Source organism: Catenulispora sp. GP43 (assembly GCF_041260665.1).
GTDB lineage: Bacteria > Actinomycetota > Actinomycetes > Streptomycetales > Catenulisporaceae > Catenulispora.
Genome location: NZ_JBGCCT010000035.1, coordinates 55742 through 113412, shown reverse-complemented (window position 1 = coordinate 113412; position 57671 = coordinate 55742). Strand labels below are relative to the sequence as shown.

Annotated in this window: 50 protein-coding genes and 1 pseudogene (1 of these 51 cut by a window edge); 38 read left to right on the top strand and 13 right to left on the bottom strand. The window is 70.7% G+C overall.

Annotation, left to right across the window (positions count from 1 at the left end; all coding sequences use genetic code 11):
* The 13 genes from ABH926_RS44800 to ABH926_RS44740 all read left to right on the top strand — a co-directional run.
* Positions 1-728 carry the 3' portion of an enoyl-CoA hydratase/isomerase family protein gene (locus ABH926_RS44800; protein ID WP_370373023.1) on the top strand. Its footprint begins 46 nt before the window's first position, so the window shows 728 of its 774 coding nt (coding positions 47-774); the start codon falls outside the window, past its left edge; it ends in the stop codon at positions 726-728.
* 95 nt (positions 729-823) lie between these two features.
* On the top strand, positions 824-1723 hold the full coding sequence (locus ABH926_RS44795) for a heavy metal-binding domain-containing protein (protein WP_370373021.1): 900 nt from the start codon (positions 824-826) through the stop codon (positions 1721-1723).
* 36 nt (positions 1724-1759) lie between these two features.
* Complete coding sequence (locus tag ABH926_RS44790; protein WP_370373019.1) at positions 1760-2593, top strand: heavy metal-binding domain-containing protein; 834 nt, start codon at positions 1760-1762, stop codon at positions 2591-2593.
* Between the two features lie 99 nt (positions 2594-2692).
* Positions 2693-3127, top strand: a complete 435-nt coding sequence (locus tag ABH926_RS44785; RefSeq protein WP_370373018.1) for a hypothetical protein — start codon at positions 2693-2695, stop codon at positions 3125-3127.
* Positions 3128-3844: 717 nt separating this feature from the next.
* The gene (locus ABH926_RS44780) at positions 3845-5140 is read left to right on the top strand and encodes an ABC transporter permease (RefSeq protein ID WP_370373016.1); all 1296 of its coding nucleotides are present in this window, start codon (positions 3845-3847) and stop codon (positions 5138-5140) included.
* A 23-nt stretch (positions 5141-5163) separates the two neighbouring features.
* Entirely contained in the window at positions 5164-6948 is a 1785-nt protein-coding gene (locus ABH926_RS44775; RefSeq protein ID WP_370373014.1) for an ABC transporter substrate-binding protein, read from the top strand.
* Between the two features lie 94 nt (positions 6949-7042).
* The gene (locus ABH926_RS44770; RefSeq protein ID WP_370373012.1) at positions 7043-8041 is read left to right on the top strand and encodes an ABC transporter permease; all 999 of its coding nucleotides are present in this window, start codon (positions 7043-7045) and stop codon (positions 8039-8041) included.
* Positions 8042-8583: 542 nt separating this feature from the next.
* Positions 8584-9600: an ABC transporter permease gene (locus ABH926_RS44765; protein WP_370373010.1), complete on the top strand. Its 1017-nt coding sequence runs from the start codon at positions 8584-8586 to the stop codon at positions 9598-9600.
* 145 nt (positions 9601-9745) lie between these two features.
* Positions 9746-11581 (top strand): ABC transporter substrate-binding protein, encoded by a 1836-nt coding sequence (locus tag ABH926_RS44760; RefSeq protein ID WP_370373008.1) that lies wholly within the window; start codon positions 9746-9748, stop codon positions 11579-11581.
* Between the two features lie 128 nt (positions 11582-11709).
* Positions 11710-12720, top strand: coding sequence for an ABC transporter permease (locus tag ABH926_RS44755; protein WP_370373006.1), 1011 nt, complete (start codon positions 11710-11712; stop codon positions 12718-12720).
* Positions 12717-13817: an ABC transporter ATP-binding protein gene (locus ABH926_RS44750; RefSeq protein ID WP_370373005.1), complete on the top strand. Its 1101-nt coding sequence runs from the start codon at positions 12717-12719 to the stop codon at positions 13815-13817. Before ABH926_RS44755 ends, ABH926_RS44750 begins: the two co-directional genes overlap by 4 nt.
* Positions 13814-14872, top strand: coding sequence for an ABC transporter ATP-binding protein (locus ABH926_RS44745; RefSeq protein ID WP_370373004.1), 1059 nt, complete (start codon positions 13814-13816; stop codon positions 14870-14872). Before ABH926_RS44750 ends, ABH926_RS44745 begins: the two co-directional genes overlap by 4 nt.
* 76 nt (positions 14873-14948) lie before the next feature.
* Positions 14949-15998 (top strand): hypothetical protein, encoded by a 1050-nt coding sequence (locus ABH926_RS44740; RefSeq protein ID WP_370373003.1) that lies wholly within the window; start codon positions 14949-14951, stop codon positions 15996-15998.
* A 249-nt stretch (positions 15999-16247) separates the two neighbouring features.
* Here the strand turns inward: ABH926_RS44740 and ABH926_RS44735 are convergent, their stop codons facing one another.
* The 3 genes from ABH926_RS44735 to ABH926_RS44725 form a co-directional block, all read right to left on the bottom strand.
* Positions 16248-16745, bottom strand: a complete 498-nt coding sequence (locus tag ABH926_RS44735; protein WP_370373001.1) for a hypothetical protein — start codon at positions 16743-16745, stop codon at positions 16248-16250.
* A 132-nt stretch (positions 16746-16877) separates the two neighbouring features.
* Complete coding sequence (locus ABH926_RS44730; protein WP_370373000.1) at positions 16878-17801, bottom strand: WXG100 family type VII secretion target; 924 nt, start codon at positions 17799-17801, stop codon at positions 16878-16880.
* Complete coding sequence (locus ABH926_RS44725) at positions 17798-18193, bottom strand: hypothetical protein (RefSeq protein WP_370372998.1); 396 nt, start codon at positions 18191-18193, stop codon at positions 17798-17800. The genes ABH926_RS44730 and ABH926_RS44725 overlap by 4 nt, the downstream gene beginning before the upstream one ends.
* Before the next feature lie 331 nt (positions 18194-18524).
* Here ABH926_RS44725 and ABH926_RS44720 point away from each other — a divergent pair, with 331 nt between their 5' ends.
* Positions 18525-19304 carry an electron transfer flavoprotein subunit beta gene (locus ABH926_RS44720; RefSeq protein ID WP_370372996.1) on the top strand — a complete coding sequence of 260 codons (780 nt, stop codon included), beginning with the start codon at positions 18525-18527 and terminating at the stop codon, positions 19302-19304.
* Between the two features lie 14 nt (positions 19305-19318).
* Positions 19319-20269: an electron transfer flavoprotein subunit alpha/FixB family protein gene (locus ABH926_RS44715; protein WP_370372994.1), complete on the top strand. Its 951-nt coding sequence runs from the start codon at positions 19319-19321 to the stop codon at positions 20267-20269.
* On the opposite strand, the gene ABH926_RS44710 is transcribed toward ABH926_RS44715, so the two are convergent.
* Positions 20241-21914 (bottom strand): protein kinase, encoded by a 1674-nt coding sequence (locus tag ABH926_RS44710; RefSeq protein WP_370372992.1) that lies wholly within the window; start codon positions 21912-21914, stop codon positions 20241-20243. The genes ABH926_RS44715 and ABH926_RS44710 overlap by 29 nt on opposite strands.
* Positions 21915-22042: 128 nt before the next feature.
* Between ABH926_RS44710 and ABH926_RS44705 the strand changes: the two genes are divergently transcribed.
* From ABH926_RS44705 to ABH926_RS44690, 4 genes are all read left to right on the top strand, one after another.
* Complete coding sequence (locus tag ABH926_RS44705) at positions 22043-23428, top strand: MBOAT family protein (protein WP_370372991.1); 1386 nt, start codon at positions 22043-22045, stop codon at positions 23426-23428.
* Positions 23429-23449: 21 nt separating this feature from the next.
* The gene (locus ABH926_RS44700; protein WP_370372989.1) at positions 23450-24487 is read left to right on the top strand and encodes a GDSL-type esterase/lipase family protein; all 1038 of its coding nucleotides are present in this window, start codon (positions 23450-23452) and stop codon (positions 24485-24487) included.
* Positions 24488-24626: 139 nt separating this feature from the next.
* Positions 24627-25799, top strand: a complete 1173-nt coding sequence (locus ABH926_RS44695; RefSeq protein ID WP_370372987.1) for a cysteine desulfurase family protein — start codon at positions 24627-24629, stop codon at positions 25797-25799.
* Between the two features lie 104 nt (positions 25800-25903).
* Positions 25904-26473, top strand: a complete 570-nt coding sequence (locus tag ABH926_RS44690) for a hypothetical protein (protein ID WP_370372984.1) — start codon at positions 25904-25906, stop codon at positions 26471-26473.
* Positions 26474-26488: 15 nt separating this feature from the next.
* Here the strand turns inward: ABH926_RS44690 and ABH926_RS44685 are convergent, their stop codons facing one another.
* Positions 26489-27751, bottom strand: a complete 1263-nt coding sequence (locus ABH926_RS44685) for an NAD(P)/FAD-dependent oxidoreductase (RefSeq protein ID WP_370372982.1) — start codon at positions 27749-27751, stop codon at positions 26489-26491.
* A 78-nt stretch (positions 27752-27829) separates the two neighbouring features.
* Here ABH926_RS44685 and mnmA point away from each other — a divergent pair, with 78 nt between their 5' ends.
* Both mnmA and ABH926_RS44675 read left to right on the top strand, forming a co-directional pair.
* Positions 27830-28906, top strand: coding sequence for a tRNA 2-thiouridine(34) synthase MnmA (mnmA, locus tag ABH926_RS44680; protein ID WP_370372980.1), 1077 nt, complete (start codon positions 27830-27832; stop codon positions 28904-28906).
* An 84-nt stretch (positions 28907-28990) separates the two neighbouring features.
* Positions 28991-30706, top strand: a complete 1716-nt coding sequence (locus tag ABH926_RS44675; protein WP_370372978.1) for a penicillin-binding transpeptidase domain-containing protein — start codon at positions 28991-28993, stop codon at positions 30704-30706.
* Between the two features lie 45 nt (positions 30707-30751).
* Here ABH926_RS44675 and ABH926_RS44670 read toward each other — a convergent pair whose 3' ends face one another.
* Positions 30752-31228, bottom strand: a complete 477-nt coding sequence (locus tag ABH926_RS44670) for a MarR family winged helix-turn-helix transcriptional regulator (RefSeq protein ID WP_370372976.1) — start codon at positions 31226-31228, stop codon at positions 30752-30754.
* 58 nt (positions 31229-31286) lie between these two features.
* On the opposite strand from ABH926_RS44670, the gene ABH926_RS44665 reads away from it, so the two are divergent.
* Both ABH926_RS44665 and ABH926_RS44660 read left to right on the top strand, forming a co-directional pair.
* Positions 31287-32054, top strand: a complete 768-nt coding sequence (locus tag ABH926_RS44665; protein WP_370372974.1) for a YitT family protein — start codon at positions 31287-31289, stop codon at positions 32052-32054.
* Positions 31951-32457 (top strand): annotated as a pseudogene (locus ABH926_RS44660) (NADPH-dependent FMN reductase); the annotation flags it as partial. The gene ABH926_RS44665 and the pseudogene ABH926_RS44660, both read left to right, overlap by 104 nt.
* Positions 32458-32476: 19 nt before the next feature.
* On the opposite strand, the gene ABH926_RS44655 reads toward ABH926_RS44660, so the two are convergent.
* Positions 32477-32926, bottom strand: coding sequence for a hypothetical protein (locus ABH926_RS44655; protein WP_370372972.1), 450 nt, complete (start codon positions 32924-32926; stop codon positions 32477-32479).
* A 236-nt stretch (positions 32927-33162) separates the two neighbouring features.
* Between ABH926_RS44655 and ABH926_RS44650 the strand changes: the two genes are divergently transcribed.
* From ABH926_RS44650 to gatB, 9 genes are all read left to right on the top strand, one after another.
* Positions 33163-34170, top strand: coding sequence for a methionine synthase (locus tag ABH926_RS44650; RefSeq protein WP_370372970.1), 1008 nt, complete (start codon positions 33163-33165; stop codon positions 34168-34170).
* 79 nt (positions 34171-34249) lie between these two features.
* Positions 34250-36421, top strand: coding sequence for an NAD-dependent DNA ligase LigA (gene ligA, locus ABH926_RS44645; RefSeq protein WP_370372968.1), 2172 nt, complete (start codon positions 34250-34252; stop codon positions 36419-36421).
* Between the two features lie 163 nt (positions 36422-36584).
* A complete protein-coding gene (locus ABH926_RS44640; protein WP_370372966.1) occupies positions 36585-38723 on the top strand; it encodes a putative bifunctional diguanylate cyclase/phosphodiesterase in 2139 nt (712 codons plus the stop codon).
* A 412-nt stretch (positions 38724-39135) separates the two neighbouring features.
* Positions 39136-39438, top strand: coding sequence for a hypothetical protein (locus ABH926_RS44635; protein ID WP_370372964.1), 303 nt, complete (start codon positions 39136-39138; stop codon positions 39436-39438).
* 67 nt (positions 39439-39505) lie between these two features.
* Positions 39506-40345: a PhzF family phenazine biosynthesis protein gene (locus ABH926_RS44630; RefSeq protein WP_370372962.1), complete on the top strand. Its 840-nt coding sequence runs from the start codon at positions 39506-39508 to the stop codon at positions 40343-40345.
* A gap of 185 nt (positions 40346-40530) precedes the next feature.
* A complete protein-coding gene (gene gatC, locus ABH926_RS44625; RefSeq protein WP_370372960.1) occupies positions 40531-40842 on the top strand; it encodes an Asp-tRNA(Asn)/Glu-tRNA(Gln) amidotransferase subunit GatC in 312 nt (103 codons plus the stop codon).
* Position 40843: 1 nt separating this feature from the next.
* Positions 40844-42367: an Asp-tRNA(Asn)/Glu-tRNA(Gln) amidotransferase subunit GatA gene (gene gatA, locus ABH926_RS44620; protein WP_370372958.1), complete on the top strand. Its 1524-nt coding sequence runs from the start codon at positions 40844-40846 to the stop codon at positions 42365-42367.
* Positions 42364-42600 carry a hypothetical protein gene (locus tag ABH926_RS44615; RefSeq protein ID WP_370372956.1) on the top strand — a complete coding sequence of 79 codons (237 nt, stop codon included), beginning with the start codon at positions 42364-42366 and terminating at the stop codon, positions 42598-42600. Before gatA ends, ABH926_RS44615 begins: the two co-directional genes overlap by 4 nt.
* Before the next feature lies 1 nt (position 42601).
* Complete coding sequence (gatB, locus tag ABH926_RS44610) at positions 42602-44107, top strand: Asp-tRNA(Asn)/Glu-tRNA(Gln) amidotransferase subunit GatB (RefSeq protein ID WP_370372954.1); 1506 nt, start codon at positions 42602-42604, stop codon at positions 44105-44107.
* 81 nt (positions 44108-44188) lie between these two features.
* On the opposite strand, the gene ABH926_RS44605 is transcribed toward gatB, so the two are convergent.
* Genes ABH926_RS44605 through ABH926_RS44590 form a run of 4 tightly spaced genes read right to left on the bottom strand, consistent with a single transcriptional unit; the run spans position 44189 to position 47584 of the window.
* Positions 44189-45640 carry a hypothetical protein gene (locus ABH926_RS44605; protein ID WP_370372952.1) on the bottom strand — a complete coding sequence of 484 codons (1452 nt, stop codon included), beginning with the start codon at positions 45638-45640 and terminating at the stop codon, positions 44189-44191.
* Positions 45637-46419: a hypothetical protein gene (locus ABH926_RS44600; protein WP_370372950.1), complete on the bottom strand. Its 783-nt coding sequence runs from the start codon at positions 46417-46419 to the stop codon at positions 45637-45639. Before ABH926_RS44600 ends, ABH926_RS44605 begins: the two co-directional genes overlap by 4 nt.
* Positions 46416-47087, bottom strand: coding sequence for a hypothetical protein (locus ABH926_RS44595; protein ID WP_370372948.1), 672 nt, complete (start codon positions 47085-47087; stop codon positions 46416-46418). Before ABH926_RS44595 ends, ABH926_RS44600 begins: the two co-directional genes overlap by 4 nt.
* Before the next feature lie 5 nt (positions 47088-47092).
* Positions 47093-47584, bottom strand: coding sequence for a hypothetical protein (locus tag ABH926_RS44590; protein ID WP_370372946.1), 492 nt, complete (start codon positions 47582-47584; stop codon positions 47093-47095).
* Positions 47585-47588: 4 nt separating this feature from the next.
* On the opposite strand from ABH926_RS44590, the gene ABH926_RS44585 reads away from it, so the two are divergent.
* From ABH926_RS44585 to ABH926_RS44565, 5 genes are all read left to right on the top strand, one after another.
* Entirely contained in the window at positions 47589-47924 is a 336-nt protein-coding gene (locus tag ABH926_RS44585; protein WP_370372944.1) for a hypothetical protein, read from the top strand.
* Between the two features lie 213 nt (positions 47925-48137).
* On the top strand, positions 48138-49178 hold the full coding sequence (locus ABH926_RS44580) for an NAD(P)-dependent alcohol dehydrogenase (RefSeq protein WP_370372942.1): 1041 nt from the start codon (positions 48138-48140) through the stop codon (positions 49176-49178).
* A gap of 31 nt (positions 49179-49209) precedes the next feature.
* Positions 49210-50001, top strand: a complete 792-nt coding sequence (locus tag ABH926_RS44575) for a peptidyl-tRNA hydrolase (RefSeq protein ID WP_370373052.1) — start codon at positions 49210-49212, stop codon at positions 49999-50001.
* A 153-nt stretch (positions 50002-50154) separates the two neighbouring features.
* Complete coding sequence (locus tag ABH926_RS44570; RefSeq protein ID WP_370372940.1) at positions 50155-50919, top strand: peptidylprolyl isomerase; 765 nt, start codon at positions 50155-50157, stop codon at positions 50917-50919.
* Between the two features lie 331 nt (positions 50920-51250).
* Complete coding sequence (locus ABH926_RS44565; protein WP_370373049.1) at positions 51251-52027, top strand: SDR family NAD(P)-dependent oxidoreductase; 777 nt, start codon at positions 51251-51253, stop codon at positions 52025-52027.
* 49 nt (positions 52028-52076) lie between these two features.
* Here the strand turns inward: ABH926_RS44565 and ABH926_RS44560 are convergent, their stop codons facing one another.
* Entirely contained in the window at positions 52077-54194 is a 2118-nt protein-coding gene (locus tag ABH926_RS44560) for a ricin-type beta-trefoil lectin domain protein (protein WP_370373047.1), read from the bottom strand.
* A gap of 68 nt (positions 54195-54262) precedes the next feature.
* On the bottom strand, positions 54263-55630 hold the full coding sequence (locus tag ABH926_RS44555; protein WP_370372938.1) for a ricin-type beta-trefoil lectin domain protein: 1368 nt from the start codon (positions 55628-55630) through the stop codon (positions 54263-54265).
* A 182-nt stretch (positions 55631-55812) separates the two neighbouring features.
* Here ABH926_RS44555 and ABH926_RS44550 point away from each other — a divergent pair, with 182 nt between their 5' ends.
* Positions 55813-56868 (top strand): LacI family DNA-binding transcriptional regulator, encoded by a 1056-nt coding sequence (locus tag ABH926_RS44550; protein WP_370372936.1) that lies wholly within the window; start codon positions 55813-55815, stop codon positions 56866-56868.
* Positions 56869-57671: the final 803 nt, after the last annotated feature.

Below are 57671 nucleotides of genomic sequence, written 5' to 3'. Positions count from 1 at the left end.
TCCGCCTGGACCGCCCGAAGATGAACGCGCTGAACGTGCAGGTGCAGCGCGAGCTGCACGAGGCGGCCGAGCAGGTCGGCTCCGACCCGGCGATCCGCGCGGTGGTGATCTGGGGCGGTGAGCGGGTCTTCGCGGCCGGTGCCGACATCAAGGAGATGCAGGACATGTCCTACGCGGACATGGCCCAGCACTCCGTGCGGCTCCAGGACGCCTTCAAGGCGCTGGCCGCCATCCCCAAGCCGGTCATCGCCGCCATCACCGGCTACGCCCTGGGCGGCGGCTGTGAGCTGGCCCTGACCGCCGACTTCCGGGTCGCGGCCGAGGACGCCAAGCTCGGCCAGCCGGAGATCCTGCTGGGCCTGATCCCCGGCGCCGGCGGGACCCAGCGGCTGCCGCGGCTGGTCGGTCCGGCCAGGGCCAAGGACCTGATCTTCTCCGGGCGGCAGGTCGGCGCCACCGAGGCGCTGGCCATCGGCCTGGTGGACCGCGTGGTGCCGGCCGCGGATGTGTACAAGACTGCTGTGGAGTGGGCCGGCACTTTCGCCGGCGGTCCCTCGTTGGCCTTGAAGGCGGCCAAGGAGGCCGTGAACCGCGGGCTGGAGGTGGATCTGGACACCGGTCTGGAGATCGAGCGCCTGCAGTTCACCGGGACGTTCGCCACCGAGGACCGGACCGAGGGCATGCGGGCCTTCGTCGCCAAGGAGAAGGCGGCGTTCACCGGACGCTGACCGGATCCGACCCGACCCGACCCGCCCGAGCACGTCCCGCGGGCCCCCTGTAGGCCCGTGGGAACCCGACCAGGCCAAGGGAGGCCCGCACGGCCATGGAACAGCTCCCGCAGGCGGCCCAGGCCCGGATGGACGAGATCCGGGGCTCCGGCACCTGGGGCTCGGCCCTGACCACCAACGAGTTCGCCGCCGTGCGCGCCGCCGGCTTCGAGCCGGTGGGCCAGGTCTTGGGCTCGTGCGTCTACCACCTGGGCTACACCGGCGCCTACAACTGCCCCGGGGCGTGGATGGGCGGCGCCGGCTACACCTCGACCTCCACCGGCCGCTACTCGGCCTACGGGCCGCTGACGCAGTCCCTGTACGAGGCCCGCCGACTGGCGGTGGACCGGATGAGCACCGAGTGCTCGCTGCTCGGCGGGGACGGCGTGGTCGGGGTCCGGCTGACGATCGGGCGCTTCCCGGCCGGCGGCCTGGAGTTCTCGGCGATCGGCACCGCGGTGCGCGCCGCGAACAGCGCGGTGCGGCCGCGCACGCCGTTCACCTCGCACGTCACCGGCCAGGAGTTCGCCAAGCTGGTGATGAACGGCTGGGTCCCGGTCTCGCTGGTGCTCGGCATCGCCATCGGCACCCGGCACGACGACTGGTGGACCCGGATGTCCTCGCGCCGCTGGGCCGGCAACCAGGAGGTGGCCGGCTACACCGACCTGGTGAACCAGACCCGCCACGCCTCCCGGGCCGAGCTGGCCCGGCACGTGAAGGGCGTGCACGCCGACGGCGTGGTGGTGTCCTCCATCGAGCTGGAGATCCGGGAGCGGGAGTGCCCGGTCACCGACGGCCAGCGGGACCACATCTGCGAGGCGACGGCGATCGGCACCGCCATAGCGGCGTTCAAGACCACCGGCCAGCCGGCCCGGACCGGCTCGCTGGCGATCATGTCGCTGGACCCGGAGCGGCGCGCCGCCGCCCGGAGTGAGTCGTCAGTGCGATACCTGTGACGCGCATCAGCATCAACGAGGGCTGGAGAGACGAAGATGGCTGACAAGATCGCCCACACCGCCGAGGGCGTGCCCGAGGACGCCATGCGGCGCCTGGCCGAGCTCAAGCCCGGTTCGCCCGGCGCGATCTTCACCTCGGACCTGTCGGTGAACGAGTTCCTGCTGGTCAAGGAGGCCGGCTTCCGGCCCCTGGGGTTGGTCCTGGGCTCCTCGATCTACCACGTCGGCCTGCAGGTGGCGCGCTGGGGCAAGAGCCAGGAGCTCGACGTCCTGAGCCAGGCCATGTACCACGCCCGTGAGCTGGCCATGTCCCGCATGGAGGCCGAGGCCGACGCCCTCGGCGCGGACGGCATCGTGGGCGTCCGCCTGGAGGTGGAGTTCAAGGAGTTCGGCAACGACGTCGCGGAGTTCATCGCGATCGGCACCGCGGTCAAGGACGACGGCAGCGGCCAGCACGGCAACGTCACCTGGCGCAACAACAAGAACCAGCCGTTCACCTCGGACCTGTCCGGCCAGGACTTCTGGACGCTGATCCGGGCCGGCTACGCCCCGCTGGGCATGGTCATGGGCTCGTGCGTGTACCACATCGCGCACCAGCGCTTCGGCGCGGCGCTGGGCAACATCGGCAAGAACGTCGAGCTGGAGCAGTTCACCCAGGCCCTGTACGACGCCCGCGAGCTGGCCATGGCCCGGATGCAGTCCGAGGCCGAGGCGCTGCACGCCGAGGGCATCGTCGGGGTGCAGCTGCGCAACCACAGCCACACCTGGGGCTCGCACACCACCGAGTTCTTCGCCCTGGGCACGGCGGTGCGCCCGCTGCGCCCGGACCACCAGATCGAGCGCCCGACGATGGTGCTGAGCCTGGACTAGGCCCGTACGAGCAGGCACGGGGCCCGGACGGGGCACGCGAGGTGGGGCCCCGCGGCCCCACCATCCCGCGCGCACCCAAACAGTGGTTGAGTAAGCGTTATGAGCACTGACAACCTGCCGGAGCCGACCGCCGGCGACGACGGCGTCTCCGCCGAGCTGATCGCGGCCTCCCTGCGTGCCGACACCGCGGACCTGGAGGTCTACGCGCGGGTGCTGTCCACCAACCTCATCGAGAGCCTGCCGCCCGGCGCGGTCCGGCTGGAGCGCAAGCGCACCCTGGCCGACCGGGCCGCCGGCCGCGAGGGCCGGGTGGAGTCGGTCGACGTCACCCTGGGCGAACAGCGCATGACCCTGCGCCTGGCCAAGCACGGCCCGGTCGGCGAGGTGTGCAAGGAGGTCCGCGGCATCGTCCTGTCGCGCCAGCAGGTCGGCCTGGACGTCTGGATCCAGACCCTGTCCGCGGCGATCGCCGAGACGGCCCGCTCCAACGCCAAGGCCCGCGAGGTGCTCCAACGCTTCGTGCTGGGGGAGTAGCGGCCGGGACAGCGGCACCGGCGGCCTCAGGCACATGTCACGAGTCGGCAACGGCGCGCCGTTCGAACTGGCGCGCCAAGCCGCCGATTCGGCAAAGTGGCGAACCATATATGCCTGCCACACGGAAGCACGGTGCTCATGACCTCGCCGCTCGACCCCGGGCCCGACCCGGAACCCCCCGGGCAGCGGCGCGGGCTGGAGAGCTACCCGGAGTTCTTCGCCTACCCGATCGACCCCGACGTCCACGAGACGGCGCTGATACCGCGCATCCGCACCGGAGCCCCGCTACCGTATCAGACACCTTATTCACCACCCCCGCCGGCTTTCGATGACCGCTCCGGCACCCAGCCCGCGGGCCAACCGGCCCCGGCGTATCCGGAGACTTATATAAAGGACAAGCCCCCGGCTTTCTCCGCACCGGTTCCGGAGCCGCGCGCACCGCAAGGATCGCCGCTCCCGGGGATGCCACCGCCGCCGCGGAAGGACCCGCAAGCGCCGGCAACCTCAACGCCGCAGCCGCGAGTTTCGGCGCCGCAGCCGCAGCCGCAGCCGCAGCCGCAGCCGCAGTCCTGGCCGCAGCAGTCGCAAGAGCAGCCGCGATCGGCAGGGGTGTCGCGCCCGCAAGCTTCGAAGCCGCATGCGCCGGCACCCTCGGCGCCGCAGCCGCAAGCGCCCTCGATGCCATCGCCGCATTTGCAGGCGCCGGCTTCGCTATCGATGCCGCAGCCGCAAGCTTCGGAACCGCTGTCGCTGCCGCCGCAATCCTGGCCGCAGCAGTCGGCGTCGCTGCCGCACGCGCAAGCGTCGGACTCGCTGCTGCGCGAGCAGCCGCCATCATCAGGGCTGCCGCGCCCGCAAGCTTCGGTGCCGCCGCTGCCGCCGCCGCGATCCTGGCCGCAGCAGCCACCGCCGTCGCTCCCGCAAACACCAGCGCCCCTGACGCCCCCACCGCTCCCGCCGCCACCACCGCCGCCCGCGCCCGCACCCCGCTCCCGGTCCTCGCGCAAGCCGGGCCGGCGCCGTGCCAAGCGCAGCCTCGCCGCGACCCTGTGGCCCTTCCAAGCCTTCACCCGCCCCGCCCCCCAGAACACCGCGCGCATCCGCTCGCGCTCCACCTCCGCCACGGTCTGGCGCAAGCTGCGTGCCGACCGCGCCGCGGTCCTCGGTGGCTGCACCGTCGTCGTGCTGGTGCTGCTGGCGGTGTTCGCGCCGGTGGTCGCGGGGGCCTTCAGCGTGGATCCGAACACGCTGCATCCCGAGCTCACCGATGCCACCTTCGGGCCGCACGGCGGCTTCGGCGGCATCAGCTGGGCCCATCCGCTCGGGGTGGACCAGCGGATGGGGCGGGACATCCTGGCGCGGCTGCTGTACGGGTCGCGGGTGAGCCTGCTGATCGCCGGCGGGGCGACGCTGCTGAGCGTCGGGCTCGGGGTGGCGCTCGGGGTGCTGTCCGGGTACCTCGGGGGGCGGGTCGATCTGGTCGTCATGCGGGTCGCCGACGTGTTCCTGGCGTTCCCGCTGATGCTGTTCGCGCTCGGTCTCACCGGGGCGCTGTCCGACCAGGCCTTCGGCCTGTCCGGGAACGCGCTGCGGATCGCCATCATGATCTTCGTGATGGGCTTCTTCAACTGGCCCTACATCGCGCGCATCGTGCGTGCCGAGGTGCTCTCGCTGCGGGGGCGGGAGTTCGTCGACGCGGCGCGGGCGATGGGTGCCTCGACCCGATGGATCGTGGGACGGGAGCTGTTGCCGAACCTGTTGGCGCCGATCCTCGTCTACACCACTTTGCTCATCCCGGCGAACATCGTCTTCGAAGCCGGATTGTCCGCATTGGGCATAGGTCTGAACCCTCCTGCCTCGTCCTGGGGCCAGATGCTGACCGACGCCGTCGCCACCGTGTACACCGACCCCGAGTATCTGATCGTGCCGGGCATGGCAGTATTCATCACCGTGCTGGCGTTCAACCTGTTCGGCGACGGGTTGCGGAACGCCACCGATCCCACCGCACAGTGACGCTTCGCGGCACGGCGCTAGCCATGAAGAAGGAAACCGCTGTGATACCTAAGTTCTCGATCCGCGCGGGGGCCGCCGCCGCGGCGCTCGCCATGGTCCTGACCGCCTGCGGCTCGAGCAGCGGCGCGAACGCGGGCTCGACCATGGGCCCGGGCTTCGACCTGGCGAGCAAGCAGGTGCTGAACCCCTCGGCCAAGACCGGCGGCACCATCAACCTGGTCTCCTCGCAGTCGTTCGACTCGATGGACCCCGGAATCACCTACTCCGCGCAGACCTGGAACCTGTTCCGGATGTTCGCCCGGCCGATGATGGCCTACGAGCACACCCCCGGCGGCAACCAGATCGTCGGCGACCTGGCCACCGGCCCCGGCGTGCAGAGCAACGGCGGCCGGACCTGGACCTACACCCTGCGCGACAACGCCACCTTCGAGGACGGCACGCCGATCACCTCGAACGACGTCCGCTGGGCCATCGAACGCTCCAACTGGTCCTCGCTGGTCGGCAACGGCCCGACCTACTTCCACAACATCCTGACCCCGCCCGGCGACCACCGGTTCGACAACCTCGACGTCTACAAGGACGGCGACAAGCTCTTCGACAACATCATCGTCACCACGGACCCGAAGAAGATCACCTTCAACCTCCCGCAGGCCTTCGGTGAGTTCGACTACGTGATGACCCTGCTGCAGACCGCGCCGGTCGAGCGCACCGTGGACTCCAAGGACGCCGGCGACACCTACGCCAAGCGGCCGATCTCCACCGGCGCCTACAAGATCGCCAGCTACTCCCCGGGCAAGGAGCTGAAGCTGGTCCGCAACGACGCGTACAACCAGCAGTCCGACCCCAACCACATGCACACCGCCCTGGCCGACTCGGTCGACGTGCAGCTCGGCGTGGACTCCGGCGAACGCGACCAGGAACTGCTGGACGGCCAGGCCGACGCCGACCTGGGCTCGGCGCTGACCGTGGCCAACCACGCCAAGGTCCTGCAGGACCCGGTCCTGAAGTCGCAGACCGACGACGCCCCGGACTACTCGATCGCCTACTCCTCGATCAACACGCAGCTGATCCAGGACGTGTCCTGCCGGCAGGCCATCGAGTACGCGGTGGACAAGAACACCGTGCTGAACCAGCTCGGCGGCCAGTGGGGCGGCACCATCGCCACCAACCTGCTCACCGACGGCATCCCCGGCGCGGTGCAGTTCCCGAGCTACACCTACAACCCCGCGCAGGCCAAGACGCTGCTGGCCAAGTGCAAGGCCGAATCGCCGGACCTGTTCGACAGCAGCGGCTCGCTGACCTTCAAGATCGCCGCGCAGACCAACGCCCCGGACCTGCAGAACGCCGCGACCGCGATCCAGTCCTCGCTGGCCGGCGTCGGCATCAACACGCAGGTGACGCTGTTCCCGTTCGGCCAGTACAGCCAGTACTGCGGCAACCAGGCCTACGCCAAGGCGCACCGGCTGGGCATGTGCCTGGCCAACTGGGGCCCGGACTGGCTGACCGGCTACGGCATGCTCGACCAGCTGGTCACCCGGAACGGCATCTCGGCCACCGGCAGCCAGAACTACGCGTTCCTGGACGACCCGACGATCAACGACCTGGAGAAGGCCGCGCTGGCCAGTTCCGAGCCGACCACCCAGCAGCAGGACTGGGTGAAGATCGACCACCGGGTGATGGACCTGGCGGCCGTCGTGCCGCTGATGGACCGGCACATCATGCGGTTCCGCTCGGCGCGGCTCACCAACGTGATGATCGACCAGGCCGGCAGCGGCGGCTACGACCTGTCGGTCCTGGGCCTGAAGTGACCCCCTCCGCGCGCCGCGGCGGCGCCGGCGCGGGCCGGCCCGGCGCGGCGCGCGGACCGAAACCCTCACGAAATCCGGGGAGCACGCGGGCCGTATGACGACCTTCCTCCTCCGGCGGGCCGTCACCGCCGTCATCCTCATGCTCGCCGTGGTCCTGGTGACCTTCCTGGTCTTCTACGTGGTGCCCGGGCTCGGCGGGCGCACCACCGACCAGCTGGCGGCGCAGTTCGCCAGCCGGGACCCCTCGCCGGAGCAGCTGCTGCTGATCGAGCACCGGCTGGGCCTGGACCAGCCGCTGTACGTCCAGTTCTGGGACTACCTCAGGGCTCTGGTGGTGGGCATGGACCTGCCCCCGGGCTCGGGCGCCGCGCACTGCTCGGCGCCCTGTCTGGGCTACTCCTGGCGGCTGCACGAGTCGGTGTTCTCGCTGATCCTGGACCGGCTGCCGGTGACGGTCTCCATCGCGATCGGCGCGGCGGTGCTGTGGCTGGTGCTCGGCGTGGCCTCCGGCGCGGTCGCGGCGATGGCCCCGGGAGGCCTGGCCGACCGCGCGATCCGGGTGGTCGCGCTGCTCGGGGTCTGCCTGCCGGTGGTGTTCATCGGCCCGCTGGCCCGGGCCCAGCTGGCCTGGCTGTTCCCCTCGGTCTCCTATTACTCGTTCCTGCACAACCCCTTCATCTGGGCCGACCATCTGGTCCTGCCGTGGGTGACGCTGGCGCTGGGCTACTTCGCGCTCTACACGCGGCTGACCCGCTCGGGCATGATCGAGGCGTTGTCGGGCCAGTTCATCCGGACCGCGCACGCCAAGGGCCTGCCGGACCGGCGCGTGGTCTGGCAGGCGCTGCGGACCACCTTCCCGACCGTGGCCACCGTCTTCGCCATGGACCTGGGCCTGCTGCTGGGCGGCGCGGTGCTGGCCGAGAAGATCTACGGCCTGCACGGGATCGGCGATCTGGCGCAGAACGGCGTGGACGGCCAGGACCTGCCGGTGGTGCTCGGTGTCACCTTGTTCGCAGGGCTCTTCATCGTTGTGGCCAATTTCGCCGTCGACGCCGCCTATGCTTTCCTGGACCCGCGCATCCGCCTTGACTGACGCACACCGGCGCCCGGCGGCCCGTCCGGCAGCCCCTCGGCAGCCGTCCGGCAGCCCGTCCGGGGGCCGGGCCGGGGCGTCCGGAGGGGGGTGCGCGGCGGTGCGCCGTTTGGCGCGGGGCCGCGCGCAGTCGCCTCCCGCCTACCTTAGGTAGCTGATCACTTCCCCTCTAAGGCACCGTCTGTCAAGGGGCAAACGCCTAAGGATCCGGTCTGTCGCGGGTAACACCCCGTTAACCTCAGGGGTGGTTACCTCCCACTTCTCAGGTGCCGACACCGCCCTCTGATGCCGCGAAACAGCTCGGTGACCGGCCGATCCAGGATTGATCACAGTTCGGACAAGGCTGCCCCAACCCCCTAGCCAAGGCGGGGGGCGAGGCGTCAGTCTCCTGTGGAGGGCCCCGGCCCGACAGTGCAATGTGCAATACCACCGGCGTTCGCATGGGGGCGTTCGCCGGGCGTGACGCGATCACGACTCCGCCCTGCCTGACTCTCCGGTGCGCTCACAAGGCCTTCCGAGTCAGACGACCACCGAGGATTCACATGACAACGCTGCCAGGGGACGCCTCCACCCTGCACGACGACTTCGGCGATGACGGTGCCGGCGCACCGGACCCGGGCACGCCGGCGGCGAAGGCCATCGAGGGTCGGTCGCTCACCCAGATCGCCTGGTCACGCCTGAAGAAGGACCGCGTGGCGATGGCCGCGGGCATCATCATCGTGGTGCTGGTACTGATCGCGATATTCGCCCCGCTGCTGGCCTCGCTGTCCGGGAACTCGGACCCGAACCAGCAGTTCATGGACAGTATCGACCCCAACACCTCGATGCCGCTGGGCTCGGCGGGCGGCATCAGCTCCACCCACTGGCTGGGTCTGGAGCCGGTCATCGGCCGCGACGTGCTGACCCGGGTGCTGCTCGGCTCGCGCATCAGCCTGCTGATCGCGACCTCGGCCTCGATCGTGTCGCTGGTCATCGGGATCGCGCTGGGCGTCATCGCCGGCTACTTCGGCGGCTGGATCGACACCCTCATCTCCCGCATCATGGACGTCTTCCTGGCCTTCCCGCTGCTGCTGTTCGCGTTGGCGCTGGCGGCCATCGTCTCCGACCACGCGTTCGGGATGTCCGGCGACACCTTGCACATCGCGATGCTGATCTTCATCATCGGCTTCTTCGGCTGGCCCTACGCCGGACGTATCGTCCGCGGCCAGACCATCGCGCTGCGCCAGCGGGAGTTCGTGGACGCCGCCCGGGTGCTGGGCGCCAAGCCGCGCCGGATCATCATGCGCGAGCTGATGCCGAACCTGGTCGCCCCGATCCTGGTCTACGGCACCCTGCTGATCCCGGCGAACATCCTGTTCGAGGCCGCCCTGTCCTTCCTGGGCGTCGGCATCCGTCCGCCGACACCGTCGTGGGGCAAGATGCTCAACGACGCCATCTCCTACTACCGCGTCGACCCCGCGTTCCTGATCATCCCGGGCGCTGCGATCTTCATCACGGTCATGGCCTTCAACCTGTTCGGTGACGGCCTGCGTGACGCCTTCGACCCGAAGGCCCACTAAAAAGAATTCCCCCGGCGTCGCACCGCCGGGGGCCCAGGCGGACTCACACCCGCCGCCATCTGCGAGATCAGCAAGATCAGTTGCACAGACACCGAAAGCATCCCACATTCTGGGATGCCGGGCTGACCAAGGGGGTCCACCCGTAATGAACCGCTCCAAGCTGTTGGGAGGCGTCGCGCTCGCAGCGTGCGTCGCCCTGGCAGCCTCGGCGTGCTCCAGCTCGAAGACCAATTCCAGCTCGAGCAACTCGCCGACGGCCGCAGTAACCACCGTGCCCTCGGGCAACACCAGCGCCGCCACCGGCTTCAACGCCGCCGTGACCGGCATCGTCCGCCCGACGAACGCCGAGGGCGGCACCATGACCCTGGTGGACCGCTCGGACTTCGACTCCATCGACCCGGGCAACACCTACGACGCGTTCTCCTGGTCGATCATCGGCGACTGGGCTCGCCCGATGATGACCTACGCGCAGCAGCCCGGCACCGCCGGCAACAAGGTCGTCCCGGACCTGGCCCAGGGCCCGGGTGTGGTCTCCAACAACGGCCTCACCTGGACCTACAAGATCAAGCCGGGTGTGAAGTACCAGGACGGCAGCGTCGTCACCTCCGCGGACGTCAAGTACGCGATCGAGCGGTCCAACTGGGGTCAGGACACCCTGGTGAACGGCCCGGCGTACTTCCCGCAGTTCGTGCAGGACACGACGAAGTACCAGGGTCCCTACAAGGACAAGAACCCGAACGACGGCGTCTCCGGCATCACCACGCCGGACGCGCAGACCATCGTGTTCAACCTGACCACGCCGTTCTCGGACTTCGACTACCTGATGGCGCTGCCGGGCTCTGCTCCGGTCCCGCGTCAGAAGGACACCGGCGCGGACTACTTCAAGACCCTGCTGTCGACCGGTCAGTACAAGGTCGACAACTACCAGGTCGGTACCGAGCTGGACCTGTCGCCGAACCCGAACTTCGACCCGAGCACGGACCCGGACAAGCTCCACGTCCTGCGCGCCTCGAAGATCGTGATCAAGCTCAAGCAGGACAAGTCGACGATCGACGACACGCTGTTCGACGGCTCGGCCAACGCCGACCTGACCGGTGTGGGCGTGCAGCCGGCGACCCAGAGCAAGATCCTGGCCGACCCGAAGCTCAAGGCCGACTCTGACTCCGCGTACGCGAACTCGACCGAGTACTTCGCCATCAACACGATGCAGAAGCCGTTCGACAACGTGAACTGCCGTCAGGCCATCGAGTGGATCATCGACAAGGCCACGATGCAGACCGAGTCCGGTGGCCCGATCGGCGGTGGCGACATCGCCAGCACCATCGACCCGCCGACGATCCCGGGCTGGAAGGCGGGCGACCAGTACATCACCGCCGGCAACAAGGGTGACGCCACTCAGGCGAAGGCCGCGCTGAAGCAGTGCCAGACTGCTGAGCCGGACGCCTTCAACGCCGACGGCACCATGAAGGACTCCTTCGAGATCATGACTCGCGACAACTCCACCAAGGAGGCGACCATGGTCCAGACGGCGCAGAGCAACCTGAAGTCGATCGGCATCACCACCACGATCGACACCAAGCCCTTCGCCCAGTACAACTCGCAGTTCGCCGGCAACCAGCAGTACGCGGTCGCGCACAAGGTCGCCATCAGCTTCATGAAGTGGGGCGCGGACTTCCCGTCCGGCTACGGCTTCATGTACAGCCTGCTGGCCTCCTCGGCGATCCACCCGTCCGGCGGCTACAACCTGGACTGGTACAAGGACGCCGCGATCGACGCCGGCTTCACCAAGGCGCTGAACGAGAACGACCCGACCGCCCGTGGCGCTGACTACGCGGCGATCGACCACCAGGCTCTGGCCGACGCTCTCGTCGTCCCGATCGTCTGGGACAAGGACCTGGTGTACCGTCCGGAGTCGACGACCAACGTCATCTTCAGCCAGGGCTACGGCATGTACCTCTTCTCCGCGATGGGCGTGAAGTAACACTCACCCCGTCGAAGGCCACTACCCTTCGCTTTCACAGATAGGCAGGTGAAGGCAAGGAACCCTGGTGGCGCCGGCGGAACCCACAAGGTTCCGCCGGCGTCGCCGGGCGACCGCCGCCGCACTCCGTGATTACCTACATCATCAGGCGTCTGTTCTCAGCAGTCGTGCTGCTGTTCGTGATCAGCTTGATCACGTTCTTCATCTTCTACGTTTTCCCACGCCTGGGCGGGCAGACGACGGAGTCGCTGGCGGAACAGTACGTCGGCAAGACCCAGAACCCCCAGGCCGTCGCCGCGGTCATCCATCGTTTCGGATTCGACCAGTCGGTCTGGGTGCAGTACGGGCGTTTCCTCAAGGGCATCTTCGTCGGATACGACTACGACACCGGCACGCAGATGGCCCACTGCTCGGCCCCGTGCCTGGGCTACTCCTTCAAGACCAATGAACTGGTGACCCACAGCATCAGCCAGTGGCTGCCGGTGACGATCTCCCTGGCGATCGGCTCCTCGGTCCTGTGGCTGATCTTCGGTGTGGCCGTGGGCGTCGCCTCGGCGCTGAAGAAGGGCTCGCTCGTCGACCGCGCCGGCATGATCACCGCCCTGGTCGGCGTGTCGCTGCCGGTCTACTTCGTCGGCCCGCTGCTGGCGCTGGTGTTCGTGGTCAACTGGCACATCCTGCCCGACCCCGGATACGTCGCCTTCCTGAAGGACCCGTGGAACTGGTTCACGCACCTTCTGCTGGCGTGGATCTCGGTGGCCTTCGGTCTGGCGGCCCTGTACGCCCGCCTCACCCGGGTCGGCATGCTGGACACCATGAACGAGGACTTCATCCGCACGGCGCGGGCCAAGGGCCTGCCGGAGCGGACGGTCATCTTCAAGCACGCGCTGCGCGCGGCCCTGACCCCGATCGTCACCATCTTCGGTATGGACCTCGGCTTCGCCCTCGGCGGCGTCGTGCTCGCCGAGCAGGTGTTCAACCTGCCGGGCATCGGCCGTGAGGCGGTCGACGCGGTGAGCCAGTCCGACCTGCCCGTGATCCTGGGCGTCACGATCGTGGCCAGCGCCTTCATCGTGCTGGCGAACCTGGTCGTCGACGTGCTCTACGGCGTCGTCGACCCCCGAGTGAGGGTCTCATGAGCAACGAAGCATCCGAGGCGATCGTCGAGGACATCGCGCTGGAGAACACCAGCCCGCGCGGGTTCCTGGACGTGCGCGACCTGAAGGTGCACTTCCCGACCGACGACGGCGTCGTGAAGTCGGTGGACGGCATCACCTTCCAGCTCGAGCGCGGCAAGACGCTGGGCATCGTCGGCGAGTCCGGCTCCGGCAAGTCCGTCACCTCGCTGGCGATCATGGGCCTGCACCGCTCGGCCAACGAGAAGAAGAAGAAGCGCGGCGCGCAGGTCTCCGGCGAGATCTGGCTGGACGGCCAGGACCTGGTCAGCGCCAGCTCCGAGCAGGTGCGCCGGCTGCGCGGCGAGAAGATGGCGATGATCTTCCAGGATCCGCTGTCGGCGATGCACCCCTTCTACACCGTGGGCGCGCAGATCATCGAGGCGTACCGGGTCCACAACCAGGTCTCCAAGTCCGTGGCCCGCAAGCGCGCCATCGAACTGCTGGAACTGGTCGGCATCCCGCAGCCGAACACCCGCGTGGACGACTTCCCGCACCAGTTCTCCGGCGGTATGCGCCAGCGCGCGATGATCGCCATGGCGCTGGTGTGCAACCCCTCGCTGCTGATCGCCGACGAGCCGACCACCGCGCTGGACGTGACCGTGCAGGCCCAGATCCTGGACCTGATGCGGGACCTGCAGCGCGAGTTCAACAGCGCCCTGATCATCATCACCCACGACCTGGGCGTGGTGGCCGAGCTCGCCGACGACATCATGGTGATGTACGGCGGCAAGGCCGTGGAGTACGGCACCGCGCACGACATCTTCAAGGCGCCGGAGCACCCCTACACCTGGGGTCTGCTGGCCTCGATGCCGCGGCTGGACCGGGAGCGGGCCGAGCGCCTGACCCCGATCCAGGGCAACCCGCCCTCGCTGATCAACGTGCCCTCCGGCTGCGCCTTCCACCCGCGCTGCCCGTACGGCGCCACCGAGACGGCCGGCCGCAGCGACACCGAGGTCCCGCTGCTGGCCGCGACCGCGCCGGGGCACCTGGTGCGCTGCCACATGGACCCGGCCCGGCGCCGGGAGATATACACCGAGAAGATCCAGGGGTCGCTGTGAGCACGGAAACCACGGCGCAGACGTCCGAGACCTCCGCGGTGGAACCGGACGCGCTGCTGCAGGTCAACAATCTGGTCAAGCACTTCCCGATCCGGCGCGGCCTGCTGCAGCGCCAGGTCGGCGCGGTGCAGGCGGTGGACGGGATCAGCTTCTCCGTCCGCGCCGGGGAGACCCTCGGCCTGGTCGGCGAGTCCGGCTGCGGCAAGTCCACGACCGGCAAGATGCTGGCCCGCCTGGACGAGCCGACCAGCGGACAGATCATGTTCGAGGGCCGCGACATCGCCCACATGAGCCAGGGCCAGCTGCGGCCGCTGCGCCGGGACATCCAGATGGTGTTCCAGGACCCGCAGTCCTCGCTGAACCCGCGGCACACGGTCGGCACCATCGTCGGCGCGCCCTTCCACATCCAGGGCATCCAGACGCCCAACGGCGTGAAGAAGGCCGTGCAGGACCTGCTGTCCCTGGTGGGCCTGTCCCCGGAGCACTACAACCGCTACCCGCACGAGTTCTCCGGCGGTCAGCGCCAGCGCATCGGCATCGCCCGCGCGCTGGCCCTGAAGCCCAAGCTGGTCATCGCCGACGAGCCGGTCTCCGCGCTCGACGTGTCGATCCAGGCCCAGGTGATGAACCTGCTGGAGGACCTGCAGAACGAGCTGAACCTGGCGTACGTGTTCATCGCCCACGACCTGTCGGTGGTGCGCCACATCTCCGACCGCGTCGCGGTGATGTACCTGGGCAAGATCGTCGAGATCGCCGACCAGGCCGACATGTACACCAGGCCGCACCACCCCTACACCACCGCCCTGCTGTCCGCGGTCCCGATCCCGGACCCGGACCGCAAGGAGGGCAAGGCCGAGGGTCAGGTGGAGCGCATCCGCCTGGTCGGCGACGTCCCCTCGCCGATCAACCCCCCGGCGGGCTGCCGTTTCAACACCCGCTGCTGGAAGGCGCAGGAAGTCTGCCGCACGCAGGAGCCCCCGCTGCTGCAGATCGGCGCCCTCTCCGCGGCCGGCTACGCCCACCAGGTGGCCTGCCACTTCCCGGAGAACGTGTAAGGGCTCGCGCGCCTCAGCGCACCGACGGCCCGGTGGGAGCTTTCGCTCCCGCCGGGCTTTCGGCATTGTGGGGCGCGTGTTCTCGACCGACGCCGGCTCGCACGCCGATGACGCCATGGCCGACGAGGGTTTCGCGGGGGATGAGGGGGTTGGCGGCATCGGGCTCTTGCCCGGGCAGGGGAGCGGGGCCGATGGCATGCAGTCCGAGGCTGATTTGGTTGCCGGCGCTGTGGCCGGCGGCGGCGTGCCTTTCTCCGGGGATGTGAGCGCGGCCGGCGGCGAGCAGTCCGAGGCCGATCTGGCCTCCGCCGACCCAGAGCCCTTCTTCGGCATGCAGAGCGAGGCCTCGACCCTCACCGGCGTGGCGCTCGGCCCCGGCCTGCGGCGTGCCGCGCTGGTCTGCGTCGGCGCCCTCGTCGGGCTCGGCGTGCTGTTCTGGGGTGCGCTGGCGCTGTACTTCGCCTATCGCGTCTTCTTCGACAGCCCGCACGTGAACCCCGACATGCCGCATCTGCCCGACGCGCGGCCGTGGACCGCCTTCTATCTCGTCGGTGCGCTGTGGGGCGTCGGGGTGGGCCTGTTCGGGTTGACGGCGCGGTGGCGGCCGCGGCTGCTGCTGTGGTGCTTCGGCTGCTTGGTGACCGCGTTCTTCTGGCCCGCCGGGGTGGCCGCTTCGGCGGTCGCCATCGGGTGGCGGCGGCGGGATCTGGCGGTGTCGCGGCGGGTCGCGGTGGTGGCGCTGGCGGTTCTGGTGGCGGTCGGCGGTCCGGTGTGGCGGTTCGCGGCGCCGTCGTCCACGGCCAAGGCCGTCGCCGTCGGCTCGGACGGCGATCTGCTCGGGACGTGGCGGTCGCGCTCCGGCATGTCCGTCGTCCTGCGCGCCGACGGCACGTACACCGCCGGCGCGCTGGCCGGCGGCGGCCTGGGCGCCGGCGACGGCGTGCCGGCCTCGGCGGGCATGTGGGACACCGAGAGCCCCGGCGGCCGCTCCGGCGTCCGCCTGCAGATAGAGGGCGACCTGTCCCACTCGGTCTGGTTCGACGTCTACCGGGCGGGCCCGGATCTCGTCCTGTGCGCCTCCGACGACCCCGCCAACCCCTGCCAGGTGGTCCTTCGGCGGTCCTAGTCCGTCAGGGTGTTGATTCCGTTCAGCGCTGCCACATCCTCGGCGTCGAGGGCGAGTTCGGCGGCAACAGACCGTCGCCGCCGACCCGGAGATACACGAGCGGCAGCCGGTCCACCCGCACGGTCGCAAGGTTCTGCTTTACCTGCGCGACGAGTTGTTCCGGCGAAGCCGCGGTGATGCGCCGTAGCCGAGCCGGCTGACCGCGAGGTCGGGCGCGGCAGCCGGAGTGAAGGTCTGCATGACGCCTGCTCAGCCCTTGTCCTCGGAAGCGACCGCTTCCGAATCGCCGAGCAGCCGCTCCTTCAGCCGCGCCTGCACCGAGTCGACCGTCACCCCGCCGTCCGGATGGGCCTGCACCTTCCCGCGCCGAGCGAGGTCGTGCACCCCCTGCCGGCTGATCCCGAGCATCGCCGCCGCCACGGTGAAGGACACCGCCTCGGCGTTCGGATGGCCGGCGCGCAGCAGCACCGCGCGGCCGAACGGGGTGGTCCACCACTGGGCCGGCGGGTTGAAGGGCTCGTCGGACGGAAACAGGGTGCCGACGAGCCGGATCGCGGTGGTCCTCGCGGTGTCGTCGTCCGGGCCCAGCAGGTCCTCGGTCCAGACCAGCACCGCCTCGAAGGCCCGGCGCCGCAGGTCCTTGTCGAGTCCGAACAGGACGTCGACCGGGCCCAGGACGCGCGCCTCGACCAGGCGGTTCAGGTCCCGGGCCAGCTCCTCGTGGGCGGTGCGCCATGTGGTCGCCAAAGCGGACTCCATCCCTTGTCGCCTCTACTTGACGAGTAGCGTCTAGTACTTGCTTGGTAATGTCAAGTGTGTTGCGCGAGGCGGTGGCGGATCTCGGTGTCCGGACGCGATCTCAGTGCTCCGACATGGAGCTCAGTGCCCGGACTCGGTCTGTTCCGCCTCATCGGTGATCGTGTGCCGGATCTGCGCGCCGAGGCCCTTCGCCCCCTCGGCGCCGAGCGGGAGCCCGACGGCATGGCCGAGCGCCGCGTCCGTGGCGCCCTCGATCAAGCGCAGGACGCTGCCGGCTCCGCGCAGTTCCGCCACTGTCTCCTGGGTCCGCCGCAGGGCTCGGAACGCGTGCAGCGCGCCGAGCCCGCGCGAGGCGCCGAGCGCGTCGCGGGCCGCGCGCAACACCGCGAGCTCGGTCGCCAGCTGCTCCACCAGCGCCGCGAACTCCGCCGATATCCGTTCGGCGCGGGCCAGGAACGCCGCCAGCGTCGCCGATTCGGCCAGGGCGCCGCCGGCCGTGGCCAGTCCGAAGGTGAGCACGTCGGCCACCGCGGTCGCGGCCAGTTCGGCCGCCGCCCACGCCGCGGCGTCGGCGACGACGCCGGTCACCGCGTCCTGGGCCGCCCCGGCCGCGACGCCGGCCCGGTTGAGCAGGTGCGCCGTCGCCGCCAGGTCGAACGCCAGCCGGTCCAGCGCCGTCAGGGCGGCGTCCATCACGGCCCCGAACGCCTGCGCGGCCTCCCCGCGCCAGCTCGCGGCCAGCGGCACGCCGTCCTGCCGCAGCCGCGTCGAGATGCCGCGCACCGCGACCGCCTGCTCCAGCCACAGCGCCGCCGCGCCGTGCAGGGCGTCGGCGTCGCCGGTCACCCGGTCCAGCACGTCCAGCAGTCCGACCTCGCGCAGCGCCCACGCGACGCCCCACGTCAGCGTGCCCTCCAGTCCGCTCGGCGCCGCGCGGTGCGCCGGGCTGAGCATCGTGTCGAGCCGAGGCGGCTCCTGCACTGCCCATGCGTAGCCGACTCCGAAGCCGTCCCCGGGCGCGCCCGGCTCCATCGGGCTGCTCATCCGTGCGTCCCGTTGCCCGGGCCGGCCTCGTCCGGCTCGCTGCCGGGTATCTCGATCCCCACCCCGAGCGCCGTCTCCACCGCGCCCGCGACTCCGGCCACCACCCGATCGGCCGCCGAATAGCGGCCCGCGGATTCCGCGAGCCCGAGGGTCGCCGCCGCCAGCCACGCGGCCAACTGGCCGGCCTCGGCGAGCACCTCCTGCTGATGCGCGGCGCAGCGGTCGGCCAGGAAGCCGGACTGCGGCAGCCGGCCGAACCAGCCGCGCTCCACGCGCACCGCCGCCACCGCCTCGCCGACCGACGCCAGCTCCGCGGCGCCGACCCGCAGCGACTCGGCGTACGCGGTCAGCACCGGCGGCCGTACCTCGAAGGCGAACTCCGGACCGGTCATCGGACCACCCCCCTGGTCAAGGTGTTTTGATCATCCTAGCCGGTCACCATCCCTCACAGTAGTCACTCGAATACCGTATGCATTCCCCCGGGCGGCCCATCCGAGACGTGACGCGCATCGCTTCTTGCGGCACTACCAAGCGGTAACTTTGTCGGGATACGATCCCCGTGGACGGCACCGTCGGCAACCGCCGGGCCGCACCGGAAGCCGTGGAAGCCTCGCCTGCCTGCCCCCGTGTTCGGATGCTCTGTTTATTAAAATCAGGTCCGACCATGGCAAGCTGCGGAGGAGAGACCGGAGAAGCCCTCAAGCAGGAGGTCGGACAGCGATCATGAAAATCGTCGTCTGTGTGAAGCAGGTACCGGACACGGAGGCCGAGAAGCGGCTCCTCCCGGACACCCTGACCGTGGACCGGGAGAGCTCGAACCCGGTGCTCAACGAGATGGACGAGTACGCCATCGAGGAGGCGCTCAAGCTCGTCGAGGCGCACGGCGGCGAGGTCACCGTGCTGACCATGGGCCCCGACGGCGCCGACGCCGCGCTGCGCAAGGCGCTGTCGATGGGTGCGGACTCCGGCATCCTGCTGTCCGACCCGGCGCTGGCCGGCTCCGACGCCGTGGCCACGTCCTACGCCATCGCGCAGGCCCTGGGCACCACCGAGTACGACCTGGTGGTCCTGGGCTCGGAGGCCTCCGACGCCCGCACCTCGCTGGTCCCGGCGATGCTGGCCGAGCGCCTGGGCCTGCCGCAGCTCACCTTCGCCTCGAAGGTCGAGATCGACGGCACCGAGATCACCGTGAACCGCCTCACCGACTACGGCCACGACATCGTCAAGGCCCAGCTGCCGGCCGTGGTCTCGGTGGTGGAGAAGATCAACGAGCCGCGCTACCCCTCCTTCAAGGGCATCATGGCGGCCAAGAAGAAGCCGATCGCCCAGCTCGACGCGGCCGCGGCCGGCATCGACACCGCCGTGGTCGGCGCCGGCGGCGCCTGGACCGCGGTGGCCGACGCCGCCCAGCGCCCGCCGCGCAGCGCCGGCGTCAAGGTGGCCGACGAGGGCGACGGCGGCGTGAAGCTCGCCGAGTTCCTGTCCGCGCAGAAGTTCATCTAAGGGAGCGTTGGAAGATGGCTGAGATCCTGGTTCTCGTCGACCACGCCGACGGCGCGGTCAAGAAGGTCACGCTGGAGCTGCTGACCAAGGCCCGCGCGCTGGGCACGCCCAGCGCCGTGTTCGTCGGCGCCGGCTACGACAAGGCCGCCGAGAAGCTGGCCGAGTACGGCGCGGCGAAGGTGTACGTGGCCGAGGACGCCGAGCTGGAGGGCTACGTCACCGCGCCCAAGGCCGAGCTGCTGGCCAAGCTGGTCGCCGAGCACTCCCCGGCGGCGGTGCTGGTCCCGGCCACCGCCGAGGGCAAGGAGGTCGGCGGCCGCCTGGCGATCAAGTCCGGCTCCGGCATCCTCACCGACGCCGTCGACGTCAGCGCCGAGCTGGTCGCCGAGCAGAGCATCTTCGGCGGCTCGACCGTGGCGCACTCCAAGGTCACCCAGGGCACCCCGATCATCGCGATGCGCCCGAACGCCACCGCCCCGGAGGCCGCCCCGGCCGCCGCCGAGCGGGTGGACGTCAGCGTGGAGCTGTCGGACGCGGCCAAGCTGGCCAAGATCGTGGAAAAGGTCGTGCTCCCCAAGGGCGACCGCCCCGAGCTCACCGAGGCCTCGATCGTGGTCTCCGGCGGCCGCGGCGTCGGCAGCGGCGAGAACTTCGCGATCATCGAGAAGCTGGCCGACGCGCTCGGCGCGGCCGTCGGCGCCTCCCGCGCCGCGGTGGACGCCGGCTGGTACCCGCACCAGTCGCAGGTCGGCCAGACCGGCAAGACGGTCTCCCCGCAGCTGTACATCGCCGCCGGCATCTCCGGCGCGATCCAGCACCGCGCCGGCATGCAGACCTCGAAGACCATCGTCGCCATCAACAAGGACGAGGAGGCGCCGATCTTCGAGCTCGCCGACTACGGCGTCATCGGCGACCTGTTCAAGGTGGTCCCGCAGGTCACGGACGAGATCCTGAAGCGGAAGTAGTCCCCGGACGAACCCCTGAGCCGCTCCGCCCACCGACCCCGGTGGACGGAGCGGCTTTCTGCTTCCCGGCGGAGCTGCTCGCGGGCCGCTGCGGGGGCGCAGGGCTGCCGTGGCCGCCGTGCGGGAGCAGCAGCGCGGCGGCGGTCACGACGGCGCCCAGGAGGGCCCCGAGGGCGGCATAGGCGGGAAAGCGCCGGCGGTGCGGCGCGCGGTGGTGGGTGGCGGCGGAGGACGGCACGGGGGTCGGCGGGTCCGGTTCGAGGAGGAACGCGGTGTAGGCGGCACCGGGGCGCGTGGTCGCGGGGGATGCGGGGGACGCGGGTTCGGATGCCGGTTCGGGTCCGGGCCGGGGTGCCGAGGCAGGGGATTGTGAGTCGGTCTCGCCGGAGAGGTCGGCTGGAGCGAGGGGGATGCGCGGTAGGCCGGGCTGGCGAATGCCGTGTGCGGGGGATTCGGGCGGCGGGGAGTGCGGCGGCGGTGCGGTGTCGGCGGGGTTTGGTTCCGGTCGGTGTGCGCGGTCGGCGGGACTCGTCTCCGGTCTGCCTGTGCGGTCGGCGGGACTTGTCTCCGGTCCGGGTGCCCGGTCGGCAGCCGAGCCGAGCCCGAGTCCGGTGTCGGCCGACCCGCGTTGCCGCCGCCGAGTCCCGGTCCGCGTCGGCTCCACCACCGCCGCGTTCGCTATGTCCAGCGCCGTGTCGGCGACCGTGTCGAAGGCCGCGTTCTGCGCCTTGTCGACCGCCTTCACCCACAGCGGGTCGGCGGCGGTGACCCGCAGCCAGGCCGCCAGTTCCGCCTCGCGGCGGGCTATGTCGTCGAGCACCGCGTCCGAGAGCCAGGGGTCCTCGGGCGCGATGAGGTCCGCGATCTCCGGGGCGCTCGGGCGCTCGCCGGGGTCCTTCGCCAGGCAGGCGGCCAGCACCTCGGTCAGGTCGGCGGGGAGTCCTTCGAGCTTCGGCGGCTCGTGCACGACGCGGTACAGCAGCGCGGGTCCGTCGCCGCTGCCGAAGGGGCTCTGGCCGCGCGCCGCGTAGGCGACGACCGCGGCCATCGCGAAGAGGTCCGAGCCGAACGTCACCGGCTCGCCGAGGGCCTGCTCCGGCGACAGGAAGCCGGGCGAGCCGATCAGGGCTCCGACCCTGGTCAGGCCGACGTCGTCGACGGCGCGGGCCACGCCGAAGTCGATCAGCCGCGGACCGGTGCGGGCCAGCAGCACGTTCGAGGGCTTCACGTCGCGGTGCACCACGCCGGCCGCGTGGACCTCGGTGAGCGCCAGGGCCAGGCCGTGGGTCAGGGTGCGAAGACCCGCCTCGCTCAACGGGCCGAAGCCCAGCGCCATCTCGGTCACGGACGGCCCCGGCACATACTCCGACGCCAGCCACGGCAGCTCCGCATCCGGATCCGCGGCCACCACCGGAGCGATCAGCGCCGTGCCGCCACCCACCTCCCGCGCCGTCGCCACCTCCCGCCGGAACCGCGCCCGGAACCGCGCGTCGGCGGCGAACTCCGGCCGCGCCACCTTCAGCGCCACCGCCTGCCGGTCCGGCCCCAGCGCCAGGTACACGCGCCCCATACCGCCGACGGCGAGCAGCGTCAGCACCCGGAAACCCCCGAGGTGGCGCGGGTCGTCCTCACTGAGCGGTGCCATACCGGACAAGCTAAGAGCGATCTCGATCGCTGGGAAGACCGTGACCGTCGGTGTTCTGCTTCGTTGGGTATTGCGACCCTTCCTGACGAAACCGGCCACTCGGGACAGCCGCCTTGATCTTCCCCACCGTGCAGTTCGCGATCTTCTTCGCGATCGTCCTGCCGCTGTCCTGGGGTCTGATGCCCCGTCAGCGCCTGTGGCGGCCCTTCATCCTCGCCGCTTCGTACTACTTCTACGCGGCCGCGGACTGGCACTACGTGCTCCTCCTGGCCGGCTCCACCGTGGTCAACCAGCTCGCGGCGACGATCATCGCGCGCCGGTCGGAAACGAAGACCCGCGACGCCGCCCTGATCACCGCGGTCACCCTGGATCTCGGCGCCCTCGGCGTCTTCAAATACCTCGACTTCTTCAGCGCTTCCGTCAACAGTTCCCTGGGACTGTCCCTCGGCCTGCTCCACTGGGTCCTGCCGGTCGGCGTGTCCTTCTACACCTTCCAGGCCATCTCCTACGTCGTCGACGTCCATCGCGGCCGCACCGCGCCGGCCAAGCCGCTCGACTACGCCATCTACGCATCCTTCTTCCCGCACCTCGTGGCCGGCCCGATCGTCCGGGCGTCGGAGTTCATCCCGCAGCTGGCGGGCCCGCGCGACCCCGACCGCGTCCCGGCTGCCAGGGCGTTCGGCCTGATCGCCGGCGGTCTGGTGAAGAAGATGGTCGTGGCCGACATGATCGGCACGAAGCTGGTCGAGCCGGTGTTCGGCACACCCCAGGCACATAACGGCACCGAAACGCTTATGGCGGTTTACGGATACGCCGTCCAGATCTACTGCGACTTCTCCGCCTACACCGACATGGCGATCGGCCTGGCACTCCTTCTGGGATTCCGTTTCCCCGACAACTTCGACCGCCCCTATACCGCGCGCTCCCTCCAGGACTTCTGGCGGCGCTGGCATATGACGCTGTCCCGCTGGCTCCGCGACTACCTCTACATCCCCTTAGGAGGGAACCGCGGCGGGAGCCTTAAGACGTACCGCAACCTGATGCTGACCATGCTCCTGGGCGGGCTGTGGCACGGCGCCGCGTGGACATTCGTCATCTGGGGCGGCATCCACGGCGTTGGCTTGGCAGCGGAACGTGTGTGGACTTCTCTAGCGATTCCCGTGCGGATTCCCCAGCCTGTGAAGACCGCAGTAGCGCGCGTAGTCACCTTCCACGTGGTCTGCCTGGCGTGGGTCTTCTTCCGCGCGCCGGACCTGAACACCGCCTTCGCCGTCCTCGGACGGCTGTTCGCCGGCGGCCCGAACACCGGCATCGTCACGCCGACGATCGTCCTGCTCATCGTCACCGCACTGGCCGTGCAGTGGCTGCCCAGGGGGACCGGCGCGCGCTTGCAGAAGGCGTTCGTCACTCTCCCCGTCTACGCGCAGGGCATCTCGCTCGGGGCGCTGCTGCTGGTGGTCGCCGCCGTCAGCGGCGGACAAGGCGTGGCGCCGTTCATCTACTTCCGGTTCTAGGCGCGGCGCGAAAGGAGAGCAGTGTCCGAGGAGAACAGCTCCGAACCCGTCACCACCGCGCGCCAGGCCGGCCGGGTGATCCGGATCGCCCTGGCCACCGCGCTGCTGCTGAACACCGCCGGCGTGGTCCGGGCCGGGCTCGGCATGCCGTCCGGCCCGACGCGCGACCTCCTGCTGGGGGTCGCGCGCCCGCTGGACGGCTTCGCGGGCCTGCTGGACCTGAACCGCCCGCGCAGCTCGCTGGACGCCATGCTCGGCCATCCCGACAGCGTCACCGGCGACCAGCAGACCCACCTGGAGCAGGACGCGGACCGGCTCCAGCCGCCGGTCCAGCGGCCGCCGGCGCCGGACGGCGCGCCGGGCTCCCCGGTGGCGGCCGATCCCGAGCCGCGGCTGGCCCCGGTCGGCGCCGAGGTGCGCCGCGCCACCGCCGCCGATCCGCTCCGCATCCTGGTCACCGGCGACTCGCTCTCGGACTTCGACGGCCAGCAGCTCTCCCGCCTGGTCGCCTCCGAGCACCTCCCGGCCAAGGTCCGGGTGCAGGCGCGCAACGGCACCGGCCTGACCCAGCCGTCGGTCTTCGACTGGTCGGACGAGGCGGCGCAGGACGCCGCCGACTTCGATCCGGACGTGGTGGTCATGGTCCTCGGCGCGAACGACGGCTGGCCGCTGGAGGGCCACGACGTCGGGTCGAACGCCTGGAACCAGGAGTACGCGCGCCGGGTGGAGGCCGTCAGCCGCGACTTCATCGCCGGCGACCCGCAGCGCCGCGTCTACTGGGTCGGTCCGCCGGTGCCGCGCTCGGCGCCGTGGATCCACATCTTCGCGCGGATCAACGACGCGGTCCGCGCGGCGGTGCCGGAGGTCCCCGGGCTCCGCTATGTGGACGTCGCCGATCCGACCTCCGACCACGGCCAGTACACCGACTACCTCACCGATCCCGCCGGTCACCGGGTCCTCGCGCGGCAGCACGACGGCATCCACTTCAGCTTCGCCGGCTCGGTCTTCCCGGCGCGGATCGTCCTGACCGCGCTGCGCGGGGAATACACGCTGGGCTGACCGCCTTGGCGCATAGGGGCGGTGGTAACAGGCCCCCCAACTCCGCGCGCCCTTCGGCCTCCGGGTGATCCCCGCCGGCCGGGCGGGGCCGGGCCGATCACCGCCACAGTCCCGCCAGCCCTTAGAATCGCAGCTAATCATGGCCGTATATCTGGATCACGCCGCGACGACCCCCATGCTCCCGGCCGCCGTCGACGCGATGACGGCACAGCTGGGCGTCACCGGGAACGCCAACTCCCTGCACGCCGCCGGCCGCGCGGCCCGACGAGTGGTGGAGGAATCCCGCGAACAGATCGCCGAGGCGCTCGGCGCCCGGCCCTCGGAGGTGGTGTTCACCTCCGGCGGCACCGAGAGCGACAACCTCGCGGTCAAGGGCCTGTACTGGGCCCGGCGCGACGCCGACCCCCGCCGCCGGCGCGTCCTGGCGCCCAAGATCGAGCACCACGCGGTCCTGGACCCGCTGAGCTGGCTCCAGGAGCACGAGGGCGCCGAGATCGACTGGCTGCCGGCCGACTCCCTGGGCCGGGTGCACCCCGAGACCCTGCGCGCGGCGATCGAGCGCGACCCGGACTCGGTGGCCCTGGCCACCGTGATGTGGGCGAACAACGAGGTGGGCACGGTCCAGCCGATCCGCGAGCTGGCCGGCGTCGCCCACGCGTTCGGCATCCCGGTGCACTCCGACGCGGTGCAGGCGGTCGGCGCCCTGGACGTGGACTGGAGCACCAGCGGACTGTCCGCGATGACCTTCACCGCGCACAAGATCGGCGGACCGATCGGCGTCGGGGCGCTGCTGCTGGGCCGCAAGACCCAGGCGGTCCCGGTGCTGCACGGCGGCGGCCAGGAACGCGACGTCCGTTCCGGCACCCTGGACACCCCGGCCATCGCCGGCTTCGCGGCCGCCGTGGTCGAGGCGGTGAAGGATCGCGAGGCCCGGGCCGAGACGCTGACCGCGCTGCGCGACGAGCTGATCGCGCGGGTCCGCGCCGAGGTCCCGGACGTGATCGTGAACGGCGACCGCGGCCCGGGCACCGGACTGCCGGGCATCGCGAACATGACCTTCCCCGGCTGCGAGGGGGACTCGCTGCTGATGCTGCTGGACGCCCGCGGCGTCGAGTGCTCGACCGGCTCGGCCTGCTCCGCCGGCGTCGCGCAGCCGAGCCACGTGCTGCTGGCGATGGGCGTCGAGGGGGAGCCGGCGCGCGGGTCGCTGAGGTTCTCGCTGGGGCACACGTCGACGAAGGCTGATGTGGACGCGTTGGCGGAGGCGATCGGTCCGGTCGTGGGCCGGGCGCGGGCGGCGGGGCTGAGTTAAGGGCTGTAGCCCCATGTCCGTTTTAGGACAGTCCATTGACAGCTGACCCATTAAAACAGGACTCTGATTCACCGTCCGGCCGTGTCGACGACGAATGGGGCATCATGCTTCACAAGCGTCCTGCGCTCGCGCTCATCGCGGGCGCGCTCCTGTCCGCCACCGCGCTGGCCGCCTGCCCGGCCTCGGCGTCCGTCGACAATTCGGGGCAGGACTGGGTGCAGGCCTCGATCAACGCGCAGCTCTCCCGCAAACCCGGGGGCGTGGTGGACGGGGACTCGATCCGCTATGCCAAAGAAGACATCACGCTCACCTACAAGCCGCCGACAACGCCGGGCACCGCCGTGGCCCAGGACTACGCCGGGTGCAGCACCAACGAGATCTGCCTGTACACCACGTCCGACGTCGTCGCCTCCGGCGTGCGGCTGAGCACCGGTTCGCTGTGGTGCCCGTGGGAGAACACCAACAATCTGCTGGACCTGCGGAACTACGGCATCGCCGACCAGGTGCGCTCCGCCGACAGTGAGAACGGTTGGTGGGCCGAGGGGATCTGGTCCAAGCTCGGGGTGCGCGGGGAGCAGTGGAAGATGAATCCGCACGGGATCCTCTTCAACCTCAGCACCACCAACATCACGTACCTGAACGTCTGCATCAACGAGGGCGACCTCGAGTACTGACGCCGCGGAGCCGGTTCAGGCCGCCGCCACCTCGGCCAGCGGCACCGCCGCGTTCTGCAGCCGCCCCACGTCCACCGCGGCCCGCCCCAGGATCAGGCTGCGCACCTCGTCGGCCACGTCCCAGACGTTCACGTTCATCCCGGCCAGCACCCTGCCGCCGGCCAGCCAGAACGCCATGTACGCCCCGGAGTCCGGGTCGCCGCGGAACACCACCTGGTCGTAGCCCGAGGACGGGATGTGGCCGACGTACTCCATCCCGAGGTCGTACTGGTCGGTGAAGAAGTACGGCAGGCGGTCGTAGTCCAGGTCCGTGACCCCCATCATCGAGGCCGCGGCCACCTTCGGCTGGTTCAGCGCGTTGGCCCAGTGCTCGACCCGGATCGCCTCCTCGTAGAAGGGGTGCCAGGCGCTGGCCACGTCGCCGGCGGCGAAGATGTCCGGGTCCGAGGTGCGCAAGGTGGCGTCCACCACGACGCCGTTCGAGACCTCCAGGCCGGCCGCCTCGGCCAGAGCGGAGTTCGGGGCGGCGCCGACCGCCACCAGGATGTGGTCCGCCTCGAGTTCGGTGCCGTCGGCGAGCCGGACGCGGGTCGCCTGCTCGACGCCGTCCACATCCTGCAGGGTGAAGGAGTCCACGCCGACGCCCAGGCGCAGGTCCACGTCGTGCGCGCGGTGCAGGTCGGCGAAGCGCGCGCCGACCTCGGGGCCGAGCACCCGCAGCAGCGGCTGCTCCAGCGCCTCCAGCACCGTCACCTCGACGTCCTTCTCGCGGGCCGCGGCGGCGACCTCCAGGCCGATCCAGCCGGCGCCGACGATCGTCAGGCGCGAGCCCGGGATCAGCTGCTCCTTCGTGCGCTGGCTGTCTTCCAACGTGCGGAAGTAGCACAGGTTCGACGCGTCGCCGCCGGGGATGCTCAGCCGGCGCGGGGAGGAACCGGTGGCCAGCAGCAGCTTGCCGTAGGGGAGTTCGGCGCCGTCGTCCAGGCGCACCAGGTGCCGCTCGCGGTCGATCGCCACCGCGGTGCGGCCCAGGCGCAGGCCCACCTGGTTCTCCACGTACCAGGCGCCGGACTCGTGGACGAAGACCTTGTCCCGCTCCTCCTTGCCCTGCAGGAAACCCTTCGACAGGGGAGGGCGCTCGTACGGCAGGTCGTGTTCGGCCCCGACCAGCTCGATCGGCCCGTCCCAGCCGTCCTCGCGCAGCGCCTGAGCGGTTTTCGCGCCCGCCAGGCTCGCGCCGACGATGACCATGCTGTCCGTGCCCTCGGCGCCGCTCATGGCGTCCTCCGCTCGTGGTAGCCCGTCCCGCCCGATATGACCCGCCTCACAGTCAACCATTGCACGTACCCTTGAGGCATGCGTGTCTTGGCGGCGATGTCCGGTGGTGTCGACTCGGCGGTGGCCGCCGCCCGGGTCCGGGACGCGGGTCACGAGGTGACCGGCGTCCATCTGGCGTTGTCCCGCAACCGCCAAGCCCTGCGCGACGGCGCGCGCGGATGCTGCACGATCGAGGACTCGCACGACGCCCGGCGGGCCGCCGACATGCTCGGCATCCCCTTCTACATCTGGGACATGTCCGACCGCTTCCACGAGGACGTGATCGACGACTTCGTCGCCGAGTACCAGGCCGGCCGCACCCCGAACCCGTGCCTGCGCTGCAACGAGAAGATCAAGTTCGCCGCGGTGCTGGACAAGGCGCGGGCCCTGGGCTTCGACGCGGTGGCCACCGGGCACTACGCGCGCCTGCTCGACGGCCCGGACGGCCCCGAGCTGCACCGCGCCGCGGACCCGGCCAAGGACCAGTCCTACGTCCTGGGCGTCCTGGACGCCGACCAGCTGGCGCACTCCCTGTTCCCGCTCGGCGACGACACCAAGCCCGCGGTCCGGGCCGAGGCGGCCGAGCGCGGCCTGTACGTGGCCAAGAAGCCCGACAGCCACGACGTCTGCTTCATCCCCGACGGCGACACCAAGGCCTACCTCGCCAAGACCCTGGGCACCAGCTCCGGTCCGATCGTCGACAGCGCCGGGCGCCGGATCGGCGAGCACGACGGCGCCTGGGGCTTCACCATCGGCCAGCGCCGGGGCTTGCGCATCGGCGATCCGGCCGGCGACGGCCGGCCGCGCTACGTGCTGGACATCTCGCCGGTGACCAACACCGTGACCGTCGGCACCGCCGAGGAGCTGGACGTCACCGGGCTGTCCGGGATCAAGCTGCGCTGGTGCGGTCCGGAGTTCACCGGCCGGATCGAGTGCCACGCGCAGCTGCGCGCACACGGTGAGGGAGTGTCGGCCACCGCTGAGCGCACCGGTCCGGACGCCATCGAAGTAATCCTCCACGAGCCGGTTAGAGGCCTCGCGCCGGGGCAAGCGGCAGTCCTCTACGACGGTACCCGCGTCATCGGGTCCGCCACCGTGGCGCAAACCACGCGCTGAGAGTGCCAACCATTTGGGCCTCTCATGCGTCGGTTAGGGTCGTAGGTTGAAAACCCGATCCGACAGTTATGGGGAGGGACCCCGATGGGTTCACGACGCACGCTCCTGGCGATAGCCGCGGTTGCCACCTCGCTCGCCGTGGTCACCGCGGGGTGCTCCGGCGGCTCCAAGGCCAAGCCGGCGGCGAACGGTACCTCGGCGGCCACCTCCGAAGGCGCCAGCCCGACCGACACGGTCGCGGCCGCGTTCCTGGCGGCGTGGCAGTCCGGCGACTACACGAAGGCCGGGTCCATGACGGACCTGCCGGACAAGGCCGGGCCCCGGCTGAAGTCCGTGATGGAGTCCCTGGCTCCCAAGTCCATCGTGCTCAAGCTGGGTTCGCAGCAGAACGCGCCGAGCAGCGCCGGTTCCACCTCGGCCTCCGGCTCGGCGACCCCGGGCGCCCCGAGCAGCCCGGCCACCCCGAACCCGCTGGCCAACGCGGTCCACTACGGCTTCAGCGTCACCGACACCTTCGACGACGGCCTGACGTGGTCCTACAACTCCACGATGTCGGTGCTGCCGCCGACCGGGAACGGCCCGGCGCTGGTGCACTTCGCCTCCTCGATGATCAACCCGCAGCTGAGCGCGGCCTCGAACCTGAAGGCGGTGCCGCCCTCGGTGCCGGTCGCCGACCGCGGCGGCGCGCCGCTGTCCGGGACGGCCCACCCGAGCATCGCCGGCATCATCACCAAGCTGGCGATCGCCAAGCCGCAGAACGGGACGCAGGCCTCGCTGCAGATCCAGTTCGTCGACAACAACACCGGCAACCAGATCCCCGGATCGAACACGATCCAGCTCGGCGCGCCGAACGCGACCAGCGGGCTGCAGCTGGCCTCGACGATCGACTCGAAGATCCAGACCGCGGCGGAGAACGCGCTCGCGGCGTACCCGAACTCCGGCATGGTGGTGATCAAGCCGTCCACCGGCGAGATCCTGGCCATCGCCACGAACAACAAGAACAACGTGAAGATGGCCTACACGGCCACCCGGGCGCCGGGCTCGACGTTCAAGACGGTCACCGCCACCGCGCTGATGCTCGGCGGCATGCAGCTGTCCGACACGGCCGACTGCACGGCGACGGCCAAGGTGGGCACCGAGACCTACCACAACGACGAGGGCCTGAAGGACGGCTTCACCGGGGCGACCCTGCTCACCGCCTACGAGAAGTCCTGCAACACCTCATTCGTGAACGCGACGATCGGGCACAACCTGCCGATGGACAGCCTGTCCAAGACCGTCCACGACTACTACGGGCTGAACCAGCCCTGGGACATGGGCGTCGGCTCGGCCACCTACTGCACCGGCGGCAACCTGCAGGTGCCGCCCGCCGACACCCACAGCCTGCTCGCCGCCTCGGCCTTCGGCCAGGGCATGATCACGATGTGCCCGCTGACCATGGCCTCGATCGCCGCGACGGTGGCCACCGGCCAGTTCCACCAGCCGATCCTGATCCCCGGCTTCCAGGCCCCGGCCAAGGCTCAGCCGCTGCCGGCGAACGTGGACCAGAACCTGCAGACGATGATGCGCGGCGTCATCACCGACGGCACCGCGACCTCGCTGGCCGGCATCTCGCCGACGCTGGGCGCCAAGACCGGGTCGGCCGAGCCGAACGCCACCGACCCGACCGACTCCTGGATGATCGCCATGGACCCGAAGAACGACATCGCGGTCAGCGCGCTGGTCCTGAACGGCGGGTTCGGCAACAGCGCGGCCGGCCCGGCCATCGCCGCGATGATGAAGGCCGCCGGCCTGAGCTGAGCACGCGACACCTGCTGATGCCCCGGGCCGCTTCGGCCCGGGGCATCACTCGTCCGCGGCGCCGTCCGCCTCCAGCGGGCCCAGCACCTCCTCGCCGATCTCTCCCAGCACCCTGATCTGCTCGGCGCTCAGCCGGTCGAGCAGGTGCCGGCGCACCGAGGCCACGTGGCCCGGCGCGGCCTGCTCGATGGTGCGGCGGCCCTGCGGGGTGAGCACCACGAGCGAGCCGCGGGCGTCGCCGTCCACCTCCTCGCGGCGCACCAGGCCGCGCTGTTCCATGCGCGTGATGTGGTGCGACAGCCGGCTCTTCGACCACTGCATGCGCGCGGCGAGCTCGCTCAGGCGCCGGCGGTCGTCGGAGGCGGTCAGGTTCGACAGGACGTCGTAGTCGGCTTCCGACAGGCCCGCCTCCTTCGCCAGGTCGCGGTTGATCTCGGCGCTGAGCAGCAGGCGCATGCGGCGGTAGGCCAGCCAGGCGCGCATCTCGGCGTCGTCCAGCCAGCGGGGCTCGGTCGCGGTCACGGGTCCAGTCTAGCGCTGTTGTTGACATGTCACAGATCTCCGGCGCAGACTTGTTGACATGTCACCGAAAACCATGCGCCGGTTGGCCCAGCTGTTCGCCGGGCTGGTGCTGTTCGGTGCCAGCACCGCGCTGATGGCGGCCTCGGACCTGGGCCTGGCCTCCTGGGACGTGCTGCACCAGGGCCTGGCCCGGCACACCGGCCTGCCGCTGGGGCGCATCGTGATCATCGTCGGCGCGCTGGTGCTGCTGGCCTGGATCCCGCTGCGGCAGCGCCCCGGGTTCGGCACCGCGAGCAACGTCGTGGTCGTCGGCCTGGCCGCGGACGCCACCCTGGGGCTGCTGCCGCCGGTCCACGCCCTCGCCCCGCGCGCGGCGCTCCTGCTCGGCGGCGTCGTCCTGAACGGCGCCGCCACCGGTCTCTACGTCGGCGCCGGCCTGGGCCCCGGGCCCCGCGACGGCCTGATGACCGGTATCGCCGCCCGCACCGGCGCCTCGCTGCGCCGGACCCGCACCGGCATCGAACTCGTCGTCCTGGCCGTCGGCTGGCTGCTCGGCGGGACCGTCGGCGTCGGGACAATGCTGTTCGCCGCCGCCATCGGCCCGCTCGCGCAGTTCTTCATCGCCCGCTTCGACCTGGACTCACCGGGAGGACACCATGCCCCGCCTGCTCGTCATCACCAGCACGACCCGTCCGGGACGGGTCGGGACCGCCGTCGCCGACTGGGTGCTCGACCTGGCCCGCGAGCACGGCGGGTTCGAGGTCGCGCTCGCCGATCTGGCGGAGATCGGCCTGCCGTTCCTGGACGAACCCGATCATCCGTCTGAGGGCGCGTACATCCACGAGCACACCCGCCGGTGGAGCGGGACGGTCGAGGCGGCCGACGCCTTCCTGATCCTCGCCGCGGAGTACAACCGAGGGATCACCGCGCCGTTGAAGAACGCGCTGGACTCGTTGTACGCGGAATGGGCCGGCAAACCGGTCGGGTTCGTCAGCTACGGCATGTCCTCGGCGGGCCTGCGGGCCGTCGAGATGATCACGCCGGTCGCCGTGGCGTTGGGGATGACGCCGCTGCCCGACGTCGTGGCGCTGCCGCTGCGGGAGGCCCTGGACGCCGACGGCCGGCTGACGCCGGGGGAGCGCGGGGCGCGCGGCGTGCGGGCCCTGCTGGAGGAACTGCGGCGCTATTCCGAGGCGCTCGGGCAGTTGCGCGAGCCGCTGGCGGCGTGAGCGGAACCCGGACGCCCTCTCAGCTGTCGAAGCGGACGAACAATTCCCGCTGATCGGCCCCGGCCAGCAGTGCCAGCAGCGACAGCGACCGGATCAGCTGCCCGCAGCGGTAGGCGTCCCAGCCGCCGTCGGCGGCCCCGTCGGCGGCGGCCCAGCGTTCGGCCAGGGCGTCCACGTCGTGGTCGCTCAGATGCGCCAGCCGGGAGCCCAGGGCCCGGCGCACCGGCAGCAGCACGGTGCCGCCGGCGTCGTCAGGGCCCTCATGCGCGGGCGTGAGCACCGCCTCGCGCACCTCCGCCGGGTCGTTGCCGGTCACCAGCAGATCCAGGTCGATCAGCTGGGCCGGGTCCAGGTCGCCGGCGGGCACGGTGTCCAGGGCGGCCAGCACGGCCGAGGTGTCGGCGTGGGCCGCCGCGGCCGCCACCACCCGCAGTTCGGCGGGGCTCGCGGCGAAGAACACGGTCGACACGGACGGGCTCCAGGAGGTCAAGACGGGTCGCCGGCGGCGAGCGGGTTTTGAACAGGGCTGGTGCTGGTCACAATAGCGGCGACCTGGGCTCTCGGCTCGCGCATTCGTCACCCCGCCGGGTGATGTCGGCGGCGTGCGCCACCGGGGCGCGCCCCCGGCACGGGGTCGTACCGGCTCCGGCGGCCGCCGGAGCCGGTACCGGCCGGACGCGGCTTCACCTTGGCTACGCTCGTCCCATGCACCGACCCCCACGCGCCACCGGCATCGGCTCCCTGCCCGGCACCGACTCCGGCGCGGCCCACCGCCTGGTCTTCGACGAACTTCCGGACCTGCCGCACCTGCCCGAACTCCCCGCACGCGGCGTCGGCGCGGACATGATCGGCCGCGGCACCGCGCTGTTGGTCGAGCTCTACGCCGAGGTGCAGCCGAGCGGCTGGCGGCTGACCGAGCGGCCCGGGCGCGACGCCCGGCGCGCCGACTCCTTCCTGCGCCAGGATCTGGACTTCCTGGAGGAACAGGCGCAGGAGTTCACCCAGACCCTGAAGGTGCAGGCCGTTGGCCCCTGGACGCTGGCCTCGACCCTGGAACTGCGGCACGGCGACCGGATGCTGGCCGACCTCGGCGCCGTGCGCGACCTCGCCGAGTCGCTGACCGAGGGCCTGAAGCTGCACATCGCGGAGCTGAAGAAGCGCGCCCCGCAGGCCGGCGCGCTGATGGTGCAGCTCGACGAGCCGGCGCTGCCGGGCGTCCTGAACGGCACCGTGCCCACCGCCAGCGGCTTCGGCCGGCTGCGCGCGGTCGAGGAGCCGGTGGCCCGCGAGTTGCTCGCCGGCGTGTTTCAGGCCGTGCACGACGCCGGCGCCGAGACCGCCGTGCACTGCTGCGCCCCCGGCGTCCCCGTCGACCTGCTGCGCAAGGCCGGCGCCGACTTCATCTCCTTCGACGCGACCGGCATCGACGTCCAGACGGCGCACGACGAACAGCTCGGCGAGGCGATCGAGGCCGGCACCGGCCTGATGCTCGGCGTGGTGCCGGCCACCGACCCGGCCCGCGCGCCCGGCGTCAACCAGCTGCTGGACAAGGTGCTTTCCCTGACCCGGCTCGGGTTCTCGCCCGCGCAGCTGGCCGAGGCCGTGACGATCACCCCGACCTGCGGACTGGCCGGGGCCACCCCGCCATGGGCCCGCCAGGCGCTGATCCTCGCGCACCGCACGGCCGACGCGTTGGCGGACAAAGCCTCCTGAACTGCGGGACTGTCAGTGCCGGGCGATAGATTCGTCCTGTCGAAAAGCCCCCCGACCAGTGAGGTGACTGTTGTCCGCCATGGATGAGACCGCCGCCGCCACCCCGGCGCAGCAGCACGCGGCCCTGGCCGAGGAGATCGAGGACGCGCGCTACCGGTACTACGTCCTCGACGCGCCGACCATGAGCGACGCCGAGTTCGACGTGAAGCTGCGGCAGCTGGAGGCGATCGAGGACGCCAACCCGGAGCTGCGCACCCCGGACTCGCCGACCCAGAAGGTCGCCGGCGCCTACGAGACCGAGTTCACCTCGGTCCCGCACCTGGAGCGGATGCTCTCGCTGGACAACGCCTTCACCGCCGAGGAGCTGAAGACCTGGGCCGACCGCGTCGAGAAGGACCTCGGCTCGTTGCCGGACCTTCTGTGCGAGCTGAAGGTCGACGGCCTGGCGATCAACCTGCTCTACGAGAACGGCAAGCTGACCCGGGCCCTGACCCGCGGCGACGGCCGCACCGGCGAGGACATCACGCCGAACGCCAAGACCATCCAGACCATCCCCAAGACCCTGACCGGGACGGCGGAGTTCCCCGTCCCGGAACTGGTCGAGGTGCGCGGCGAGGTCTACTTCGCGGTCAAGGCGTTCGACGAGTGGAACGAGAAGATCCTGGCCGAGACCGGCCGCTCCTACGCCAACCCGCGCAACGCCGCGGCCGGCTCGCTGCGCCAGAAGGACCCGCGGGTGACCGCGCAGCGGCCGCTGTCGATGGTGGTGCACGGCATCGGCGCCCGCAAGGGCTTCACGCCGACCTCGCAGTCGCACTCCTACGACGCGCTGCGCGCCTGGGGCCTGCCGACCTCGGACCGGGTCAAGGTCGTCAAGAGCCTGAAGGACGTCGAGAAGTACATCGACTACTACAACAAGCACCGGCACGACGTCGAGCACGAGATCGACGGCGTGGTGGTGAAGGTCGACGAGCTGGCCATCCAGGGCCGGCTGGGCAGCACCTCCCGGGCCCCGCGCTGGGCCATCGCCTTCAAGTACCCGCCGGAGGAGGTCACCACCAAGCTGCTGGACATCCGGGTCCAGGTCGGCCGGACCGGCCGGGTGACGCCGTACGCGGTGATGGAGCCGGTCACCGTCGCCGGCTCCACGGTCCAGAACGCCACGCTCCACAACCAGGAGATCGTGGTGAAGAAGGGCCTGAAGATCGGCGACACGGTGATCCTGCGCAAGGCCGGCGACGTGATCCCGGAGATCGTCGGCGCGGTGCAGGACCTGCGCGACGGCTCCGAGCGCGACTTCGTGATGCCGGAGAACTGCCCGGACTGCGGGACGAAGCTGGCCCCGCAGAAAGAGGGGGACATCGACCTGCGCTGCCCGAACTCCGAGAACTGCCTCGGGCAGATCCGCGAGCGCATCGATTTCATGGGCAGCCGCAACGCCCTGGACATCGAGGCGCTGGGCTACGAGTCGGCGGTGGCGCTGACCCAGCCGGCCGGCGGGACCGCGCCGGTGCACGACGAGGGCGACCTGCTGAGCCTGAGGATCGAGGACCTCGCCGAGCTGAAGATGCTCCAGGCCAAGCGCGGCGCGGACGCCAAGCCCGGCGAGATGGAGCTGGTGCCGTACTTCTACACCAAGGGCACGCCCAAGAAGCCCAGCGCGCCGACCGCCACCACCGAGTTGCTGCTGCAGCAGCTGGAGCTGGTCAAGACCGACCGGCCGCTGTGGCGCTTCCTGGTCTCGCTGTCGATCCGGCACGTCGGCCCGACCGCGGCCCGGGTGCTGGCCCGCGAGTTCCCGTCCTTCGACGCGCTCGCGAACGCCACCGAGGACGAGCTCAAGGCCGCCGAGGGCATCGGCCCGACCATCGCCACCGCGATCGTGGAGTGGTTCGCGGTGGACTGGCACCGCGAGATCATCCGCAAGTGGCAGGCCGCCGGCGTGGTGCCTGTTGTGGAGTCCCAGCCCGAGGGACCGAGGCCTCTTGAGGGATTGAGCGTGGTCGTAACGGGCACATTGGCCGGATTCACCCGGGATGGTGCCGCCGAGGAACTCACCAGCCGGGGTGCGAAGGTGAGCGGTTCGGTGTCGAAGAAGACCTCGTTCGTGGTGGTCGGCGACAATCCGGGGAGCAAGTACGACAAGGCGTTGACTCTCGGGGTGAAGGTGCTGGACGAGGAGGGATTCAAGGTGCTGTTGGCGGACGGTCCGCAGGCCGCTGCCGATACAGTGGCGGAAGCAGGGGCCTGACACCGACGCCCGGCCCGGCGTCAAGACCAAGGCGAAACCTTTACGGTCCGTCTCTGGTCGGCGACGTTCTGATACGGCAATATGGCCGCGTCAGCACGTTTGCCTGACGCGCGCACCGACGCTGACGTCTGCAGGTAAAGAACCGGTACAGGAGGCCCGCTCCATGCACCGACCATTCGAGCCGGACTACGGCCCGAAGGCCGATCCGGGACGTCTGTACGCCTTCGTCGCCTCCGTCAGCGCCGCCGGGATCACCATCCTGGCCGCCTTGTTGATCCTGAACTGGCACGGGTCCGGACCGACCACGCAGGCCATGCCCGCGCTGCTGATGACCGTCTGCCTGGTCTTCCTCGGGGAGCTGCGGCCGCTGATGCGGCTGCAGCACACGAACCGCGAGGCGGCCACCACCACGGTGTTCACCATCGCGCTGCTGATGCTCGCGGGCTGGCCGCTGGCGGCGATGGTGCAGGCCGCGGCCTCCCTGGTGGGCGGCGCGGCCGGCCGCCGGACCTGGTGGCGGATCCTGTTCAACGTCTCGCAGTTCACCCTCTCGCTGGGCGCGGCCTGCCTGGTGCTGCGGTTCTTCGGGATCGTCCCCACGCCGGGCCGTCCCTGGGCGCCGAACGTGACCTCGATGGCCGCGATCTTGCTGGCCGGGGTGGCGTACTTCGTGGTGAACCTGTTCTTCGTCTGGCAGGCCGTGGCGCTGTGGACCGGCGTGCGCCTGTCCGTCATAGCGTGCCGCGAATGGCGGGTCGAACTCCAGGTGGTCGGCGCCTCGGTGGTGCTGGCCCCGCTGATCACCGTGGTGATGCGGCACGAGCCCTACCTCATCGTGCTGTTCATACCGGTGCTGATCGTCTTCTACCGCAGCGCGCTGGCCTTCGACGAGAGCGAGTGGCAGTCGCTGCACGACCCGCTGACCGCGCTGCCCAACCGCAAGGCCCTGCGGCGCCAGGCCGAGATCATGCTCGGCACCGCCCCGGTCTCCGGCGAGGCGGGGCCCTCCTCCCTGTACTCCACCGGCCGCGCCCCGGCCGCGGTGTCCGTCCCGCCCGGCAAGATCGGGCTGTTCCTGCTGGACCTGGACCGGTTCAAGGAGGTCAACGACACCCTGGGGCACGCCGCCGGCGACGAGCTGATCCGCGAGGTGGCCGCGCGGCTGTCGGCCGCGGTGCGCGTGGAGGACATGGTCGCCCGGCTCGGCGGCGACGAGTTCGCGGTCCTGCTGCCGGGCCTGCCGGACGTCGAGGCCGCGCAGCAGCTGGCGCAGCGCCTGCTGGACGCGGTCGCCGTCCCCTACCGGCTGCACGGCTTCAAGCTCGACGTCGAGGCCTCCCTGGGCATCGCGCTGCACCCGGACGACGCCCGGCACTACGACGTCCTGCTGCGGCACGCGGACGTGGCGATGTACGAGGCCAAGCGCGCCAAGATGGGCTGGGTCCGCTACGACCCGGCCAAGGACCGCAACAGCCCGGACCGGCTGGGCCTGCTGTCCGATCTGCGCGAGGCCCTGGACGCCGGCCGCATCGAGGTGCACTACCAGCCGCAGGCCTCGTTCAAGGGCGAGCGCGTGGTCGGCGTGGAGGCGCTGGCCCGCTGGCGGCACGAGGTCCGCGGCGCGATACCGCCGGAGACGTTCGTGAAGCTGGCCGAGTCCAGCGGCCTGATGGCCCGGCTGACCGAGTACATCCTCGACGTCTCGCTGCGGCAGGCGGCCCTGTGGTGGCGCAACGGCTACGGCGTCCCGATCGCCGTGAACGTCTCCCTGCGCGACATCGAGAACCCCTACTTCGTGGAGATGGTCGCCCGCAAGCTCGCGCAGCACCGGGTCCGCCCCGAGGCGCTGCGCCTGGAGGTCGCCGAGCGGGTCCTGGTCGGCGACGCGCAGAGCGTGCGCGCGGCCCTGATCGGCCTGTCCAAGCTCGGCGTCCGGCTGTCCCTGGACGACTTCGGCACCGGCTACGCCTCGCTGCTGACCCTGCGCCGGCTGCCCTTCGACGAGATCAAGATCGACCGCTCCTTCGTCGGCGGCATCGGCTTCGACGCCGACGACGCCGCCATCGTCCGCTCGACCATAGACCTGGCGCACTCGCTGGGCCTGCGGGTGGTCGCCGAGGGCGTCGAGGACCCCGGCACCTGGTCCACGCTGGAGGGCTACGGCTGCGACGAGGCGCAGGGCTGGCTGGTCTCCAAGGCGCTGCCCGCGGCCGAGATCTGCGCCCTGCTGGCGAAGCGGGTGACCTCGGCGGCGCCGACGTCGACCGGGCCCGGATCGGCTTCGGACCAACTTTCGGCGTAGGCGTGGCAACCTGAGCGGCTCCCGTCGCGTGTGACCTTATGGAGGGGGGATTCCACCAGGGTTCACGGGGGCTCGATGGTTTGACTGCGGAGAATACTGATCGGTGTCGCGCTGGCGATCGTGGTGTTCGCCGCCGGTGTCGTGGGCCTGCTTCTCTGGTACTTCCACGGGATGGACCCCGGGCCGCAGCCCGACGCCGCGAAGGCGGCGCGTTCCGCGACCGCCCAGGCCGCCGACCACGCGGTCAGCGTGCAGGTGGACGCCCGGATCGCGCAGGTGCGTGCGGCGCTGCCCTGGGCCGCGTACTTGGGGACCGCGGTGTCCGACTCGTGCGGCGCTCAGCTGAAGCCCACAGACGCCGTCGGGGCCAAACCGGCGGGGTCAGACCTTGTCGCAAATCGCGGCGTCGGCTGTGGAACCGAAGTACGCCAAGATGCCGTACATCGTGCCGATCACCCCGGATTTCCCGCCGGCCGCCGGACTGGCCGTGGCGACGAACGCCACGATCGAGGTGACCCTGGCTCCGGAACTGCCGGAGCTCGACGGCGGGCAGAACGCTCACGACAGCTCGGTCAGGTTCCCGTCCTCGGGCCTCTACTACCAGGCTTGGCAGCCGTACAGCCCGGCTCAGGTAGCCGCGGCCTATCCCGCGCACAGCGCCGTCATCGCCATCGAACTCGCGGTGGATTACGGCACCGGGACCGCCGAGGACTGAATGTTTGAGGCCACTGTGGCGCGAGTGGATCTCCCGTCGGGCCGCGCCAGGCGGTTAGCGTAAGCGCGTGGAGATCCTTCGTTACACCGCCTTCAGCTCCGACCCCGCCGGCGGCAACCCGGCCGGCGTTGTCCTCGACGCGCGCGGCATGGACGACGCCGCGATGCTCGCCGCGGCCGCCGAGGTCGGCTACTCCGAGACCGCCTTCCTGCTGCCGACCGAGCAGGAGCGGGTCATGGACGTGCGCTACTTCAGCCCGCTGGCCGAGGTGCCGTTCTGTGGCCACGCGACCATCGCGACCGCCGTCGCCTATGCCGAGCGGCACGGCGTCGGCGACCTGATCCTGAACACCCGGGTCGGTGTCGTCCCGGTCCGCACCGCCGCCGCGGCCGACGGCACGCTCACCGCCACCCTGGTCTCCGTCCAGCCCAAGAGTGTGGAACTGCACGGGCCGTTGCTGGCCGAACTGCTGGGGATCCTCGGCTGGACCGCGAGCGACCTGCACGAGGCGCTGCCGCCGCGCATCGCGTTCGGCGGCGCGTGGCATCCGATCCTGGCCACCCCGAGCCGGGCCCGCCTGGCCGAGCTGGACTACGACATGGACGCGCTTCGCGAGCTGATGCTGAAGCACGACTGGACCACCATCGATCTGGTCTGGCGGGAGTCTCCCGACGTCTTCCAGGTCCGCAACCCCTTCCCGGTCGGCGGCGTCTTCGAGGACGCGGCGACCGGCGCGGCCGCCGCGGCGTTCGGCGGGTACCTGCGGGAGCTGGGGCTGGTGTCGGCGCCCGCGACGGTGACCCTGCATCAGGGCGTGGACATGGGCCGGCCGAGCCTGCTGACGGTCGGCATCCCGGCCGGGGACGGCGGCATCTCGGTCTCCGGAACGGCTGTCGTCCTGGGGTGAGATCGGTGTGAGATCGGTGTGAGATCGGTGTGGGCGCGGGGCGAGCGCGGGGCGAGCGCGGTGCGCCGCGCCGTCCCGCGGCCGTGACGGAAAGTCACCTGACGCCCCCGGACTAGGATGGCTACGGTTGTCCGATACCGCTGTCAACGATTCAGGCAGAGTCCACACCGTAGGGATCCGCGCATATGCCCGCTATCACCCGTGAAGAGGTCGCCCACCTGGCGCGGCTGTCACGGCTCGACCTGTCCGACGACGAGCTCGCGCACTACGCCGAGCAGCTCGACGTCATCCTCGGTTCGGTGGCTCGCGTGAGCGAGGCCGTGCAGCAGCTCGGCCAGGGCCAGGAGATCCCGCCGACCTCGCACGCCCTGCCGCTGGTCAACGTCACCCGGCCGGATGTCGAGCGCCCCTGCCTGGACCCGGCGGACGTCCTGAGGGCCGCGCCGGCCGCGCAGGACCAGCGTTTCCGCGTGCCGCGCATTCTGGGGGAGGACTGAGATGGCGTTCGACGGAGATTTTGGGTCGAATACAGACTTGACCCGGAGCACGGCCGCCGCGCTCGCCGGGGCCATCAAGAACGGCGACCTCACCTCCACCGAGGTCACCCAGGCGCACCTGGACCGCATCGCGAAGGTCGACGAGAAGGTGCACGCCTTCCTGCACGTCGACACCGAGGGCGCGCTGGCCCAGGCCGCCGAGGTGGACGCCAAGCGGGCGCGCGGCGAGGAGCTCGGCCCGCTGGCCGGCGTGCCGCTGGCGCTGAAGGACGTCTTCACCACCAAGGGCGTGCCGACCACCTGCGGCTCCAAGATCCTGCAGGGCTGGATCCCGCCGTACGACGCCACGGTGACCCGGCGGCTGCGCGAGGCCGGCGTCGTCATCCTCGGCAAGACCAACATGGACGAGTTCGCGATGGGCTCCTCCACCGAGAACTCCGCCTACGGCCCGACCCACAACCCGTGGGACCTGACCCGCATCCCCGGCGGTTCCGGCGGCGGCTCCTCGGCCTCGCTGGCCGCCTTCGAGGCGCCGCTGGCGATCGGGACCGACACCGGCGGCTCGATCCGCCAGCCGGCCTCGGTCACCGGCACGGTCGGGGTGAAGCCGACCTACGGCGGGGTGTCCCGCTACGGCCTGGTCGCCTTCTCCTCCTCGCTGGACCAGGGCGGTCCCTGCGCGCGCACCGTGCTGGACGCCGCGCTGCTCCACGCCGCCATCGCCGGCCACGACCCGCTGGACTCCACGTCCATCGACCTGCCGGTGCCCGACGTCGTGGGCGCGGCGCGGCTGGCGAACGTCGAGGGCATGCGCATCGGCGTGGTGAAGCAGTTCGACCGGAGCGAGGGCTACCAGGAGGGCGTGCGGACGCGCTTCCACGAGGCCGTGCAGACGCTGCGCGACCTCGGTGCCACGGTCGTCGAGGTGGACTGCCCGTCCTTCGACTACGCGCTGCCGGCGTACTACCTGATCGCGCCGTCGGAGTGCTCCTCGAACCTGGCGCGCTTCGACGCCATGCGCTACGGCCTGCGGATCGGCGACGACGGCGTGAACGGCGTCGAGGAAGTCATGGCCCTGACCCGCGAGGCCGGCTTCGGCCCCGAGGTGAAGCGCCGGATCATGCTCGGCACCTACGCGCTGTCCTCCGGCTACTACGACGCCTACTACGGCTCGGCGCAGCAGGTCCGCACGCTGATCATGCGCGACTTCGACCGCGCCTTCGCCGACGTGGACGTGCTGGTCTCCCCGACCACCCCGACCACCGCCTTCAAGATCGGCGAGCGCGCCGACGACCCGATGGCGATGTACCTGGCCGACCTGTGCACCATCCCCACCAACCTGGCCGGCAACGCCGGCATGTCGGTCCCGGTGGGCCTGGCCCCCGAGGACGGCCTGCCGGTCGGCCTGCAGATCATCGCCCCGGCGATGGCCGACGACCGGCTCTACCGGGTCGGCGCCGCGGTCGAGGCCGCGATGAACACCAAGTGGGGCCGTCCGCTGATCGAGGAGGTGCCGGCGCTGTGAGCAAGAAGGAAAAGAACGGCGTCAAGCCGCGCGGCAATCTCGGCACCCTGTTCGCCATCGGCAGCTCCGTGACGCTGGCCCCGGTCCTGGCGCGCCGTTTCAAGGACGCGCGCGCCAAGGGCGACAAGCTCGCGCTCGCCGACGTCACGGTGTCGGTGGCGGCGCTGACCGTGGGCGTGCTCAAGGTCCTGCGCGCCCGCAAGTCCTCCGGCGCCGGAAAGGCGGAATCCTGATATGAGCACGAGCACTGTGAACCTGCCTTCCTACGAGGACGCGCTCGCCGCCTACGACCCGGTCATGGGTCTGGAGGTGCACGTCGAGCTCGGCACCGCGACCAAGATGTTCTGCGGCTGCCCGACCGGCTTCGGCGCCGACCCGAACACCCAGACCTGCCCGACGTGCCTGGGCCTGCCCGGCTCGCTGCCGGTGGTCAACGCCAAGGCGATCGAGTCGGCCATCCGCATCGGCCTGGCGCTGAACTGCGAGATCGCCGAGTGGTGCCGCTTCGCCCGGAAGAACTACTTCTACCCGGACATGCCGAAGAACTTCCAGACGTCGCAGTACGACGAGCCGATCGCGTTCAGCGGCTACCTGGACGTCGAGGCCGCGGGCAAGACCTGGCGCATCGAGATCGAGCGCGCGCACATGGAGGAGGACACCGGCAAGTCGACCCACGTGGGCGGCGCCACCGGCCGCATCCACGGCGCGGACTACTCGCTGGTCGACTACAACCGGGCCGGCATCCCGCTGATCGAGATCGTCACCAAGCCGATCACCGGCACCGGCGAGCACGCCCCGGAAGTGGCGAAGGCGTACGTCGCCGAACTGCGCGAGCTCATCAAGGCGCTCGGCGTCTCCGAGGCCCGCATGGAGCTGGGCCAGATGCGCTGCGACGCCAACGTCTCGCTGCGCCCGATCGGCCGCGAGAAGTTCGGCACCCGCTCGGAGACCAAGAACGTCAACTCCCTGCGCTCGGTCGAGCGCGCGGTGAACTTCGAGATCCGCCGCCACGCCGCCGTCCTGAACGCCGGCGACACGGTGATCCAGGAGACCCGCCACTTCCACGAGAACGACGGCACCACCTCCCCGGGCCGGGTGAAGGAGGAGGCGGAGGACTACCGCTACTTCCCCGAGCCGGACCTGGTCCCGGTGGCCCCGGCCCGCGCCTGGGTCGACGAACTGCGCGGCACGCTGCCGGAACTCCCCGGCGTCCGCCGCCACCGCCTGCAGGCCGAGTGGGGCGTCGGCGACCACGACATGCAGTCGATCCTGAACGCCGGCGCGGTGGACCTGATCGTCGAGACGGTGTCCCTGGGCGCCGCGGCGGACCAGGCCCGCAAGTGGTGGATGGGCGAGCTGGCCCGCCGCGCCAACGAGGACGGCACCGACCTGGCCGCCCTGCCGATCACCCCGGCGCAGGTCGCCGAGGTGGTCAAGCTGACCGCCGCCGGCACGCTCAACGACAAGCTGGCCCGCCAGGTGATCGAGGGCGTCCTGGCCGGCGAGGGCTCCCCGGAGGAGGTCGTGGCCAAGCGCGGCCTGGCGGTCGTCAGCGACGACGGGGCCCTGCTCACCGCGATCGACGAGGCCATCGCGAAGTTCCCCGACGCCGCCGAGAAGGTCCGCGGCGGCAACCAGGGCCCGGCCGGCCAGCTGATCGGCGCCGTCATGAAGGCCACCCGCGGCCAGGCGGACGCCGCCCGCGTGCGCGAGCTGCTGCTGGAGCGGCTCTCCAGCTGAGCACGGTTCCAAGACGGCGAAAGCGGGGACGCTCCCACCTAAGTGGGGACGTCCCCGCTTTCGTCTGCCCGAGCACTCCGCTCAGCGCAGCATCGCGGCTTCCAACAACGCGACCTGCTCGGTCGGCGTATCCGGAACCTTGCGCGGCGCGGTACTCGTGACGACCGCGACCACATCCCCGCTCTGGAACACGACCCGCCGCTCCACCTGCCCCGGCAACCCGCTCACCTGGTCGAACTTGTGCAATGCGGCAGTCGACGTGGCAACGCCGAACGACGGCAGCGTCAGCAGCGGCACCACACTCTCGGGCCCACTCGCCTTCGCCAACGACGCGCCGTCCAGCAAACTGGCCACCGAGAACGCAGCCTCATGATCGGGGAACTGCACCAGCTCGACAACCGTGTGCTGCCCATCAACCGCGACCCACCCGCGCCACGCGACCCGCCGCACCCCCGCATCGTAGAGATGGGCGGAAACATCGTTCCCGGACAACGAATTCTCGAAGTCCGCGACACTCTCCCAACCACTCTCCTTGGGCACCGCCCCAACCGGAGCAGGCACAAGGTACTGACGCAGATCGCCATAGTGAGCCTGCGTCTGATTGCTGTCAGCCCCCGGTGCCGCCTCCCCAGCCGGCGGTACGGGATGGACCACCCCGGGGAAGCTGTAGCGGCCATCGCTCGGCGTGGCGAGGAAGGGCACATCGGTACGCCGCGGGAGCGTGACGGCATAGGCGGTCCCCACACCCAACGCACCGGCCACGACGAGCGCCGAGCCGTAGCGCAGGGCGAGGCGCGGCCAGCGGCGCTGCGGGGTCGGCGCGGCCTCGGCCTGCAGCTGGGCGAAGAAGGCGGCGGGGTCGAGGTAGGGCTGGGCGGGAATGGCGGGGGCGCTGGGCTCTGCCGCCTGCTCGCCTGCCGCCTGCTCGCTTTCGCCTGCTTCGGCTACGGTGCCGGCATTGCCCGGCTCACTAACCGCTGTCTGGGCTGAGGCGCCGGCATCGCTGGCCTCTGCCAGTTGTTCGCCTGCCGCTGCTTCGGGTGCCGGGCCGGCATGGCGGGTTTCTGTGACCGGCTCGCTTTCGGCTGCTTCGCCTGCTTCGGCTGCTGTGCCAGCATGACCGGACTCCGCCGCCTGCTCGCTCGCCGCCGCCTGGGCTGAGGTGCCGTCCTCTGCCGCCTCCGCCACTTGCTTGCTCGCGCCGACCTCCGCCGGGCCGCCATCGCCACCAACCTGCTCCTCGAACGCCACCTCGACATCGCCGACCGCTGCCGCATCGCTGGCTGCCGCATCGCCGACCGCTGCCGCATCGCTGGCTGCCGCATCGCCGACCGCTGCCGCATCGCTGGCTGCCGCATCGCCGCCCGACTCATCGTCCCGCGCCGCATCGTCCCGCGCCGCATCGTCCCGCGCCGCATCGCCGTCCGCCGCATCGCCTGCCTGAATCCCCCCGTCCGCCTCATTCCGCGTCTGAGTCTTCGTCTTCCGCGGCGGCTCTCCGAAGGCCGCCAGGACATCATCCTGCGCGCTCACGTTCCCAGCCCGCCCTTCAGCGTGTCCAGCTGCCGTCCGAACAGCTCGGTCACGGCGTTCGTGTCCAGCGGCACCGTGCCCACGGCGTTCACGATGGCGAGGGTGTCGCCGACCGTCGCCAGGCACGTCATGCTGTCCAGCGGGTCGCCGACGTGCGTCACCGGCAGTACGCACAGGGCGTCCGGGTGGCCCGGCACCTGCGGTCCGGTGCGGAAGGCGCGCGACTGCTTCACCACGCGCTCGAACTGGCCGGTGCTCTCCGCCGACTGGGCCGGGTCCAGGCGGAGCACGGTCACCGCCACGTCCAGGGTCCCGGCCTCGTTCTGGTAGGTGCGCACGGCGCCGTCGTTCATGTGGCCGTTGGTGATCGCGCCCTGTGCGTTGGTCATGTCGGACGGCGGCAGCGTGCCGAACAGCAGCGCCACCGTCGGGTCGGCCTGGTCCGGCGGGATCGCGGCGTCGTTGCCCAGGCCGCCTTCGTCCGGTCCGGGCTTGTAGCCGTCGGGGATCGGGAGCAGGAAGTCCTTGACGCTGCCGTAGTGCGTCCCGTCCGGCCGCACGCCCGAGGTCACGCTCGGACTCGGCGTCGTCGGCGGCGCGACAGGGACGCTCGCCGTCGCAGCGTCCTTGGCCTTGGCCGGCCCGATCGCGGCCAGGACCCCGAACCCGGCACCGGTCCCGACGGCCAGCGCCGACACCAGCCACCCGGCGACGAACAAGCCACGGCGCCGCGAAGCGGAAGCGTCGGCGACATCAGGCTCCGGAAGCAGCTCGCTCACAGTAGATCCGCCTGGTCCCTCGTCACGGCCACGATGTCGTTCGTCGTCGGCATGCTCTGCGCCCGGCTCACGAACACCTGCTCCACCACATTCCCGTGCCGCACCAGCCCGTAAGCCGTGTACTTCCCGTCGGCGCCCTTGCGCCCGGGGCGGCCCACGGCCGAGTCCGCCGACTCCGGAAAGGCGGGTTCGCTCGTGTCCAGCGGGAAATGCGTCATCGTGCAGTACGACGACGCCTCGTCGCTGGTCCGGAACTGCACCAGGTCGACCTCGACGTCGGCCCCGTCCGCCGTCGTCCAGCCGGTGCGCACGGCGCGCCGGAAGTCGAGCCCGTTCAGCCGCTCCAGTGCGTCGGACGGGTTCTGGTAGTACTCGGCCAGGTCCGCGATGGTGAACCAGTCCCGGACCGTGAAGTCCTCGGCGTCCTTCGCTCCCGCCGGCTTCGTCACCAGGACCGCGCGCAGGTCGCCGTTGAGCTTCGCGCCGTCGTCGGTATTCGGGTCGCTCGGGTCCGCTGCCACGGGCACCGTCGCGGCCGCCAGCGTCTGCTGGACCGGCGGCAGTGGCGTGGCCGGGCGCGCCTGCTGGATCAGGAAGCCGCCGACGGCGCCGCCGACCAACCCGAGCACGACCGCCGAGGAGAACAGCAAACCGGTCTGTCGCTTCACGTCCCTCAACTCCCCGAGTCCAGCCGGGCGATCTGCTTGCGCACCCGGTCGATCAGCACCGCGTGGTCCACCGGCGGCTGTCCGAAGACGTCGATCTCGAAGAACACGTCGCCCCGGAAGCCGACGGCGCGCAGCCGGGCCTCGCCCAGCGAGGCGTCGAGCGGGATGTCGTACGCCTTCTCGTCCGGGTAGCCCGGGATGCCGAACGCCTTCCAGCCCGCCATCGGCTTGTCGCCGGCGGCCCAGGCGCGGGCCATGTCCGCCGTGCCGAAGTGCAGCAGTCGCACGTTGACGTGGTACTTCGCGTCCCCTGTCTGGTAGCTGCGGCTCGCGCCGCCCTTGAAGTCCAACTGCTGCAAGGCCTTCAGGGCGTCGGAGCTGTTCGAGTAGAACGCCGCCACGGCGGCGGCGGTCAGCGCGTCGCCGTCCGGCGAGCCGATCGCCGAGCCGTCGGATGGTACCGGCAGTAGGAAGAAGCGCAGGTCGCCACTGTGCACGCCGTTGGAGACCTTCCCGGTCACCGTCGAGGACGGCGTCGGGCTGGACGGCGGCGCGGCCGGCGCCGACATCGAGGACGAGGACGAGCTCAGCGTGGGACTCGGCGAGGCACCGGCACCGCTACCGCCCGAAGCCGAATCAGAACTCGAAGTCGCCATCGCAGCGGCCTGCGACGTCGCCGACTTCCCGGAAGCGTCCGACGAGTGGCCCCGCCCCACGGCCACCACGGCTCCGGCGGTCCCGCCCGCGATCAACACCCATCCGACTGAGAACGCCGCGATCGTCGCACGTCTGCGACCGGCGCCCGGAGAACCAACCCCTGGCAACGTGTACCCCTGAACCCGAGAACGGACGAGAGGAGGATCTTCCCAGTCGTGAGGATGTTCGGAAAACCTCATTTGAGATCACGGTTCGGCCACGATTCACCCCCCCGGGTCCGCCCCGCTCGGCCCCGGCCGGATTGCGGCCCGAGCTGCGGGACGTCAAGGTGGGGAGGAGCCAGCCCGTCCCGCAAGCCTGTCCCGAAAGCCTGTTCCGGAAGGCGGTCCCGCGATGAAGGCCCTCCAGTACCCGGCGGTCGGTGCCGCCCCGGTGGTCGCCGACGTCCCGGACCCCGAGCCCGGCCCCGGCCAGGTGCTGTTGAAGGTGACCGCCGCGGGCGTGTGCCACTCCGACATCGCGGTGATGAGCATGCCCGCCGCCGCGCTGCGCTTCCCGCTGCCGCTGACCCTCGGGCACGAGGGCGCCGGCACGGTCGAGGCGCTCGGCGACGGCGCGAGCGGCTTCGCCGTCGGCGACAGCGTGGCGGTGTACGGGCCCTGGGGCTGCGGGATGTGCCACATGTGCGCGCAGGGCAAGGAGAACTACTGTCTGCGCGCCGCCGAGCTGCAGATCTTCCCGCCCGGACTCGGCGCGCCCGGCGCGATCGCCCAGTACCTGCTCGTCGACTCCACCCGACACCTGGTCCCGCTCGGCGACCTGGATCCGGTGCGCAACGTCCCGCTGACCGACGCCGGCCTGACCCCGTACCACGCCATCAAGACCTCGCTGCCCAAGCTCGTCGGCGGCAGCACCGCCGTGGTGATCGGCACCGGCGGTCTCGGGCACGTCGCGATCCAGCTGCTGCGCGCGCTGAGCCCGGCCCGCGTCGTCGCGCTGGACGTCGCGCCGGAGAAGCTGGAACTGGCCCGGGAAGTCGGCGCCCACGAGGCGCTGATGTCCGACGAGAAGGCCGCGGTCGCGGTGAAGGAGCTGACCGGCGGACGCGGCGCCGAGGCGGTCTTCGACTTCGTCGGCGCGCCCCCGACCGTCGCCCTGGCCTCGGCCTGCGCCGGCGTGGAGTCCGACGTGACGATCGTGGGCATCGGCGGCGGCAGCGCGCAGGTCGGCTTCGGCGTCACGCCGTACGACGCGGCGTTCCGCGCGCCGTACTGGGGCACGCGGGCCGAGCTGATCGAGGTGCTCGACCTGGCGCGTGAGGGATCGGTGTCGGTCCACGTCGAGACCTACAGCCTGGACGAGGCGCCGAAGGCCTACGAGCGGCTGCACGCCGGCCAGGTCCGGGGGCGGGCCGTCATCCTCCCCAACGGCTGACGCATATTCTGCTGGGGTGAGTGGCTCGATCATGGAACCCGGCGACCCGTTCGCCCCGCCGACTGTCCCATCGACTGTCCCGCCGGCCGTCGCGCCGACAGTCCCGGCTGTAGCGGCGGCCACGGAAGCCGAAGCGGCGGCGCGCGACGCGAATCCGCAATACGTGCTGCCCTTGGTGGTCCGCATCGAGCGCGCGACACCTCCGCAGCGCACTGACGCACTGGAGACGTCGGCCCGTGCCGTCCTGACCTTCCTGGCCGACCCGCGCTCCACCGAGCCCGACGGCGAGTGGACGGCCCTGGTCCACGCCTGGACCGACGGCCGCATCCGCAAGGTCGTGCGCCGGGCCCGCGGGGCCGAATGGACGCGCGCCGAGGCGCTGCCCGGCATCACCGTCACCGGCACCGCCGAGACCGACCCGGCGCAGGTCCGCGTCTACCCGCCGGTCCCGCTCGACGCCTGGCCCAAAGACCTGGCGCGCCTGCAGGTCTCCGGCACGGACCTCGAAGACCCCGAACCGCCGGCGCCGGTCGAGCCCGGTTCGCAGCCGGTGCTGTGGCTCAACCCGGAGCTGGAGATGACCGCCGGCAAGGCGATGGCCCAGGTCGGGCACGCCGCGCAGATCGCGTGGTGGCGGCTGACCGACGCCCAGCGCAAGGAGTGGGCCGACGCGGGCTTCCCGCTCGCTGTTCGGGTCGCGCCGAAGGATGCGTGGCCGGCGCTCGCCGACTCCGGACGGCCGCTGGTGCGCGACGCGGGCTTCACCGAGATCGCCCCCGGATCGTGCACGGTGGTCGCCGACCTCCCGGTGCTCGAGGGCTAGCGGCTGGCCGCGGGCTCCGAGTAAGAGCTCGAAGATAGTTTCGACCCGATTGGTCGGCATTCGCCGGTCCGCAAAGCTCATCAGGGGTTTACAGCCGAGGCACGCCTGGGAAAGGCTCCAAGCGTCCTGGCCCACCTCTCAGGGAGCTGAAACATGCGGAAACCCCGCCTCACCAGCCGGTCCGGCCGCTTCGTCGCGGCGGCGGCCCTGCTGCTCGGCGTCAGCGTTGTCGCCGCGTCGGGCGCCGGAGCCTCCGGCGGCGCCGCCCCGGTGCGCCCCGGCCACGCGACGGTCGTCGCCGGCGACGCCGCGCCGGCCCCGGCCGCCGCGCACGCCGCCACCACGACCGCCGCCGACCCCTGCGGCTTCGTCCCGTCCGTGCCCGCCGACAATTTCAAGGGCATCCCGCAGTTCAACGCCGCCAAGGCGGCGCAGCCGTACTCGGTGGTCTTCCACACCAGCCAGGGCGACATCACCGTCAAGGCTCTGACATCGGCCGCGCCCTGCACCACCTACTCGTTCCGCTTCCTGATCGACCACGATTACTACGACGGCACCCACTGCCACCGGCTCACCACCCAGCGCCTGTGGGTGCTGCAGTGCGGCGACCCGACCGGCACCGGCAGCGGCGGCCCCGGCTACTCGTTCAACGACGAGAACCTGACCGGCGCCACCTACCCGGCCGGCACCGTGGCGATGGCCAACGCCGGCCCGAACACCAACGGCAGCCAGTTCTTCTTCACCTGGAAGGACACCAAGCTCCAGCCCGACTACACGCCCTTCGGCGTCGTGACCAAGGGCATGGACGTGCTCCAGAAGATCGCCGCGGCCGGCGAGGACGACCAGAACGGTCCCGGCGACGGCTACCCGAACGACTACGTGCTGTTCCACCACGTGGGGATCCGCGCCGGGCGGTAGTGCCCGGGAGACGGCTCGAGCGGGCCGGCCGGTGTGGTTTCCCGCCGGCCGGCCCGCTGCTGTTCGCGGTGTGCTGGTGCGGGCGGCTGCCCGCTCGCCGCCGCCCGCCTGCCCGCTCGCCGCGGCCTGCCCGAGCGCCCGCCTCCCCGCCCCTCCTGTTGCCGCCAAGCCCCCCGCCCCGCAGCATCGGATCATGGACCGCGATCTGGCCAGCACCGAGGCGCCGACCATCGTGCCGGACACCGACCCCGGCCCAGGCTCCGCCCCCGGCGCCGACGCCGTCGACGGCACCGGCGAGCCCACCGCCCCCGGCGAGGGCACCGCGACCGCGATGGAGGCGCTCGACTTCGATCCGGCGGTCGCCGAGTTCGCCGACCTGACCGCGTTCGTCACCGGCGCGGCCTCGGGCATCGGGCTGGCGACGGCGCGGCGGCTGGCGGCCGGCGGCGCTGCGGTCGCGCTGGCCGACCACGACCTCGACGGCGCCGAGCGCGCGGCGACCGAGCTGGCCGAGACCGGCGTCCCGGCGTTGGCCGTGCGCCTGGACGTGACCGATCCGGCCTCGGTGGAGGCCGCGGTGGCCGCGGCCGTCGCGGGGCTGGGGCCGCTGCGGCTGGCCGTCAACAACGCGGGCATCGCCGGGTCCGCCGCCCCCACCGGCGACTATCCGGTCGAGGACTGGCGCCGCGTCATCGCCACCAACCTCGACGGCGTCTTCTACTCCCTGCGCTACGAGATCCCCGCGATGCTCGCCGCGGGCGGCGGCAGCATCGTCAACATGGCCTCCATCCTCGGTACCAACGGGTTCGCCGGCGCCCCCGCCTACAGCGCGGCGAAGCACGGCGTGGTCGGTCTGACCAAGACCGCGGCCCTGGAGTACGCCGCGCATGGCATTCGGGTGAACGCGGTCGGCCCCGGTTTCATCGAGACTCCGCTGCTGTCCGGCGCGGACGCCGCCGCGCGCGAACTCCTGGTGTCCCTGCATCCGATGGGGCGGCTGGGACGGGCCGAGGAGGTCGCCGACCTGGTCGCGTTCCTGCTGTCGGACCGGGCGTCGTTCATCACCGGCAGCTACCACCTCGTGGACGGCGGATACGCGGCCCGATAGCGGAAAAGCCGACCGCGGGATCGCGGTCGGCCTTTCCAACAGGGGATGTTTACGGGTAGTTCGTCAGATAGCTGACATTGTGGCTCGGTGTGACCTGCCCGCCGGTCTCGTTGACCTGGTGGTTGATCGTCCCGTCGCCGCCGAGCACGGTGGTGACCATGTCGTGGAACGCGACGCCGGAGGTGTTCGGCGTCTCGATCGCGTGGTCGAGCACCACCGAGGGGTTGTCGCGGAAGTACGCGTAGATCCCCAGCCCCCACGCCTGATGCGAGGTGACCGAAGGTCCGACCAGGTACGAGGCGTACCCCGTGTCCCCGTTCGGCGGCACCCAACTGCCCTGGTCGGGCACGTCATACGGACATTCGCTCTGGTAGAAGTACGTCCGCCCGCCGTTGCCGAACCACTCGGTCTGATACTGCTCGAAGTGCTCGACCGCGAGCCCGTACATGGTCACGTTGTTCCCGTAGACCACGAGCCCGTTGTTCGCCGGATTGACGTTCCACCCGACGCCGTTGGTGTGGTCGGCGCGCCAGATCCACAGGTCGTCGCCGATCACGTTGTTGCTGTTCACCACCAACGCCTGCGAGGCCTGTGCGGCCTGGTCGCCGCCGATGCGGAAGAAGACGTCCTGCAGCTCGGTCGGATCGGCCGCGTGGCTCGCCGACGAACCGCTGGGGCCGATCTGCATCAGGACCGCGGAGTTGGTGGAGTTGGCGCTGATCAGCAGGCCGGCGATGTCGATGCCGTCCACGTCGGCGGTGGTGATCGCGGCGTTCCCGTTGTCCGGGACCAGCGTCGCCATGCCCAGGCCCAGTACCACCGTGTTCGGCGCCGTGATGTTCAGCGCCGAGGCCAGGTGGTAGACGCCCGGCGTCACGATCAGGCTCTTGCCCGCCGACAGCGCGGCATTGATGGTGGCGGAGGTGTCGCCCGGCTTGACGATGTAGAACTGGCTGACCGGGATGGAGGTGCCGGCCGGCGTGCCGGAGGTCCAGTCCGGGCCCTGGGCGTTCGTCCGGAGCGCGGGGACGAACACCTGCCAGGTGCCGCTGGAGTCGACGTAGATGAACGGCTTCTCGCGGTTCGTCGGCGACTGCGCGACCGTGGTGTACGGCGGGTTCGGGAACGAGGTCGACGGGGCGTTGGTGTCGCCGACGAAGACCATGTTCCAGTTCGAGCCCGTCCAGCCGCCGTTCATCGCGGTGTCCTGGGTCAGGAACTGCTGCTGGGTGCCGGAGTTGATCTGCCCGCTGATCCGCGAGTCGCCGACGTAGCCGCCGCTGGACCAGTTGCCGCCGCTGCCGTGGACGTTGTCGTACAGCAGCATGCCGCCGTTGACGTCCATGCGGCGGAACGGGTCGGCCTGGGAGACCGCCCACATCGTGCTGCCGGACGGCGGACTGACTTCCATGTTCTCGGCGTCGCGCCAGAAGTTCTGGGTGGCGTTGCCGTCGGCGGTGTGGCCGAACACGTGCACCGTGCCGCCGGTGATGTTCACCTGGTCCGGGGACAGTCCGAGCCCGGCGACCTCGGTGTTGTAGCCGACCGGGACATCGACGTTGTACGAACCCGGCGCGAACAGCAAAGCGTTGCGCTGCGTGCCGAACTCGTTGTTGACCTGAGCGTTGTAGACGTTGTTGATGTCGGCCTGGATGGTCGAGGACGGCATCGACGGGTCGAAGATGGTGACGTTCGGCCCGAAGTCCGGGTGCGGGATGCCGCCTCCGCCTCCACCTCCGCCGGTCGGGAGTGCCCACTGCTGGTTCGACGAGTCGGCGCAGCTCCAGATCTGCGCCTGGGTGCCGGAGCCGCCGAAGCCGGTGTCGTCCAGGCACTTGCCGGAGTTCGGGTTCAGGAGTTCGCCGTTGGACTGCGGGACCCAGACCTGAGCGCTGGTCCCGTTACAGTCGTAGAGGTCGACGGTCGTGCCGTTGGCCGTGCCCGCCGCGTTCACGTCGAGGCACTTGCCGAGGACCTGGAGCGTGTTCGTGGCGCTGTCCACGGTCCAGCTCTGCGCGTTGCTGCCGTTGCAGGTGTAGACCTGGATCGGGTTGAAGTTCGCCGACGAGGCCGAGCGGTCGTCCAGACACAGGCCCTGATAACCGGTGATCGGGCCGACCGGGTCCGCGGCGGTCGCCTTGGGCGCCGTCGTCGTCGCCATTGCCATCTGGCCGAAGGCCACCAGGCCCGCGGTCAGGACGAGCGCGCCGAATCCGGCGGTGAGTGTACGTTTTCTCAAGGCAGGTTCCACTTCTGGTTCGACGAGGCGGCGCAGCTCCAGATCTGCACCTGCGTGCCGGAGCCGCCGAAGCCGGTGTCGTCCAGGCACTTGCCGGAGTTCGGGTTCAGCAGTTCGCCGTTGGACTGCGGGACCCAGACCTGAGCGGCGGTGCCGTTGCAGTCGTAGAGGTCGACCGTGGTGCCGTTGGCGGTGCCCGCGGCGTTCACGTCGAGGCACTTGCCGAGGACCTGGAGGGTGTTGCCCGAGGTCACCGTCCACTGCTGCGCGGTGGTGCCGTTGCAGGTGTAGACCTGGATCGGGTTGAAGTTGGCCGTCGAGGCCGAGCGGTCGTCCAGGCACAGGCCCTGGTAGCCGGTGATCTGGCCGGTCCCGGTGGGCGGTGGGGGATTGCCGCCGCTGTTCCCGGTGATGGCGTTGAAGATCCGGGAGTACGCGTAGCCGGTCGCCTTGTCGTAGCTGTCGACCTCCCAGAAGGAGAGCTCTGCGACGCCGTTGTTCGCCGCGAAGGTCTCCAGGGTCTGCGCGTCGGACTGGGAGAACATCGCGCCGTCGTCGTTCTTGCCGGCGATCGGGGTCAGGCCCTCCTTGCCGTAGGCCGCGGACGTCGAGATGCCGTACAGGCTCGCGATCTGGCCGGCGGCGGCCTGCGCGGAGGACAGGGCGTCGTTGATGACCGGCTGGCCGTCGTAGTAGTCCATGGTCATCAGGTTGACGACGTTGACGTTCACGCCCTGGTTCTTGGCATCCTGCAGCAGGTTGATCTGGTCGCCCGGCAGGCCGGTGGGGTCCACGGCCAGGGTGAAGTCGATCTGGACTCCGGGCTCCTCCTGCTGGAGCGCGGCCAGCGCCTGGTCCCGGCGGGTCGTCGCGCCGGTGTCGCTCAGGACCCCGCCCTCGATGTCGAAGTCGAGCCGGGTGACGCCGTAGGTGTCGACGATGTTCTTGTACGCCGCGGTCAGCGACGACACGTTGGTGCAGGTCTGTGCCAACTCGCCGCCCTGCGCGCCGCCGAAGGAGATGATGACGTCGCCGCCGGCCGCCTTCAGCGCGTTGATCTGCGAGGTGAACGAGCCGACGGAGTAGTTGCCGGCCTCCCACATCGGCGTGCAGCCGGACTGCGGGATCAGGAACGCCAGCGTGTAGCGGGCGTCGCCCGAGGCGCTCATGTCGGCGGCCATGTCGCCTGCCGAACCGTCGCTGAGCTCCAGGTAGGGAGCGGCGTAGTGAGCGGGGATGGCGGCGGGGCGGACCGTCGCGGCGTGCGCGGTGGTGCTGATCGCGGCGGTGGCCACGAAGCCCAGGACGCAGGCCCCTGCCAGGGAGGTGCGAAGGGGTCTGAGCCGGTTGAGAGGTGGGATCACTGTGCTGCTCCTTTGTGGGGGGTGGAGATGGCATGCAGCTGAACCGACCCGAGTTGTTACAGAAACAGTTCCGTAACACTGTTGGCCGATGAGGAGTGAAGCACCGCGCACCACTTTCGTCAAGACGCGAATAAAGACGGTTTACCAGGGCTTTGCCGAGCGGCGCGCGCTATCCTGCCCCGGTGAAACAAGATGATGTTTCGGGACGGCCCTCGACGAGCGAACGGACCACCGTGCGCGCGATCGCCGCCGAGACCGGTCTGTCGATCGCGACCGTGTCCCGCGTCATCAACGCCCAGGGCCAGGTCTCCGAGGACACGCGCCGCCGCGTGCAGGAGGCGATCGAGGACCTGGGCGGCCGGGCGCCGGCGCCCCGCCCCCGGCTGCCCAAGACCGAACTGCCGGTTCTGGTGCGCTGCCCGTACAAGCTCAGCGACTATTTCGGCGCCCTGGTGACGGCCGTCGCCGAGGCCCTGGTCGCCGCCGGCCGCCAGGTCCTGCTCGACGTCGGCGATTCCCGAGTGGACGTCCCGGTTGTCCGCGCCCTGTCCACCTCCCGCACGACCTCCGGCGCGATCCTGATCCTGCCGCCGGAGCCCGCCGAGGATCTGCGCTTCCTCCAGGCACGCCGCTACCCCCTGGTCGTCGTGGACCCCCGCACCCCCGTCCCGCGCGGCGTGGTCTCGATCGCCTCGGCCCACACCGCGGGAGCCAGAGCCGTCACCGGCCACCTGCTGGACCTCGGCCACCGCCGCATCGGCGTGATCTCCGGCTTCGAGGACTGGCTCTCCGGCTCCGACCGCATCGCCGGCCACCTGGCGGCCCTGTCCGAAGCGGGCCTGCTCGGCGACCCCGACCTGCTGCGCCACGGCGAACCCGCGATCCACACCGGCCTGCGCGCCGGCGGCGAACTCCTGGACCTCCCGGACCGCCCCACCGCGATCGCCTGCTTCAACGACAAAGTCGCCGTCGGCGTCTACCAGGCCGCGGCCGCCCGGAGCCTGACAGTGCCGACGGACCTGTCGGTGACAGGGTTCGACGACAGCGAGATCGGCCGCGCCACCGCCCCGATGCTGACCACCGTCCGCCAGTCCCTGGACGAGATGGGGCGCATCGCGGTGACGATGCTGGTGCGGCTGATGGAGCGGCAGGCGCTGGACGCGCTACATCTGGAGTTGGCGACGGAGCTGATCGTGCGGGGGAGTACGGGGCCGGTTCCGGTATCGGCGGCGGGATGAAGAAGACTGTCAGGTCCCTGATGCTTCGCCCGCGCCTGCGCGTCCACACCGGGCAACGTAAGAAGGCCGGGACAGACGATGTCTGTCCGGGCCTTCCAGAAGTAGCCCCGACGGGGATCCGTGCAGATCGGTCCGTGGCGCAACAGGCCCTGACCTGCGATCTTTCCATATCGCTATTGAGTGGATACTTGACTGAGGATGCAGCATGTTCTGTATCGATTGCCGTCCGTAACGGATCTGTTGGTCCGACGGAGAACAAGTAGCCCAGGGTGCCTCCGGCTCGGGATCGGTTTGGCGACCGCGCCTCGTCCTCCGGAGTGGCTACCGATGTCATCCGGAGTACGTTGCGGGCGTCATGCCGTGCAGACGGTGAGTACCAGCCGCGCTGGCGATCCGGCCATGGTCGCGGACTGGAAAGCCGCCCCTGACGTGCGGCAAGGCGGTCGCGCGGAGCGACCGGCCGTTCACTGGAGTAGCCCCGACGGGGATCCATGCACATCGGTCCATGACAACGGCAGATCCTGCGGCGCTGACCTGCGATCTCTTCGAATCGAGGTCGATCACCGGCTGCCATGATCGCGTGCTGGCGCTGCAGCCGACCTGAAGTAGTCAGTGGATCCCTGATGTCAATTCAGATCGGTCCGTAGGCGCATAGTCCCGACGAGCCGGTGGCGCTTGGATGCCGCAAGGCGTGGATAGACCGCAGCCAGTCCGTCTAACGAGTGGTCGGAATGGTCAATTCTGCTGGTATTCGGAGATTCGGCAGCCAAACGGTCCAACACGTGCTCAATTGGTCTTGGAGG

Coding starts and splice junctions, on each gene's coding strand:
- ABH926_RS44795 (WP_370373021.1), top strand. CDS start 824: ATGGAACAGCTCCCGCAGGCGGCCCAGGCCCGGATGGACGAGATCCGG.
- ABH926_RS44790 (WP_370373019.1), top strand. CDS start 1,760: ATGGCTGACAAGATCGCCCACACCGCCGAGGGCGTGCCCGAGGACGCC.
- ABH926_RS44785 (WP_370373018.1), top strand. CDS start 2,693: ATGAGCACTGACAACCTGCCGGAGCCGACCGCCGGCGACGACGGCGTC.
- ABH926_RS44780 (WP_370373016.1), top strand. CDS start 3,845: ATGCCGCAGCCGCAAGCTTCGGAACCGCTGTCGCTGCCGCCGCAATCC.
- ABH926_RS44775 (WP_370373014.1), top strand. CDS start 5,164: ATGAAGAAGGAAACCGCTGTGATACCTAAGTTCTCGATCCGCGCGGGG.
- ABH926_RS44770 (WP_370373012.1), top strand. CDS start 7,043: ATGACGACCTTCCTCCTCCGGCGGGCCGTCACCGCCGTCATCCTCATG.
- ABH926_RS44765 (WP_370373010.1), top strand. CDS start 8,584: ATGACAACGCTGCCAGGGGACGCCTCCACCCTGCACGACGACTTCGGC.
- ABH926_RS44760 (WP_370373008.1), top strand. CDS start 9,746: ATGAACCGCTCCAAGCTGTTGGGAGGCGTCGCGCTCGCAGCGTGCGTC.
- ABH926_RS44750 (WP_370373005.1), top strand. CDS start 12,717: ATGAGCAACGAAGCATCCGAGGCGATCGTCGAGGACATCGCGCTGGAG.
- ABH926_RS44730 (WP_370373000.1), bottom strand. CDS start 17,801: ATGAGCAGCCCGATGGAGCCGGGCGCGCCCGGGGACGGCTTCGGAGTC.
- ABH926_RS44725 (WP_370372998.1), bottom strand. CDS start 18,193: ATGACCGGTCCGGAGTTCGCCTTCGAGGTACGGCCGCCGGTGCTGACC.
- ABH926_RS44720 (WP_370372996.1), top strand. CDS start 18,525: ATGAAAATCGTCGTCTGTGTGAAGCAGGTACCGGACACGGAGGCCGAG.
- ABH926_RS44715 (WP_370372994.1), top strand. CDS start 19,319: ATGGCTGAGATCCTGGTTCTCGTCGACCACGCCGACGGCGCGGTCAAG.
- ABH926_RS44710 (WP_370372992.1), bottom strand. CDS start 21,914: ATGGCACCGCTCAGTGAGGACGACCCGCGCCACCTCGGGGGTTTCCGG.
- ABH926_RS44695 (WP_370372987.1), top strand. CDS start 24,627: ATGGCCGTATATCTGGATCACGCCGCGACGACCCCCATGCTCCCGGCC.
- ABH926_RS44690 (WP_370372984.1), top strand. CDS start 25,904: ATGCTTCACAAGCGTCCTGCGCTCGCGCTCATCGCGGGCGCGCTCCTG.
- ABH926_RS44685 (WP_370372982.1), bottom strand. CDS start 27,751: ATGAGCGGCGCCGAGGGCACGGACAGCATGGTCATCGTCGGCGCGAGC.
- mnmA (WP_370372980.1), top strand. CDS start 27,830: ATGCGTGTCTTGGCGGCGATGTCCGGTGGTGTCGACTCGGCGGTGGCC.
- ABH926_RS44675 (WP_370372978.1), top strand. CDS start 28,991: ATGGGTTCACGACGCACGCTCCTGGCGATAGCCGCGGTTGCCACCTCG.
- ABH926_RS44665 (WP_370372974.1), top strand. CDS start 31,287: ATGTCACCGAAAACCATGCGCCGGTTGGCCCAGCTGTTCGCCGGGCTG.
- ABH926_RS44650 (WP_370372970.1), top strand. CDS start 33,163: ATGCACCGACCCCCACGCGCCACCGGCATCGGCTCCCTGCCCGGCACC.
- ligA (WP_370372968.1), top strand. CDS start 34,250: ATGGATGAGACCGCCGCCGCCACCCCGGCGCAGCAGCACGCGGCCCTG.
- ABH926_RS44640 (WP_370372966.1), top strand. CDS start 36,585: ATGCACCGACCATTCGAGCCGGACTACGGCCCGAAGGCCGATCCGGGA.
- gatC (WP_370372960.1), top strand. CDS start 40,531: ATGCCCGCTATCACCCGTGAAGAGGTCGCCCACCTGGCGCGGCTGTCA.
- gatA (WP_370372958.1), top strand. CDS start 40,844: ATGGCGTTCGACGGAGATTTTGGGTCGAATACAGACTTGACCCGGAGC.
- gatB (WP_370372954.1), top strand. CDS start 42,602: ATGAGCACGAGCACTGTGAACCTGCCTTCCTACGAGGACGCGCTCGCC.
- ABH926_RS44580 (WP_370372942.1), top strand. CDS start 48,138: ATGAAGGCCCTCCAGTACCCGGCGGTCGGTGCCGCCCCGGTGGTCGCC.
- ABH926_RS44575 (WP_370373052.1), top strand. CDS start 49,210: ATGGAACCCGGCGACCCGTTCGCCCCGCCGACTGTCCCATCGACTGTC.
- ABH926_RS44570 (WP_370372940.1), top strand. CDS start 50,155: ATGCGGAAACCCCGCCTCACCAGCCGGTCCGGCCGCTTCGTCGCGGCG.
- ABH926_RS44565 (WP_370373049.1), top strand. CDS start 51,251: ATGGAGGCGCTCGACTTCGATCCGGCGGTCGCCGAGTTCGCCGACCTG.
- ABH926_RS44560 (WP_370373047.1), bottom strand. CDS start 54,194: ATGGCAATGGCGACGACGACGGCGCCCAAGGCGACCGCCGCGGACCCG.